The 56428-nt window shown below is 73.7% G+C and carries 50 protein-coding genes (1 of these 50 cut by a window edge); 31 read left to right on the forward strand and 19 right to left on the reverse strand.

Going from position 1 to position 56428, the window contains the following annotated elements; translation table 11 throughout:
* Nucleotides 1–196: 196 nt before the first annotated feature.
* Together KMZ30_RS14540 and KMZ30_RS14545 are read right to left on the reverse strand one after the other, a co-directional pair.
* Nucleotides 197–886, reverse strand: coding sequence for a response regulator transcription factor (locus KMZ30_RS14540; RefSeq protein ID WP_215513325.1), 690 nt, complete (start codon nucleotides 884–886; stop codon nucleotides 197–199).
* A gap of 44 nt (nucleotides 887–930) precedes the next feature.
* Nucleotides 931–3186, reverse strand: coding sequence for a sensor histidine kinase (locus KMZ30_RS14545; protein WP_215513324.1), 2256 nt, complete (start codon nucleotides 3184–3186; stop codon nucleotides 931–933).
* A gap of 270 nt (nucleotides 3187–3456) precedes the next feature.
* On the opposite strand from KMZ30_RS14545, the gene KMZ30_RS14550 reads away from it, so the two are divergent.
* A complete protein-coding gene (locus KMZ30_RS14550; RefSeq protein WP_215513323.1) occupies nucleotides 3457–7266 on the forward strand; it encodes an nSTAND1 domain-containing NTPase in 3810 nt (1269 codons plus the stop codon).
* Nucleotides 7267–7326: 60 nt separating this feature from the next.
* On the opposite strand, the gene KMZ30_RS14555 is transcribed toward KMZ30_RS14550, so the two are convergent.
* Together KMZ30_RS14555 and KMZ30_RS14560 are read right to left on the reverse strand one after the other, a co-directional pair.
* A complete protein-coding gene (locus tag KMZ30_RS14555) occupies nucleotides 7327–8418 on the reverse strand; it encodes an inositol-3-phosphate synthase (RefSeq protein WP_215513322.1) in 1092 nt (363 codons plus the stop codon).
* A gap of 80 nt (nucleotides 8419–8498) precedes the next feature.
* Nucleotides 8499–9059, reverse strand: a complete 561-nt coding sequence (locus tag KMZ30_RS14560; RefSeq protein ID WP_215513327.1) for a PadR family transcriptional regulator — start codon at nucleotides 9057–9059, stop codon at nucleotides 8499–8501.
* 278 nt (nucleotides 9060–9337) lie between these two features.
* On the opposite strand from KMZ30_RS14560, the gene KMZ30_RS14565 reads away from it, so the two are divergent.
* The 11 genes from KMZ30_RS14565 to KMZ30_RS14615 all read left to right on the forward strand — a co-directional run bounded on the left by KMZ30_RS14565 (nucleotide 9338) and on the right by KMZ30_RS14615 (nucleotide 21120).
* Entirely contained in the window at nucleotides 9338–11551 is a 2214-nt protein-coding gene (locus KMZ30_RS14565; RefSeq protein ID WP_215513321.1) for a transglycosylase domain-containing protein, read from the forward strand.
* 111 nt (nucleotides 11552–11662) lie between these two features.
* Entirely contained in the window at nucleotides 11663–12901 is a 1239-nt protein-coding gene (locus tag KMZ30_RS14570) for a glycosyltransferase family protein (protein WP_215513320.1), read from the forward strand.
* A gap of 31 nt (nucleotides 12902–12932) precedes the next feature.
* Nucleotides 12933–13220, forward strand: coding sequence for a 30S ribosomal protein S6 (gene rpsF / locus KMZ30_RS14575; protein WP_215513319.1), 288 nt, complete (start codon nucleotides 12933–12935; stop codon nucleotides 13218–13220).
* Between the two features lie 46 nt (nucleotides 13221–13266).
* Entirely contained in the window at nucleotides 13267–13854 is a 588-nt protein-coding gene (locus tag KMZ30_RS14580) for a single-stranded DNA-binding protein (RefSeq protein ID WP_207022050.1), read from the forward strand.
* Nucleotides 13855–13964: 110 nt separating this feature from the next.
* The gene (rpsR, locus tag KMZ30_RS14585; RefSeq protein WP_030526145.1) at nucleotides 13965–14201 is read left to right on the forward strand and encodes a 30S ribosomal protein S18; all 237 of its coding nucleotides are present in this window, start codon (nucleotides 13965–13967) and stop codon (nucleotides 14199–14201) included.
* Between the two features lie 21 nt (nucleotides 14202–14222).
* The gene (gene rplI / locus KMZ30_RS14590; protein ID WP_215513318.1) at nucleotides 14223–14669 is read left to right on the forward strand and encodes a 50S ribosomal protein L9; all 447 of its coding nucleotides are present in this window, start codon (nucleotides 14223–14225) and stop codon (nucleotides 14667–14669) included.
* A gap of 316 nt (nucleotides 14670–14985) precedes the next feature.
* Complete coding sequence (locus KMZ30_RS14595) at nucleotides 14986–15396, forward strand: hypothetical protein (RefSeq protein WP_215513317.1); 411 nt, start codon at nucleotides 14986–14988, stop codon at nucleotides 15394–15396.
* Between the two features lie 370 nt (nucleotides 15397–15766).
* A complete protein-coding gene (locus KMZ30_RS14600) occupies nucleotides 15767–17479 on the forward strand; it encodes a BCCT family transporter (RefSeq protein ID WP_215513316.1) in 1713 nt (570 codons plus the stop codon).
* A 102-nt stretch (nucleotides 17480–17581) separates the two neighbouring features.
* Nucleotides 17582–18985, forward strand: a complete 1404-nt coding sequence (radA, locus tag KMZ30_RS14605) for a DNA repair protein RadA (RefSeq protein WP_215513315.1) — start codon at nucleotides 17582–17584, stop codon at nucleotides 18983–18985.
* A 139-nt stretch (nucleotides 18986–19124) separates the two neighbouring features.
* Nucleotides 19125–20207, forward strand: coding sequence for a DNA integrity scanning diadenylate cyclase DisA (gene disA, locus KMZ30_RS14610; protein WP_030526149.1), 1083 nt, complete (start codon nucleotides 19125–19127; stop codon nucleotides 20205–20207).
* Nucleotide 20208: 1 nt separating this feature from the next.
* On the forward strand, nucleotides 20209–21120 hold the full coding sequence (locus KMZ30_RS14615) for an HhH-GPD family protein (RefSeq protein WP_308279788.1): 912 nt from the start codon (nucleotides 20209–20211) through the stop codon (nucleotides 21118–21120).
* A gap of 168 nt (nucleotides 21121–21288) precedes the next feature.
* Here KMZ30_RS14615 and KMZ30_RS14620 read toward each other — a convergent pair whose 3' ends face one another.
* Nucleotides 21289–22146: an HAD family acid phosphatase gene (locus KMZ30_RS14620; RefSeq protein WP_215513314.1), complete on the reverse strand. Its 858-nt coding sequence runs from the start codon at nucleotides 22144–22146 to the stop codon at nucleotides 21289–21291.
* A gap of 155 nt (nucleotides 22147–22301) precedes the next feature.
* Here KMZ30_RS14620 and KMZ30_RS14625 point away from each other — a divergent pair, with 155 nt between their 5' ends.
* Nucleotides 22302–22964, forward strand: coding sequence for a DUF305 domain-containing protein (locus tag KMZ30_RS14625; protein ID WP_215513313.1), 663 nt, complete (start codon nucleotides 22302–22304; stop codon nucleotides 22962–22964).
* A gap of 91 nt (nucleotides 22965–23055) precedes the next feature.
* Here KMZ30_RS14625 and KMZ30_RS14630 read toward each other — a convergent pair whose 3' ends face one another.
* Nucleotides 23056–24477, reverse strand: coding sequence for an LVIVD repeat-containing protein (locus tag KMZ30_RS14630; RefSeq protein WP_215513312.1), 1422 nt, complete (start codon nucleotides 24475–24477; stop codon nucleotides 23056–23058).
* A gap of 184 nt (nucleotides 24478–24661) precedes the next feature.
* On the opposite strand from KMZ30_RS14630, the gene KMZ30_RS14635 reads away from it, so the two are divergent.
* Nucleotides 24662–25363, forward strand: coding sequence for a DUF305 domain-containing protein (locus tag KMZ30_RS14635; protein ID WP_215513311.1), 702 nt, complete (start codon nucleotides 24662–24664; stop codon nucleotides 25361–25363).
* Nucleotides 25364–25393: 30 nt separating this feature from the next.
* The gene (locus KMZ30_RS14640; protein WP_215513310.1) at nucleotides 25394–26221 is read left to right on the forward strand and encodes an Fpg/Nei family DNA glycosylase; all 828 of its coding nucleotides are present in this window, start codon (nucleotides 25394–25396) and stop codon (nucleotides 26219–26221) included.
* 10 nt (nucleotides 26222–26231) lie between these two features.
* On the opposite strand, the gene KMZ30_RS14645 is transcribed toward KMZ30_RS14640, so the two are convergent.
* Complete coding sequence (locus KMZ30_RS14645; protein WP_215513309.1) at nucleotides 26232–26801, reverse strand: hypothetical protein; 570 nt, start codon at nucleotides 26799–26801, stop codon at nucleotides 26232–26234.
* A gap of 70 nt (nucleotides 26802–26871) precedes the next feature.
* On the opposite strand from KMZ30_RS14645, the gene KMZ30_RS14650 reads away from it, so the two are divergent.
* The 3 genes from KMZ30_RS14650 (at nucleotide 26872) to KMZ30_RS14660 (ending at nucleotide 31450) form a co-directional block, all read left to right on the forward strand.
* A complete protein-coding gene (locus KMZ30_RS14650) occupies nucleotides 26872–27489 on the forward strand; it encodes a CGNR zinc finger domain-containing protein (protein WP_308279787.1) in 618 nt (205 codons plus the stop codon).
* 530 nt (nucleotides 27490–28019) lie between these two features.
* A complete protein-coding gene (locus tag KMZ30_RS14655; RefSeq protein ID WP_215513307.1) occupies nucleotides 28020–30539 on the forward strand; it encodes an ATP-dependent Clp protease ATP-binding subunit in 2520 nt (839 codons plus the stop codon).
* 362 nt (nucleotides 30540–30901) lie between these two features.
* Nucleotides 30902–31450 carry an amino-acid N-acetyltransferase gene (locus KMZ30_RS14660; protein WP_215513295.1) on the forward strand — a complete coding sequence of 183 codons (549 nt, stop codon included), beginning with the start codon at nucleotides 30902–30904 and terminating at the stop codon, nucleotides 31448–31450.
* 5 nt (nucleotides 31451–31455) lie between these two features.
* Here KMZ30_RS14660 and KMZ30_RS14665 read toward each other — a convergent pair whose 3' ends face one another.
* From KMZ30_RS14665 to KMZ30_RS14675, 3 genes are all read right to left on the reverse strand, one after another.
* Complete coding sequence (locus tag KMZ30_RS14665; RefSeq protein WP_215513294.1) at nucleotides 31456–33483, reverse strand: hypothetical protein; 2028 nt, start codon at nucleotides 33481–33483, stop codon at nucleotides 31456–31458.
* A gap of 91 nt (nucleotides 33484–33574) precedes the next feature.
* Nucleotides 33575–34549: a non-homologous end joining protein Ku gene (gene ku, locus KMZ30_RS14670; protein ID WP_215513306.1), complete on the reverse strand. Its 975-nt coding sequence runs from the start codon at nucleotides 34547–34549 to the stop codon at nucleotides 33575–33577.
* A gap of 108 nt (nucleotides 34550–34657) precedes the next feature.
* Nucleotides 34658–35212 carry a hypothetical protein gene (locus KMZ30_RS14675; RefSeq protein ID WP_215513293.1) on the reverse strand — a complete coding sequence of 185 codons (555 nt, stop codon included), beginning with the start codon at nucleotides 35210–35212 and terminating at the stop codon, nucleotides 34658–34660.
* Nucleotides 35213–35271: 59 nt separating this feature from the next.
* Between KMZ30_RS14675 and ligD (KMZ30_RS14680) the strand changes: the two genes are divergently transcribed.
* The 3 genes from ligD (KMZ30_RS14680) to KMZ30_RS14690 all read left to right on the forward strand — a co-directional run bounded on the left by ligD (KMZ30_RS14680) (nucleotide 35272) and on the right by KMZ30_RS14690 (nucleotide 37517).
* Entirely contained in the window at nucleotides 35272–36228 is a 957-nt protein-coding gene (gene ligD, locus KMZ30_RS14680; protein WP_215513292.1) for a non-homologous end-joining DNA ligase, read from the forward strand.
* Nucleotides 36221–37105 carry a non-homologous end-joining DNA ligase gene (gene ligD, locus KMZ30_RS14685; RefSeq protein ID WP_215513291.1) on the forward strand — a complete coding sequence of 295 codons (885 nt, stop codon included), beginning with the start codon at nucleotides 36221–36223 and terminating at the stop codon, nucleotides 37103–37105. The genes ligD (KMZ30_RS14680) and ligD (KMZ30_RS14685) overlap by 8 nt, the downstream gene beginning before the upstream one ends.
* Before the next feature lie 157 nt (nucleotides 37106–37262).
* The gene (locus KMZ30_RS14690) at nucleotides 37263–37517 is read left to right on the forward strand and encodes a hypothetical protein (RefSeq protein ID WP_215513290.1); all 255 of its coding nucleotides are present in this window, start codon (nucleotides 37263–37265) and stop codon (nucleotides 37515–37517) included.
* Between the two features lie 86 nt (nucleotides 37518–37603).
* Here KMZ30_RS14690 and KMZ30_RS14695 read toward each other — a convergent pair whose 3' ends face one another.
* From KMZ30_RS14695 to lysS, 5 genes are all read right to left on the reverse strand, one after another.
* Entirely contained in the window at nucleotides 37604–38050 is a 447-nt protein-coding gene (locus KMZ30_RS14695; RefSeq protein ID WP_215513289.1) for a hypothetical protein, read from the reverse strand.
* 226 nt (nucleotides 38051–38276) lie between these two features.
* Nucleotides 38277–38864: a (2Fe-2S)-binding protein gene (locus KMZ30_RS14700; protein WP_215513288.1), complete on the reverse strand. Its 588-nt coding sequence runs from the start codon at nucleotides 38862–38864 to the stop codon at nucleotides 38277–38279.
* Nucleotides 38865–38920: 56 nt separating this feature from the next.
* Nucleotides 38921–39259 (reverse strand): histone-like nucleoid-structuring protein Lsr2, encoded by a 339-nt coding sequence (locus tag KMZ30_RS14705; protein ID WP_215513287.1) that lies wholly within the window; start codon nucleotides 39257–39259, stop codon nucleotides 38921–38923.
* 124 nt (nucleotides 39260–39383) lie between these two features.
* Nucleotides 39384–39593, reverse strand: coding sequence for a hypothetical protein (locus tag KMZ30_RS14710; protein WP_215513286.1), 210 nt, complete (start codon nucleotides 39591–39593; stop codon nucleotides 39384–39386).
* A gap of 5 nt (nucleotides 39594–39598) precedes the next feature.
* Entirely contained in the window at nucleotides 39599–41050 is a 1452-nt protein-coding gene (gene lysS / locus KMZ30_RS14715; RefSeq protein WP_215513305.1) for a lysine--tRNA ligase, read from the reverse strand.
* Between the two features lie 158 nt (nucleotides 41051–41208).
* Here lysS and KMZ30_RS14720 point away from each other — a divergent pair, with 158 nt between their 5' ends.
* Complete coding sequence (locus tag KMZ30_RS14720; RefSeq protein WP_308279785.1) at nucleotides 41209–41976, forward strand: AAA family ATPase; 768 nt, start codon at nucleotides 41209–41211, stop codon at nucleotides 41974–41976.
* A gap of 15 nt (nucleotides 41977–41991) precedes the next feature.
* On the opposite strand, the gene KMZ30_RS14725 is transcribed toward KMZ30_RS14720, so the two are convergent.
* Entirely contained in the window at nucleotides 41992–42732 is a 741-nt protein-coding gene (locus tag KMZ30_RS14725) for a GntR family transcriptional regulator (RefSeq protein WP_215513284.1), read from the reverse strand.
* A 59-nt stretch (nucleotides 42733–42791) separates the two neighbouring features.
* Here KMZ30_RS14725 and KMZ30_RS14730 point away from each other — a divergent pair, with 59 nt between their 5' ends.
* From KMZ30_RS14730 to KMZ30_RS14770, 9 genes are all read left to right on the forward strand, one after another.
* Entirely contained in the window at nucleotides 42792–43796 is a 1005-nt protein-coding gene (locus tag KMZ30_RS14730) for a Gfo/Idh/MocA family protein (protein WP_215513283.1), read from the forward strand.
* Nucleotides 43797–43807: 11 nt separating this feature from the next.
* Nucleotides 43808–44713 (forward strand): TIM barrel protein, encoded by a 906-nt coding sequence (locus KMZ30_RS14735; RefSeq protein ID WP_215513282.1) that lies wholly within the window; start codon nucleotides 43808–43810, stop codon nucleotides 44711–44713.
* Nucleotides 44710–45663 (forward strand): 5-dehydro-2-deoxygluconokinase, encoded by a 954-nt coding sequence (iolC, locus tag KMZ30_RS14740; protein WP_215513281.1) that lies wholly within the window; start codon nucleotides 44710–44712, stop codon nucleotides 45661–45663. Before KMZ30_RS14735 ends, iolC begins: the two co-directional genes overlap by 4 nt.
* 5 nt (nucleotides 45664–45668) lie before the next feature.
* Nucleotides 45669–46571: a Cgl0159 family (beta/alpha)8-fold protein gene (locus tag KMZ30_RS14745; protein WP_215513280.1), complete on the forward strand. Its 903-nt coding sequence runs from the start codon at nucleotides 45669–45671 to the stop codon at nucleotides 46569–46571.
* Nucleotides 46568–47503: a 5-deoxy-glucuronate isomerase gene (gene iolB, locus KMZ30_RS14750; RefSeq protein ID WP_215513279.1), complete on the forward strand. Its 936-nt coding sequence runs from the start codon at nucleotides 46568–46570 to the stop codon at nucleotides 47501–47503. The genes KMZ30_RS14745 and iolB overlap by 4 nt, the downstream gene beginning before the upstream one ends.
* Complete coding sequence (gene iolD, locus KMZ30_RS14755; RefSeq protein ID WP_215513278.1) at nucleotides 47500–49458, forward strand: 3D-(3,5/4)-trihydroxycyclohexane-1,2-dione acylhydrolase (decyclizing); 1959 nt, start codon at nucleotides 47500–47502, stop codon at nucleotides 49456–49458. The genes iolB and iolD overlap by 4 nt, the downstream gene beginning before the upstream one ends.
* On the forward strand, nucleotides 49455–50516 hold the full coding sequence (locus KMZ30_RS14760) for a Gfo/Idh/MocA family protein (RefSeq protein ID WP_215513277.1): 1062 nt from the start codon (nucleotides 49455–49457) through the stop codon (nucleotides 50514–50516). The genes iolD and KMZ30_RS14760 overlap by 4 nt, the downstream gene beginning before the upstream one ends.
* 77 nt (nucleotides 50517–50593) lie before the next feature.
* Nucleotides 50594–52099 carry a CoA-acylating methylmalonate-semialdehyde dehydrogenase gene (locus tag KMZ30_RS14765; RefSeq protein ID WP_215513276.1) on the forward strand — a complete coding sequence of 502 codons (1506 nt, stop codon included), beginning with the start codon at nucleotides 50594–50596 and terminating at the stop codon, nucleotides 52097–52099.
* Between the two features lie 269 nt (nucleotides 52100–52368).
* On the forward strand, nucleotides 52369–53790 hold the full coding sequence (locus KMZ30_RS14770; protein WP_215513275.1) for a L,D-transpeptidase family protein: 1422 nt from the start codon (nucleotides 52369–52371) through the stop codon (nucleotides 53788–53790).
* A 17-nt stretch (nucleotides 53791–53807) separates the two neighbouring features.
* Here KMZ30_RS14770 and KMZ30_RS14775 read toward each other — a convergent pair whose 3' ends face one another.
* From KMZ30_RS14775 to KMZ30_RS14785, 3 genes are all read right to left on the reverse strand, one after another.
* Complete coding sequence (locus KMZ30_RS14775; RefSeq protein ID WP_308279783.1) at nucleotides 53808–54557, reverse strand: sulfite exporter TauE/SafE family protein; 750 nt, start codon at nucleotides 54555–54557, stop codon at nucleotides 53808–53810.
* 34 nt (nucleotides 54558–54591) lie between these two features.
* The gene (locus KMZ30_RS14780) at nucleotides 54592–55077 is read right to left on the reverse strand and encodes a CAP domain-containing protein (RefSeq protein ID WP_215513274.1); all 486 of its coding nucleotides are present in this window, start codon (nucleotides 55075–55077) and stop codon (nucleotides 54592–54594) included.
* A 172-nt stretch (nucleotides 55078–55249) separates the two neighbouring features.
* A protein-coding gene (locus KMZ30_RS14785) for a fatty acid desaturase family protein (RefSeq protein WP_215513273.1) crosses the window boundary here: on the reverse strand, nucleotides 55250–56428 show its 3' portion. It continues 117 nt past the right edge of the window; 1179 of the gene's 1296 nt are visible here — the last part of the coding sequence; its start codon lies off the right edge, out of view; it ends in the stop codon at nucleotides 55250–55252.

A 56428-nucleotide genomic window follows, 5' to 3' on the forward strand; every position in this document is an offset into this window, starting at 1 on the left:
TTCAGACGAGCGTTAGCGTGGGCCACGAGAACCTCCGGGCGGTGTAGGACCTAGACAATCCACACCTCACCCGGAGGTTCTCCTCGTCGTCAACGCCTACGCGTCACCAACGTCCCGGCCGAGTACAACTAGGCGCACGGTCCGGGGAGGCTGGATCGGCCGCAGCGCGACCTCGGGCTGCTGCGGGGCGATGTCCTCAGCGCTCGGTGGCGGGTGGCGAGCCGGGCACGGGCAGGATCCCGTCCTCGACCGCCCGGATGTAGAGGTCGGTCTTGGTCGGCGCCGGACGACCGACATCGGCGTACTTGGTGCGTGCCCGCAGCAGGTAGGTCCGTGCGGTGTCCTCGGACACGTTGAGGCGACGGGCGACCGAGGTCAGCTTCATCCCGGCGGCGTAGAGCCGCACCGCTTCCATCTCCCGGGGCGTCAGCTGCGGCGTGAGCACCGCGTCCTCCGCCAGCACGCTGGCCCAGTCGGGGGACAGGTAGGGCTCACCGTCGGCGACGGCCCGCACGGCCGACGCGACGGTGGCCAGGTCCTCGCCCTTGGAGAGGATCCCCGACGCACCGGCCCGGAGGCACCGGGCCAGAGCGTGGTGGCGGTGGTCCTGCGTGAACATGAGCACCGGGAAGCCGCGTGCCACGAGCCGCGTGACGTTCTCGGCCGCGTCCGAGCCGTCGTGGAGCTCGACGTCGAGCAGGACAAGGTCGATGGGCTCACGGACCCGGTCGAGGAAGGCGGCCACGGTCGTGTGGACCGGCCGGAGGACCGCCGTCGGCAGGTGCCAGCGAAGTCCGTGGGCCAGCCCGGCGAGGATGACCGGGTGGTCGTCGACCGCGCCGATGCGCACGGATCCCGTCCCACCCGTCGCTGCGTCTCCGGCCACCCGACCACGGTCCCAGCGGGACGACGGCGCCGGCCCGCGTGGGCTCACGATGTCCCCCCTTCTGATGACGTGGTCCCGGCGGACCCCGAGACGGTCAGCCAGAGCTCGTCCGTCTCCTGGTCGAGCGCGAAGGCGTGGCCGTCCAGCGCGTGGTGGACCTGCTCGGGGTCGACCGCCCGGCGCGGGCCGGTGGCCACGAGGGTGCCCACCGACCGCTCGTCGCGCGGGTGCCAGCTCGCCGTCACCTCGGCGTCGGCGTCGCACGCGTCGAGGACGAGGCCGACCACCCGGGCGAAGGGGGCGGGGTCGACGTCGACATCGGCGGTGGCCGTGCTGCGCAGCGTGACCCGTGCACCACGGGCACGGGCCGCCCGGGCGGCGGTGGCCAGCCGGTCGTCGACGAGACCGGGGGCGACGAGGCGGTCGCGTGCGGCGGACTCGGCCAGCTGCGCTGCCCGACGGTCCGACTCGGTGAACACGTCCTCGTGCCAGAGGCGTTCCAGCAGGGGGATGACGTCACGCGAGAGCTCCGAGCGGCGCTCCCGGCGGACCGCGGTGCGCAGCGCTGCGACGTTCTCCATCCGATGCAGGACCTCGACCTCGGCCGCAGCCCGGCCGGCGTCTCGCCGCATCGACTCGAGGGCGCGCATGGCGAGGAGGGTGAGGGTCGTGATGAGGAGCGGCGAGGGGAACGCCTCAGGCACGGACAGCACCGCGTCGACACCGTGCGTCCACAGCCCCGCGGCGAGGAAGAGCGGGACGACAACCGAGTAGGACCACGCCAGCCGCTTCCGGTGTGCCAGGACGGAGACCACGGCGTACGGCAGGGTCGCGCCGAGGTACCACATGCGCCAGTCGACCGCCCCACCGGGCGGCGTCGCCCAGGCCAGCCCGCTGACCGCCGCACACGTGAGTCCCAGGCCGAGGACGGTCGATGACGTCCGGTCGGCCGAGCAGCCGGAAACGCCGAGCAGGAGGAGCCCGGCGAGGGCCCACACGACGGGAGGCCATCCCTCGTGGGTCGGCCAGAGCCACAGCTCCCGGGTCGTCGCCCACCCGAGTGCCCCGTGGAGGAGCGCCCACACGGTCGGAGCCGTGCGGACCACCGGGGTCCGCAGGATGCTCCCGGCCGGGGAGAGGGTGAGGGAGGGCAGATGGCCGAGACGGCTGTGCCCGGTGGCCTCGTGCAGGTCCTCTGGCGGCGCGGTGGCGCTCGCCGCGACCACGCTCCAGTCGAGCGTGACCGCCGTGCCCCGTCCGGGGATCGAGAGCACCGTCGCGCTCCCACCGACGTCGGCGAGATGGCCGGGGATCGACCGGGTGACCCCGAACCGGCCGTGCGCCTCTTCCGGTTCGAACCCCCGTCCACGGTCGGAGATCCGCACGCGCACCGATCGGTCGTCGCCCTCGACCACGAGCTCCACCCGCGGGACACCCGCGTGCCGCCGGACGTTGAGCAGCGCCTCCGACGTCGCGGCCGAGAGCGCGGCCACCACGGGATCCGGGAGCCCGGCGGGCAGGGTGGTAGACCGTCCCTCGACGTGGAGCCCCAGCCGACGCCCGGTCGCCCCGAGGTCGCGCAGCAGGGGGCCCGGGGTGTCGATGACGCCCAGCGCACGGAGCGCGTCTCCGGCCAGGGACCGGGCGGTGCCCAGGGTCTCGAAGGATGCCGTCCGCGCGGCGATGGTCAGCGCCCCCAGCACCTTGTCGTGGACGATCCGGTCCCACTCCTCCCGGATCTGCTCCGCGTGCCGCCGCGAGGCGGCACGGACGCGGGCCTGCTCGCGCTCGAGGTCCGCCTGCAGCGCCCGGGCGCCCGACCGCTCGAGGGTCCGGCCGTAGACACCGACGAGGCTGCTCCCGAGGACGATGACCCCCGCCTCCAGCGCCGCGACGAGGGGGCCCACGGCATCGACCCGCACGGCCACCCAGCCGACCCCCAGCAGGGCGAGGCCGACCAGCCGTCGCGACGGGCTCACGGTCGTCGTCGCGACCACGCACGACGCGACGACGGTCGGGGCGTTGAGGTAGGGGGTGCCTCCAGGGGGACCGCCGGTGTGCGGGCCGAGCCCCGCCACGACGTTCGCCACCCCCGCGGCGACGACGAACGCGCGGACGGCGTGGAGGGAGGTCGGTGAGGTCAGCGCCGTGGCTACCACCCAGAGTGCGGGGACGGTCGTCAGGACGAGCGTGGCCGCGCGAACCTCGGGTGACCACCACGGGGAGGTCAGGTAGGGCGAGCCCGCCGAGAGCGCGACGTTCGCCACGAGGGCGACGGCGGTCGAGCGGACCACGAGCACCCGGAACCACTCGGGCCGGTCCGCCGTGGGCGCAGCGGACCGGGAACGGAGCGTCGATGGCCTCCCTGCGGTCACCGTCGCCCCGCGCCCGATCCACCCGGAGCCCGACACGGACCGAGCCTGCCGCCCGGGTCGCCCGGACGGCAGACGCCGGCCCCGGCCCGGACAACCCCGGACACGGCATGCGGTGTCCGGGCGGGCCGGGCGGAGGATCGCCACCAGGCGAAATGGGGGGTTTGCGGGAGCCCGGCGGCTCGGTACGGTCACGCCATGGAGGGGTCCGGTGGGAAGGTCGATGCGCTCGTCGGACCGATGGTCCCCGACGCCATTCGGAGCGCGGACGAGCTCGCCGCCCACCTCACGGAGGCCCGGCGACGTGTGGGTCTGACCGTCCGGCAGCTCGCGCGTCGCTCCGGTCTCCCGCACAGCACCGTCGGCGGGTACCTCACCGGGCGCCACCTTCCACCGGCCACGCGGCCCGAGGTCCTGCTCGCGCTCCTCGCCGCTCTCGAGGTCCCCGTCCCCGAGCCGGAGGCGTGGCACCGGGTCCTCTGGCGGCTCGCCAACACCCGTCGCCCCCGGACCGACGGTGCCGCCGAGCCGTTCCCCGGGCTCATGCCGTTCGAGGCCGATGCGGCCCCCTTCTTCTTCGGTCGGGAGCAGGAGGTGACCGATCTCGTCGCGCGGGTGGACGACGCGGTGCGAGCAGGCCGGACCGGCTTCGGTGTACCGCTCGTCCTCGTCGTCGGCTCGTCCGGGAGCGGCAAGTCCTCCCTGGTGCGCGCCGGGCTCCTTCCACGCCTGGATCCGGGCACCCTGACGGCCGTCGTCCGCCCGGGGACGGACCCGCCGCGCGCCTTCGCAGAGGCGCGCGAGCGCCTGTCCGCGGCTCCGGCTCCCGCGGTCGTCGTCGTCGACCAGCTCGAGGAGCTGTGGACGCTCTCCGACCCCCACCTCGGCCTGGCGTCCCTGCGCGACCTGCTCGCCGGGTGCCCGGACGGCACTGTCGTCGTCGCCGCGCTGCGGGCCGACTTCTACGGAGCGGCCACCCGGCACCCGGTGCTCGCGGAAGCGCTCCGCACACGCCAGCTCGTGCTCGAGCCCCTCGGGGAGGCGGCGCTGGCCCGCACCGTCACCGGGCCGTGCGACCGGGCGGGGATCGAGCTCGCCCCTGGCCTGGTGGACCGGATCGTCGCCGACGCCCGCGTGACGGGGGGCGGAGGCGCCGTGAGGTCGCTGCCGCACGTGTCGCACTGCCTGCGGCAGATGTGGGACCGCAGAGAGCGCAACATCCTCTCGCACGCCCTCTACGAGGAGGTGGGGCGGATCGAGGGGGCGCTGAGCAGCACCGCCGAGGCGTTCTGGTCCTCGCTCCACGAGTCGGAGCGGCCGGTCGCGCGCGCACTGCTGCTCCGGCTCGTCGTGGTGGAGGACGGCGTCCCCCCGACGGCCGGCGAGGTTCCCCTCGAGGCGGTCCGGCACGACCCCGAGCAGCGGATCGCGCACCGGCTGTCCGTCGACCGGCTCGTGACCCTCGACGGCCACTCCGTGCGGCTGTGCCACGAGGCCCTCACCACGGCGTGGCCCCGCATGGCGGAGTGGATCGAGGAGGACCGCGCCGTCCTCAAGACGATGCGGCTCGTCGAGCGCGAGGCCGCCGAGTGGTCCGCCTCCGGCCGTGACGACGACCTTCTGCTCCGCGGGGCACGGCTGGAGGCGGCGGCGGCGCTCGACGCCGACGGCACGTCGCGCCTCTCCCCCCTGGGGGCGGAGTTCGTCCGCGCGGGCACGGCCGCGGCGACGGCCGACCGGCAGCGCGCCCAGCGGCAAGTCAGGCGTCGCCGGCGGTGGCTCGTGGTGACGTCGGTCGTGTCCCTCGTCGCGGTCGTCGCCTGTCTCGGGCTGGTCCTCGGGGCCCAACGGCTGCGGGTGGCCCGCGACGACGCCACGTCCCGCCAGCTGGCCGCCCAGGCCCGTGACCTGGCCGACCTGGACCCGGCGATGTCCGCGCAGCTCGCCCTCGCCGCCGGCACGACGGCGGACACTCTCGAGGGCCGGTCAGCGGTCGTGGACGCGGCGGCATCGCCGACGACCGTCAACGTCAACGGGCCGACCGGCCTGCGCTTCGTGGCCGCCTCCCCGTCGGCGGGTCTCCTGGCCTCCGCGGGCGAGAGCCCGGACCTCCTCGTCTACGACGTCTCGGGGGTGCTGCCCCGGCGGGTGGCGACACTGTCCTCGCCGGTGGACGGCTCCCCGGGTGGGGCGGTCTTCGCGCTCGCGGTGTCCGACGACGGTCGCTGGCTGGGCGCCGGGGGGACGGCGGGCATCCTGCGGGTCTGGGACCTGTCCGACCGGACCCACCCGAGAGTCGTACTGGACGTCCCGGACGTCGGGGGCACGGTCAACGACCTGGCCTTCACCGCCGACTCGACCACGCTCGTGGTGGGAGCCGCCGCGGGCGTCGACGACCCCGTGGTGCCGGTGCGCCGTTGGCGGCTCGTGGACGGACCGACCGAACTCGATCCGCTGCCTTCCCGTGCCCAGGTGTCGGCCGTCGCCGTCCTCGCCGGCGGCCTCGTCGCCGTGGGGGACGCCGAGGGGCACCTCGTCGTCCGGGACCCTGCCCGTCCGAAGACCCCGGTCGACGACCGGCGCGTCACCGAGCGGCAGGTCACCGGCATCGCCCAGCGGGGTGGGATCCTCGCCGTCTCCACCCGGGCGGCCGCGGCCTTCCTCGTGCCCTGGGACCGCGAGCGCCGGGCGCTGGGGGAGCCGCGTGCGGTCGGCGCCTTCGCCAACTGGGTCAACGACGCGGCAGCGTCTCCGGGGGCGGACCTCCTCGCCTTCGCCTCGTCCGACAAGACCGTCACCGTCGTCGACGACGCCGGCACGGTCAGGGAGACCGTCGACGTGGCCGACAACGTGACCGCGGTGACGTTCGTCGACGACCGGCGGCTGGCCGTCGCGGTGGTCAACGGGCAGGTCCTCCTCCGTGACCTGCCGCCCTACCCGGGCAACGGGGGGATCGGGACGGTGTACTCGACCGGCTGGGCCCGGGACCGTCCGCTGGCCGTGGTGAACACCGTGGGTGCGGGAACGGACCAGGACGTCAGCATCTGGGACGTCCGCGACCCCTCCCGGCCCCGCGAGACCGGGCGGATCCGGTCCGGGCCGGCCCCCGGCCGGTCGGTCGGCGGAGGCGACATCTCCCCGGACGGACGTCTCCTCGTCTACGTCACCGACGCCGGATACCTGGTCGGGGTCGACGTGACGGACCCCGCCCACCCGGTGGACAGCTTCCGGAGGAAGATCACGACGAGCACCGTCGAGCAGCTGTCCTTCGTGGCGGACGACGTCGTCGCGGCCGCGTCCGACGACCAGCACGTCCGCCTGCTCCGCGTCGCACGGGGGGAGCGCCCGGTGACGGTGGCCGACCTCACGGGGCCGATGGGTTCGGCCGAGCTGCTGTTCTCGGTCTCGGCCGCGGCCGACCTGTCCACCGTCGTCAGCTCGAGCTCGACCGGCGCCGTCTACGTCTGGCGGCCGCAGGAGGGCACCGAGCCGGTCGCCGTCCTGGCCACCCCCGGTTACGCGTACGCCGCCGCGCTCTCACCGGACGGGCGCCTGCTCGCGGTGAGCGGCACGGACCGGAGCATCCGGGTCTGGGACCTGAGCACTCCTGCGCGCCCCCGGGCGGTCAGCACGTTCGGCGGCGCCACGGGCACGACCTTCACGCTGCAGTTCGACGCGGAGGGTCGGCGTCTGCTCGCGGCGGTGAACGACGGCAGCCTCGTCCTCTGGCGGAGGGACGGCACCCGCTTCACCCGCTCCCTCGTCCTGGACCGCGGGACACCGCTCTACTTCGCCCGCTTCTCTCCGGACGGCTCGCACGTCCTCGCCGGCGGTCTCGGCGGGTACACGAAGCTCGCCCCCACGTCGGCCGCCCTCGCGACGACCTCCCTGTGCCGCACCGTCGGCGACTGGATCCCGGCGACGCGGTGGTCGGCCTCGATCGCGGTCCCCGACCTGGCCGACCCCTGTGTCGGGTCCCCTGACGAGCCGCGGGCTACACCGCAGTAATTGCCGCCAGGGCGTCACGTACTGCGGTGTAGCCCGCCATGGGCGGGGGGAGGGGGTGCCTCAGCGCTCCTCGTCGCCCGTGATGAAGGCCTCGAGGCGGGCGCGGCCGACCTCGTCGGGGCGCTGCTCCGGCGGGGACTTCATGAGGTAGCTCGACGCCGAGAGCAGGGCGCCGCCGATGCCGCGGTCCTTGGCGATCTTCGCCGCGCGGATGGCGTCGATGATGATGCCCGCCGAGTTCGGCGAGTCCCAGACCTCGAGCTTGTACTCGAGGTTGAGCGGGACGTCGCCGAACGCGCGGCCCTCGAGGCGGACGTAGGCCCACTTGCGGTCGTCGAGCCAGGCGACGTAGTCCGACGGGCCGATGTGGACGTTGCGGTCCTCGGTCTTGCCGGCGAGCGACCCCGTGAGGTTCGAGGTGACGGCCTGCGTCTTGGAGATCTTCTTGGACTCCAGGCGCTCGCGCTCGAGCATGTTCTTGAAGTCCATGTTGCCGCCGACGTTGAGCTGGTAAGTGCGGTCCAGCTGCACGCCGCGGTCCTCGAAGAGCTTCGCCATCACGCGGTGGGTGATCGTGGCGCCGACCTGCGACTTGATGTCGTCGCCGATGATTGGCACGCCGGCGGCCTCGAACTTCGCGGCCCACTCCGGGTCGGAGGCGATGAAGACCGGCAGCGCGTTGACGAAGGCGACACCCGCGTCGATGGCGCACTGGGCGTAGAACTTGTCGGCCTGCTCGGAGCCCACCGGGAGGTAGGAGACGAGGACGTCGACCTCGGCGTCACGCAGCGCCGCGACGACGTCGACCGGCTCGGCACCGGACTCGTCGATCGTCTGGCGGTAGTACTTGCCGAGGCCGTCGAGGGTGTGGCCGCGCTGGACGGTGACGCCCGTGGTCGGCACCTCGGCGATGGTGATGGTGTTGTTCTCCGAGGAGTTGATGGCCTCGGAGAGGTCCTTGCCGACCTTCTTGTCGTCGACGTCGAACGCGGCGACGAACTCGACGTCGCTCACGTGGTACTCGCCGAAGCGGACGTGCATGAGGCCGGGGACGGTGGTGGCGGGGTCGGCGTCCCGGTAGTAGTGCACGCCCTGCACGAGCGAGGACGCGCAGTTGCCGACGCCGACGATCGCGACGCGGATGGAACCCATGGCTTCTCCTGGGGGGTCGGTGGTGGAGGGGGTGGGGCGACGGGCGCCGGGCCGCGGACGAGCCGCGGACCGGTGACCGTCTACGGCTGGGGGCCGGGGTCGGTGGGGTGGCGCCGTTCGGCGTCGATGAGCTCGGAGAGCCAGCGCACCTCGCGCTCGGTCGTCTCCTCGCCGTGCCGCTGGAGGGCCGCGGTGTAGGAGTCGAGCCGCTCGCGGTGGCGGGCCGAGCGCTCGCGGACCCGCTCGAGGTCCTCCTCGAGGCGGGAGCGGCGGCCCTCGAGGATGCGCAGGCGCACCTCGCGCTCGGTCCGGGCGAAGAAGGCGAAGCGGACGTCGAAGCCGTCGTCCTCCCAGGACGAGGCGTCGCTGCGCGCGACGAGCTCGGCGAAGTGCTCCTTGCCCGCGGCGGTCAGCTCGTAGACGACGCGCGGCCGCTTGCCCGGGCGCGGGGCGTCCCCGCTCTCGGCGATGAGGCCGCGCCCCAGCAGGCCCTTGAGCGCCGGGTAGAGCGTGCCGTAGGACAGCGCCCGGAACGGTCCGAGGGCGGTGTTGAGCCGGCGGCGCAGGTCGTACCCGTGGGTCGGGCCGTCGTGGAGGAGGCCGAGGACGGCGAGCTCGAGCAGCTGCGCACGGCGGGACACCACGGTCTGCGTCTCCTCTCGTCCCGGGGCCGGTCCGATGCTGACAAACTCGGACCTTGTCACCTCGAACGTAACACAGATATATCGACGCGATACATCTGCGCAGGGTGACGTGGGGACGCGGCGGACGGGACGGCGACAGTGGGCCGAGCCGCGTCGACGGCGGGGGACCGGCCCGACCGTTCTTGGGGATTTCCCAGCCTGCGTGGTCATACTGGCGGGTGGACGCGGCGCGAGCCGCGTCGTTCACTGCCCCCCGTTCCCTGCCCCGGAAGCCCATGAGCCAACGACAGCCACGCACCCGTTCCGACGCCACGCGACGGGCCGCCGCCCGCTCGGGCGCCGCCGGAGCCCCGACGACCTCGCGCACCCGCCGCTGGCTGCGCCGCGTCGTCTGGGCCGGCCTCGGGGCGTTCGTCCTCGGCCTCGCCGGGTTCTTCGTCGCCTACGCGATGACCGACATCCCGCAGCCGAACGAGATGGTGACCGCCGAGGCGAGCACCGTCTACTACTCCGACGGCAAGACCGTCCTCGCGCGGCTCTCCGACGAGGGCGGCAACCGGCAGTCGGTGCCCCTCGCGGACATCTCGCCCAACATGCAGCACGCGATCCTCGCCGCCGAGGACCGGGACTTCTACCAGAACAGCGGTATCAGCCCGACGGGCATCGCGCGCGCCGTCTGGGTCGCGGTCAAGGGCGGCCAGGCGACGCAGGGCGGCTCGACGATCACCCAGCAGTACGTGAAGAACTACTTCCTCACGCAGGACCGGACGCTGACCCGCAAGGCCAAGGAGATCCTCATCTCCCTGAAGATCGACAAGCAGCAGTCCAAGGACGAGATCCTCACCAACTACCTCAACACGATCTACTACGGGCGCGGCGCGTACGGCATCGAGACCGCCTCGCAGGCCTACTTCGGCAAGAGCGCGAAGAGCCTCACCCCGGCCGAGGCGGCCGTGCTCGCGTCGGTCATCCGCGGGCCCTCGTTCTACGACCCCACCCTCGGCGAGGAGCAGAAGGCCAACGCCGAGAAGCGGTCCGCCTACATCCTCGACGCCATGGTCGACAAGAAGTGGCTCTCGCAGGAGGACCGCGACGGCGCCGACGTCGAGAAGACCCTCGACGGGATCAAGCCGTACAAGCCCAAGCAGCTCGGCGGCACCAACGGCTACGTCGTCGACCTCGTGAAGAAGGAGCTGACGGGCAAGTACAAGCTGAGCGACACCGACATCCAGCGCGGTGGCCTCAAGGTGATCTCGACGATCGAGCGGCCCAAGCAGTACGCCGCCGTCACCGCGGTGCGCGAGCAGCGTCCGGACGTCGAGGACGTGCACGAGGGCCTGGTCTCGATCCGGCCGGGCAACGGCGCGATCGTCGCCCTCTACGGCGGTGAGGACTTCGCCGACCGGCCGCTCAACAACGCGACGCAGGCGAAGATGCAGGCCGGCTCGACGTTCAAGATCTTCACCCTCATCGCCGCGCTGCAGGAGAACAAGGCGAGCATCCGCTCGACCTTCCCGGGCTACAGCCCGCAGTACTTCGAGGAGTTCGCCGACCCGGCGTCCTCCAACCCGGAGACTCGCCGGGGCCGGGTCAAGAACTTCGGCAACGAGCAGTTCGGCACCATCGACCTGCTCACCGCCACCGGCCACTCGGTCAACACCGTGTACGCGGCGCTCAACATCGACGTGGGGGCCAAGAACACGATGGCCGCCGCCGAGGACGCCGGCGTGCGCTCGAAGCTCGAGCCGAACGTCGCCGACGTCCTGGGCACCGACTACGTCACGGTCCTCGACATGGCGAACGCCTACGCGACGATCGCGGCGCAGGGCGTGCGCTCCGAGCCCTACATCGTCAAGGAGATCCGCTTCCCGAGCGAGACCCAGCCGGTCGTCAAGGCCAAGCCGAAGACCAAGCGGGTCTTCGACGAGGACCTCATGGCGGACGTCATCACGGCGATGCAGGAGCCGGTCAACGGCGGGACCGCGCGGTACGTCGGCCAGAACCTCGGCCGCCCGGCCGCGGGCAAGACCGGCACCTCCGAGAGCTTCCGCTCGGCCTGGTTCGACGGCTACGTCCCGCAGCTGGCCACCGCGGTCGGGCTGTACCGCTCCGACCCCGAGTCGGGCAAGGAGCTGCAGATGCAGAACCTGCCGACGGCGGGGAACATCACCGGTGGCACGTTCCCGACCCGGATCTGGACCGCGTACATGAAGGCCGCGCTCGAGGGCAGCGAGGTGCGTGACTTCCCGCAGCCGGCCTACATCAACAAGGACGCCCTGCCCCCGCCGCCGCCCACGACCCGGGCGCCGCAGCCGACGCAGAGCTCGGCCCCGCCGTCGAGCTCGGCCCCGCCGAGCTCGAGCGCCCCGCCGTCGCCGACCGACCAGCCGACGCCGACGCAGACGCCGGAGCCGAGCGCGACCCTGCCGACGCTGCCGGGTCGGCCCTCGGCCAGCCCGTCGCCGAACGCGTCGCAGAACACCGGCTGACCCCCGGCCACCGTGGCCCGTGACCGCCACCCCGCCGCGCCGCTCCCCGCCCGTCTCCTGACGGCGACCGGGGGGCGGCGCGGCGTTCGTGCACCCGCCGCCGCGTCGGGCGTGGCCGCGCTGGCGCCGGTCGTCGCGCTGCTCGCGCTGCCGGTCGGGCTCGCCGCCCTGCGCCAGGCCGCGTGCGCGGCCACCGGGTGGGACGGGCGGACCGCGGTGTGGGGCTACTGCTCCTCCCCGCTGCTCGCCGGGACGGCGACGCCCGACCTGCCGCTGCTGCAGCGGCTCGCGACCGGGTTCCTCCGCACCGCCGCGCCGGGGACGGGGATGGTCGAGCAGCGCTGGGTCCTCGTCCTGTGGACGGTCGCCTCCGCGCTGCTGCTCGCCGCCCTCGTCGTCCTCGTGGGGACGGCGCGCCGGCACCCTCTCGCCGACCCGCTCCCGCTCGCCCTCTCGCCCGTCGTCGCGCTGGCCGTGCCCACCTCCGTCGACCTCGTTCCCGTCACCTGCGCGGTGCTCTCCGTCTGGGCGTGGAGCCGTGGCCGCGCGCTCGCCGCCGGCGTGCTGGCGGGTCTCGCGGTGCTCGGCGGCGCCCTCGGGCTCGCCCCGCTCCTCGGGCTGGTGCTGCTCACCCGGGGCGCCGACGGGCGACGCCTGCTCGCGGGAGCCGCCGTGGCCGTCGTGCTCGTCGCCGGCCCGGCCGCCGCCCTCGACCCCGGCCTGCTCGGACGCCCCGTCGCCGCGTGGTGGACCGACGGCGCCGGGCCCGGCTCGCCCTGGTTCGTGCCCTCGCTGGTCGACCGACCCCTGCCCGGGACGGCCGTCGCGGGGCTCGCGGTCCTCGGGATGCTGCTCGCCGCCGTCCTCGCCGGGCTCCTGCTGCGGCACCGGGCCCGCCCCCCGGTGGCCGACGTCGTCGTGCTCGCGCTCGTCGCGGCCCTCGTCACCGCACCTGCGCTGCCCGTGGGCGCCGCCCTGTGGCTCGTGCCCTTCCTCGCGCTCGCCGGCGTGCCCTGGCGCGACCAGCTGCTCTGGGCGGGCGCCGAGGTCGTCCACGCGGTGGCGCTCTTCGCGTGGCTCGCCGCGGCCACGGACCCCGCGCACGGGCTGCCCGCCGGCTGGTACGCCACGGCGCTCGCGCTGCGGCTCGTCGCGCTCGGCCGTCTCGGATGGGTCGTGTGGGCCCGCGCGACCTGGGGGACGGGCGCCCCGGAGCCCTCGTCCCGCACGGATTGGGAGCCCGGCCGCGCTGCCGGTAGGCTGGAGCGGTTGCCCGCCGGGCACCCTGTGGACGAACCACGGGGGGCTGTGGGCGACACCGCATACCCTCCTGTCACGGAAAGACCGTGACCGCCTGAGACCGAAGGAGGCGGGTTAGCACATGCGTCAGTACGAACTCATGGTCATCCTCGACCCGGAGCTCGACGACCGGACCATCCAGCCGTCGCTGGAGAAGCTCCTCAAGGTCGTGATCACCGATGGTGGCTCGATCGACACCGTCGACGTCTGGGGCCGGCGCCGCCTGGCCTACGAGATCAAGAAGAAGGCCGAGGGCATCTACGCCGTCGTCAACTTCACGTCCGAGCCGGCGACGGCCAAGGAGCTGGACCGTCAGCTCGGCCTCAACGAGACGGTCATGCGGACGAAGCTCCTGCGCCCCGGCGCCTGAGCACTCCGTCACCAGCCCACGACCAACCCCCGAAGGGACGCCCGTCATGGCAGGCGACACCGTCATCACGATCATCGGCAACCTCACCGCCGACCCCGAGCTCCGCTTCACCCCCTCGGGTGCCGCGGTCGCCAACTTCACCGTCGCGTCGACCCCCCGCGCGTTCGACCGCCAGTCGAACGAGTGGAAGGACGGCGAGACCCTCTTCATGCGCTGCTCGATCTGGCGTGACGCGGCCGAGAACGTGGCCGAGTCGCTCCACCGCGGCACGCGCGTCATCGTCTCGGGCCGGCTGAAGTCGCGCTCCTACGAGACGAAGGAGGGCGAGAAGCGCACCGTCATGGAGCTCGAGGTCGACGAGGTCGGCCCCTCGCTGCGGTACGCCTCCGCGAAGGTCACCAAGGCTGAGCGCGGCCAGGGTGGCGGCGGTTTCGGCGGCGGCGGTGGCGGCGGCTTCCAGCAGAACGACCCGTGGGCCACCGGTGGCTCCGCCCCCCAGCAGGGTGGCGGCGGCCAGCAGGGCGGCGGCTGGGGCGGTGGCCAGCAGGCCCCGCAGCAGCAGCAGCCCGCGCAGGGTGGCCAGCAGGGCGGCGGCTGGGGCCAGGCCCCGAGCTACGACGAGCCCCCCTTCTGACCGACACCGGGCACCCCGCCCGCTGACGGTCGACACGACACCGACAGACACCATCCCCGGGTGACCGGGGCTCATCCGCCGGCTCCGGCCGGCAGAAGGAGAGCACCACGATGGCCAAGCCCGCCATTCGCAAGCCGAAGAAGAAGGCCAACCCGCTCAAGGCGGCGAAGGTCGAGAACATCGACTACAAGGACGTCGCGCTCCTGCGCAAGTTCATCTCCGACCGCGGCAAGATCCGCGCCCGGCGCGTGACCGGCGTCTCCGTCCAGGAGCAGCGCCTCATCGCCAACGCGGTCAAGAACGCGCGTGAGATGGCGCTCCTGCCGTACTCGAGCTCGTCCCGCTGACCCGCCGAAGGAGCCAGACAGATGAAGGTCATCCTCACCCACGAGGTCACCGGCCTCGGTACCGCCGGTGACGTCGTCGACGTCAAGGACGGGTACGCCCGCAACTTCCTCTTCAAGCGTGGTCTCGCGACCGCGTGGACCAAGGGCGGCCAGAAGCAGGTCGACTCGATCGCCAAGGGTCGCGCGACCCGTGAGGTGAAGTCCCTCGAGGAGGCGAAGTCCATCAAGGGCAACCTCGAGGCCAACGCCGTCACCGTCACCGCGCACGCCGGCACCGGGGGCCGCCTCTTCGGCGCCGTCTCCACCGCCGACATCGCCCAGGCCGTCCAGGCCGCCGGCGGGCCGTCGCTCGACCGTCGTCGCATCGAGGTCCCGACCCCGATCAAGACGACCGGCACGCACACGGCGCTCGTCCGCCTCCACCCGGAGGTCCAGGCGACCGTCTCCCTCGAGGTCGTCGCCGGCTGACGCCGACACCTCGCGAGCACGCAGGGCCCCGGACCGCACCAGCGGTCCGGGGCCCTCGTGCATCCCCCGGCCGGCGTCGTGGCCAGTCCCCAGAACTGGCGACGTTACGCAGGTGGCCCGCCTCCGTACCGTCGGAGCACCGATCAGAGAGGTGGGGATGGAGATGCAGTGTCAGAAGTGTCATCGACCCGTGCATGACTGCCAGGCGTGCAACGGAGGGCGAGCCAGCGGGATGTTCGGGAAGCTCACGTGCAGCAAGTGCAACAACACCGGCTCGGTGTGCTCCGAGCACGGCGGACACTGGCGGTAGCCGGACATGGCCGACTGGAACGCCGTGATCGGGTACATGCGGTCGAACTACAAGGTCGCGGAGGAGTACCGCGACGGCTTGGGCGAGGTCGACGGACTTCGTCTTCTCTTCGACGTGGGGAACCTCCGCTCGCAGCTGGTGTACCTGTGGCACCAGACGCTGCAGCAGGGCGAGGAACACTGGGTGAAGATCAGCTCGCCGTTCGCCAAGGCGAGCGAGACGGACCTCCACTCGGTGATGCGGTCGGCGGGCGAGATGGTGTGCGGCGGGGTCGCCGCCGTGGGTGACCTCCTCGTGGTCTCCCACACGGCACCGCTCGCCAACCTCGACATCAACGAGCTCGAGCGGCCGTTGATGCTGGTGCTGCACAGTGCTGACCGACTGGAGCAGGAGTTCGGATCCGGCGACACGTTCTGACGCCGACACCTCGCGAGCACGCAAGGCCCCGGACCGCACCAGCGGTCCGGGGCCCTCGTGCATCCCCACCCACCCGTCGAGTGAACAGAACACGCCGTCCGGGCCGGCGTGCAGGCGGCGAGTCCTGCTCACTCGACGGGGTCGGCGGGGGCCCGAGACCCGATCGTGACCTCCGGCCCAACCCCGCTCCGGGACACCGCGGCCCGGCACCTTCCCCGGCGTCGAACCTTCGGGGCGGGGGCACCGGCATTGGCCAACGGCCCTCGCGCGGCGATAACGTCAAAGGCTGACCCGTGCCCCAGACCGCCGTCCCCGGAGGAGCAAGACCGTGTCCGCACCCGAACGACCCCTACCCGATGCACCAGCCGCCATGCCTCCCGAGCCACCGCGCTCGGACCGCCGCATCACCGCCCCGCGCGTCTTCTGGCCCTCCCTGGCCATCATCGCCACCTTCGTCGTCCTCGCCCTCGCGCTGCCCGAGCAGATGGGTGAGCTCTTCTCGACGCTCAACAACACCGTCGTCGGCGACCTCGGGTGGTACTACATCCTCGTCGTCAGCGGCTTCGTCCTCTTCTCGGTCTGGATCGCCGTCTCGCCGATGGGCCGGGTCGTCCTCGGCAAGGACGACGAGGCGCCCGAGTTCTCGCTGACCGCCTGGTTCGCGATGCTGTTCGCCGCCGGGATGGGCATCGGCCTCGTCTTCTGGGGCGTCGCCGAGCCGCTCAACCACTTCGCCTCGCCCCCGCCGGGCACCGGTGAGACCGCCGCCGAGCGGGCCCGCGCCGCCACCGACGCGACCTACCTTCACTGGGGCCTGCACGCCTGGGCCATCTACGTCGTCGTCGGCCTCGCGATGGCCTACGCGATCCACCGCAAGGGGCGCCCGGTCTCCATCCGCTGGGCGCTCGAGCCGCTGCTCGGCAAGCGCGTGCAGGGCGGCCTCGGTGACGCCATCGACGTCATCGCCGTCGTCGGCACGCTCTTCGGCGTCGCGACCTCGCTGGGCTTCGGCGTCAAGCAGGTCGGCGCCGGTCTGGCCTACCTCGGCGTCGTCGGCGAGGTGACGACGGGCCTGCTCGTCGCGCTCGTCGTCGCCATCACCGCGATGGCCACGACCTCGGTCGTCACCGGCCTCGACAAGGGCATCAAGTACCTCTCGAACCTCAACATGGGGCTCGCGGGCGTGCTCATGCTCCTCGTCCTCGTCCTCGGCCCGACCGTCTTCCTCCTCGGCGACTTCGTCTCCTCGGTCGGCAGCTACCTGACGAACTTCTTCACCCTCTCCTTCCGGACGCTCTCGTTCCAGGGTGACGACGGCACGTCGTGGCTCTCGGGCTGGACGACGTTCTACTGGGGCTGGTGGATGAGCTGGGCCCCGTTCGTCGGTGTCTTCATCGCCCGCATCTCGCGCGGCCGCACGGTGCGTGAGTTCGTCGCGGGCGTGCTGCTCGTGCCGACGATCGTCACCTTCGCCTGGTTCGCCATCTTCGGCGGCTCGGGCATCCACCGCGAGATCTTCGGCCAGGGCGGCCTCGTCGGCCCCGACGGCGCCGTGGACACCGACGCGGCGCTCTTCCAGATGCTCGGCGGCCTGCCGTGGTCGTCGCTACTCAGCATCGTCGCCATCGTCCTCGTCGTCGTCTTCTTCGTCACGAGCTCGGACTCGGGCTCCTTCGTCGTCGACATGCTCGCGAGCGGTGGCGACCCCGAGCCGCCCACCTGGAGCCGCGTGCTCTGGGCCGTGCTCGAGGGCGCGGTCGCGGTCGCGCTGCTCGTCGCCGGCGGTGACAGCGGGCTGACTGCGCTGCAGACGGCCGCCATCCTCCTCGCGCTGCCCTTCAGCCTCGTGATGATCGGGATGGTCATGTCGATCACGCGGGCGCTGCTCGCCGAGCACGGGCGCACCGAGCGGGCCGAGCGACGCCTGCTCGCCGACGAGATCGCGGGGCAGATCGCCCGCACGCCGGACCTGCGCGAGAAGGCGTACGGCAACGGCAACGGGACGACCGACGGGCTGCGCGCCACGGTCCCGGCGGCGACGCCCGACCCGTCCGAGACGCGCAGCGTCCCGACGCGCGAGTAGCCGCACCCGGCTCGCCGCGAGGGCCCCGGACCGCACGTGCGGTCCGGGGCCCTCGCGCACGTCCTCCCGGCGGTGTCGGGGGCGGGCCGTAGGTTGGGCGCCATGGCCGGGACGACGACACGACGCGCGAAGGGCGCCGGCGCCTTCCGCTGCTCCGAGTGCGGCTGGCAGACCGCCAAGTGGGTCGGCCGCTGCGGGGAGTGCCAGGCGTGGGGGAGCGTCGTCGAGGTCGGCGCCGTCACCGTCCGCACGACCGCCGCGAGCACCGTCGCCCGCCCCGCGACCCCCATCGGCGAGGTCGACGTCAGCCACGCGGTCGCCCGCCCGACCGGGGTGCCCGAGTTCGACCGCGTCCTCGGTGGCGGTCTCGTGCCCGGCGCCGTCGTCCTCGTCGCGGGCGAGCCCGGCATCGGCAAGTCCACGCTGCTGCTCGACGTCGCCGGGCGCGCCGCCCGCTCCGCCGAGCACGGGGACCGCACCGTCCTCTACGTCAGCGGCGAGGAGTCGGCCGCGCAGGTGCGCGCCCGGGCCGAGCGGATCGAGGCGATGGCCCGCACGCTCTACCTCACGAGCGAGACCGACCTCGCGACGGTCCTCGGGCAGGTCGAGCAGGTGCAGCCCGAGCTGCTCGTCGTCGACTCGGTGCAGACCATCTCCAGCGGGGAGGTCGAGGGGTCGGCCGGCAACGTCGCGCAGGTGCGCGAGGTCGCGGCCTCCCTCATCCAGGCGGCCAAGGCGCGCGGCATCGCCGTGCTCCTCGTCGGGCACGTGACCAAGGACGGCTCGATCGCCGGCCCCCGCGTCCTCGAGCACCTCGTCGACGTCGTCGTGCAGTTCGAGGGTGACCGCCACTCGCGGCTGCGCCTGGTCCGGGCGGTCAAGAACCGGTACGGCCCGACCGACGAGGTCGGCTGCTTCGACCTCTCCGACGTCGGCATCGTCGGCCTCGCCGACCCGAGCGGCCTCTTCCTCTCCGGGCGCACCGCCGCCGTGCCGGGCACCTGCGTCACCGTGACCCTCGAGGGCCGGCGCCCGCTCGTCACCGAGGTGCAGGCCCTCGTCACGCAGTCCTCGCTCGCCACGCCGCGCCGCGCGACGAGCGGGCTCGACGCCGCCCGCGTCAACATGGTGCTCGCCGTGCTCGACAAGCGGGCCCAGGCCCCGATCGGCGGCAGCGACGCCTACCTCTCGACGGTCGGCGGGGTGCGGCTCACCGAGCCGGCCGCCGACCTCGCGATCACCCTCGCGCTCGCCGGGGCCATCACCGACCGCCCGCTCCCGCCGGGCACCGTCGCGTTCGGCGAGGTCGGGCTGGCCGGCGAGGTCCGGCCGGTCACCGGCGCGCACCGCCGCCTCGCCGAGGCCGCGCGGCTTGGCTTCACCCGGGCCGTCGTCCCGAGCGGGGTCCTCGGGGCCGGGCCGGTGCCCGACGGGCTGTCGGTGCTCGAGGTCGGGACGGTCGCCGAGGCCGTCGGGCGGGCGCTGCACGACGTCCCCGTCCGCTGAGCCCGGCGCCGCGGTGGGGCGCTCCGCTGCGAGCTCCCGCAGATCGAGACCGTGCCGTGACCACCCGGCCGATAGGATCCAGCGGGATCCCGCCCACGGGCTCCGACGACAGCCCACGGACGCAGCAGGAGGAGCACGGATGGCCGGGTCACCGACCGACGACGAGCTGCTGCGCGTCACCCTCGGCGCCGTCGCGCCCGGCACCGAGCTGCGCGACGGCCTCGAGCGCATCCTGCGCGGCCGCACCGGCGCGCTCATCGTCCTCGGCCACGACCGGGTCGTCGAGCAGATCGCGACCGGAGGCTTCCCCCTCGACATCGAGTTCTCCGCGACCCGCCTGCGCGAGCTCGCGAAGATGGACGGCGCCGTCGTCGTCGACCGCGACGTCACCCGCATCCTCCACGCGGCGACCCAGCTGCTGCCCGACGCCGGCATCGAGACGAGCGAGTCCGGCACGCGGCACCGCACCGCCGAGCGCGTCGCCAAGCAGACCGGCTTCCCCGTCGTCTCGGTCAGCCAGTCGATGCGGATCATCCAGCTCTACATCGCCGGCCGGCGCATCGTCCTCGAGGACTCCAGCGCCATCCTGTCGCGCGCCAACCAGGCCCTGCAGACCCTCGAGCGCTACAAGTCGCGCCTCGACGAGGTGACCGGCACGCTGTCGGCGCTCGAGATCGAGGACCTCGTGACGGTCCGCGACGTCGCCAACGTCCTCCAGCGACTCGAGATGGTCCGGCGGATCAAGGACGAGATCGCCGAGTACGTCGTCCAGCTCGGCACCGACGGCCGCCTCCTGAGCCTCCAGCTCGAGGAGCTGACCGGGGGCCTGTCCGACGACCTCGGGCTCGTCATCCGCGACTACCTCCACGAGGCCAAGGCCGGGTTCACGCTCGAGGAGGCCGTCGCCAACCTCACGGCGATCGACTCCACCGAGCTCCTCGACCCCTCCGGCGGCGCCAAGGCGATGGGCTTCACCGTCGTCGGCGACGCACTCGACTCCTCGGTCAGCCCGCTCGGGCACCGGCTCCTCTCGAAGGTGCCGCGCCTGCCGGGCGCGATCGTCGACCGGCTCGTCGTCCACTTCGGCTCGCTGCAGAAGCTGCTCGCGGCGAACATCGACGACCTCATGGACGTCGACGGCGTCGGCGAGGGCCGGGCGCGCCTGGTCCGCGAGGGCCTCTCGCGCCTCGCCGAGACGAGCATCCTCGAGCGCTACGTCTGACGTGGCCCCGGCGCCGGACCGCGAGGTCCTCCACCGCCGCGTGCTCGCCTGGTTCGACGAGCACGCCCGCCCGCTCGCGTGGCGCGACCCGTCGACGACGCCGTGGGGCGTGCACGTCTCGGAGGTGATGGCGCAGCAGACGCCCGTCGCGCGCGTCGAGCCGGTGTGGCGGGCGTGGATGGAGCGCTGGCCCACGCCGGCCGCGCTCGCCGCCGCGAGCCCCGGCGACGTCGTGCGGGCCTGGGGGCGCCTCGGCTACCCCCGGCGTGCGTTGCGGCTGCGCGACGCGGCGGTGGCCGTCGTCGAGCGGCACGGCGGTGAGCTGCCCGCCGACGAGGAGGCGCTGCGGGCGCTGCCGGGGGTCGGGGCGTACACCGCGGCCGCGGTCGCGGCCTTCGGCTTCGGCCGGCGCGCGGTCGTCGTCGACACCAACGTGCGGCGGGTGCTCGCCCGCGCCGTCGAGGGACGGGCGATGGCCTCGCCCTCGCTCACGGCGGCCGAGACCCGGCTCGCCGCCTCGCTCGTGCCCGACGACGCGGCGACCTCGGCCCGCTGGAACGTCGCCGTCATGGAGCTCGGCGCGCTCGTCTGCCGGGCCCGCGGGCCGGAGTGCGGCCGGTGCCCGCTCGAGGACGTCTGCGCCTGGGTCGCCGCCGGCAGCCCGCCCGACGACGGACCGCCCCGGCGCGGGCAGGCCTGGGAGGGCACGGACCGGCAGGTGCGCGGCGCGCTCGTCCAGGTGCTGCGCGAGAGCGCGGACCCCGTGGGCCGCGACGTCCTCGAGGCGACGGTGCTCGAGCGCCTCGCGCGCACCGATGAGGCCGCCCTCGGGCAGGTCGACCGCTGCCTCGGCTCGCTCGTCGAGGACGGCCTCGTCGAGCCGCTCGGCCACGGCTACCGGCTGCCCGCCTGAGAGAGCACCACAGGGGCGCGACGTCGCGCGCGAGGAGCAGGGGCCTTCCGCGAGGGTCGAGAGAGCCGGGCGGACAAGAACTGACACATTCGTCGATTCCTGCACACGGCCGGTGCGCACCCGGGGATCCGGCGGCCGGGGGCCCTCACACCCCCGGCCGCCGGAGCATCAGGGCAGGTAGTAGTTCGGGTTCGGCACCTTGAAGGTGCGGTCCGCGTACCCGCCCCGGAGGTCGCTGTACTGGTCGCCGAGGTTGGCGACGATGTCGTACCCGAGCGACTCGATGTGCGCCCGGGTCGCCGACTTGTAGTGGATCGTCGTGCACTTGCCACCGGGGTCGGCGGCGCAGGCCTTCTGCAGGTAGCCGGGGTAGGCCGACACGTCGGGCTTGGTGAAGAGGCCGTCCTCGCCGTTGCGCAGGGTCGTCGGCGCGGGGTAGCCGGCGTCGACGCCGACACCGTCGGACGTGAGGTTGCCGAGCGTGGCGGCCTCCTGCGACGAGGGGCGCCCGGTGAGGAAGAAGACGGCGTACCCCTCGCGCTTCGCCTTCTTCACGAGGTCGACCATGCCCGGGGTCGCCGGGAAGCGCTGGCCGGTGACGTACTCGCCGTTCGTCGTCGGGTTGTAGGCCCAGTTGCTCGCGACCTCGTAGTTCCACGTCGTGAGCGTCGTGTCGTCGACGTCGAGGACGATCGCCTTCGTCCCGCGGTGGTGGTGGCGGTCCTCGCCGCGCTCGTGGCCCCGCGCGGAGAGCCAGCGGCCGGCGTCGCGGGCGACCGACGTGGCCTCGCGCGCGTAGTTGGAGTCCGGTCCGAAGGTCCCGGTGCCCAGCGGGTCGCCGTAGTAGTTGCGGATCTGCTGGCGCAGGACGTCGATGTTCGTCACCTGGTCGGCGGAGCGCGGGGTGAAGGTCTTGATGGCCGGCTCGGGCGTCGTGGCGGCGTACGCGACGCCACCCCCGACGAGGGCGGAGCAGACGACGGCGGTCGCGGCGAGGCCGCGGCGGGAGAGCGATCGGTTCGGCAACGGAGGTCCTCTCGGTGGTGACCGGACGCCGGGACGCTAGACCCGTCCCCGGTCCGACGGGGGCCGCGTGACGGCGCATCGGCGAGCGGTGCTCAGGCCCCTCTCAGACCGCCCCCTCCCGCACGGCCGCCCGGGAGGCTGCGTAGGGTGTCCGGGTGCTTCCCGCCCCCACGGCCCGTCCCGGTCGGCTGCTGACGGGTCTCGTCGTGGCCGTCGCGCTCCTCGGGGGCTGCTCCTCCGGTGGCGGAGAGCGCACGTCGGGTGCCCTGTCGGCCCCGGCGCCCGCGGCCGTGCCCGGAGGCGTGGCGGACGGGACCGCCGACGCCGGCGAGCCGACCACCGCCAGCCCGCAGGACGCGACGCTCGCCCGCTCGCTCGTCGCGCAGCAGGCCCAGGCCGTCGTCCTCGTCGACACCGTGCGCGAGGTCGACAGCCCGGCCGTCGCCCGGTTCGTGGCCGACGTCCGCGCCGAGCGGCTGCGCGAGCTCGAGGACACCGCGGAGTGGCTGCGGGCGCGCGGCGAGAAGGTCCCGCCCGAGGTCGAGGACCCGCGTCGGGTCGCCCACGACGGGGCCGGGACCGCCGCCGCGCTCGTGTCCGGCACGCAGCTGGAGCACCTCGCGGCCGCCCGCGGGTCGGATGCCGACCGCCTGCTCCTCGGCCTGCTCATGACCCACCACGAGAAGGCCCTCGCGCTGCTCGAGGGTCGACCGGCCTCCGCCGACGCCGAGCTCGAGGCGCTCCTCGGCGGCATCCGGGAGACGCGGCAGGAGCAGCTGCGGCGCATCGACGACCTGTTCGTCACGCTCACCGACTGACCCCGCCGCGACCGGTCGGGATGGTTGCACCCACCACGACGACGGCCCGCCCCCGCGAGGGGGACGGGCCGTCGGTGCCGTGCGGTGGGCGTCAGTGGTGGTGGCGCCCACCGCCCTTGCCGGAGTACACCGGCTGGGACTGCGGGTTGAGCTCCTTCAGGCGGACCTTCGCGGCCTGCTTGAGGTTCTTGTCCTTGAGCTCGAGGACGTCGAAGCCCTTCTGGATGTCGGAGCTGTAGACGTACCCGTTGTAGTAGTACGCCGACCACGTGCCGCCGGTGTTCGCCGGCGCCAGCGGGCCGCGCTCGAACCATCCGAGCTCACGCGGGTTCTTGGCGTCGGTGAAGTCCCACAGCGAGACCCCGCCCTGGTACCAGGACTGCACCATGACGTCGCGGCCGTTGACCGGCACGATGGAGCCATTGTGCGCGACGCAGTTCTCGGTGTCGTACTGGTTGCGCGGGATCTTGTAGTACGAGGCGAACCTCAGCTCGTTCTTCTTCGAGAGCGTGTAGATCGCGTTCGCGCCGCGGGTCGGGCCGACCTCGTCGTTGCAGGTCGCCGCGCCGCCGCCGCCGAGCTCGTCGGTGAAGACGACCTTGCTGCCGGACTGGTTGAATGTCGCCGAGTGCCAGAACGCGAAGTTCTCGGTGTCCGTGACCCGCTCGATGACCTTCGGCTTCTCCGGGTTCTTGATGTCCATGATGATGCCGTCGCCCATGCACGCCCCGGCCGCGATCTTCTTCGCGGGGTAGGCCGTGATGTCATGGCACCCGGTCGTCGCCGAGTACGAGTTGCCCGCCGGGTTGGTGCCGCCCGGGTTGCCACCGTCGGGGAAGAGGTTCGGCGCGGCGATGACGGCCGCCGAGGCCGGCTTCTTCTTCGGGACCTTGACGATGGAGATCGCGTCGTGCGGCGGCTGGCAGTCCGGGTACTCCGCGCGGGGTGAGTAGCTCGAGACGTAGACGTAGTCGGCGTCCTTGCCCGGCACGAGGGTGTTGGTGTGCGAGCCGCAGGCGGTCTCGACGGCCGCGACGTACTTGGGCGCGCGCGGGTTGCTGACGTCGAAGACCTTGATGCCCTCCCACGAGGACTTGACGGTCGCCGACTGCGCGACCGAGCTGCACGAGGAGTCGCTGCGCGAGCTGTCGGTCGAGAGGTAGAGCAGGTCGCCCGAGACCGACACGTCGTTCTGCGACCCGGGGCAGTTGACCTGGGCGAGCGTCCGCGGCTTCCTCGGGTTCGAGATGTCGTAGATGATGAAGCCCTGGTAGTTCCCGACGTAGGCCCGGTCGCCCTGGAAGGCCATGTCGGTGCCGAACTGGCCGGTGAACGGCCCGGTGTGCGGGACGTTGGCGAGGTGCTCGATGTTCTTCGAGTACCCGATCTGCTCGGGCTGCAGGTCCAGGCCTCCCAGCCCGACCCCGTCGCCCGCGGCGGCCGCGCCGACGCCCCCGGTGAGGGCCAGCACCCCTCCCGCGGCGATGACGCCGAGGCGTCGTCGTGCTCCCATGTGGTGTCTCCCTCGTCGTGGGGTGCCCGACACGTTCCCTCCGTGCGCACCCCTGGCGGTGTGGAACCGCCCACGATGGCGGGCTACCGGGAGGTAGGGGGCAAAGTCCGGGTCAAAAAATGACAGGTCGGGGGGTTCTCTCCGCCAACTGGTGACGTCCGCGGTCCGCGCCTACAGTGGCGCGATGCCGAGCCCTCACGCCCCGAACGCGCGCCGCGTGACGGGGCGCCTCGCGCTCGCCCCGGTCCTCCTCGCGGCGGTGCTGCTCGCCGGCTGCAGCGGGGGCGACGCGACGCCGGCGGTCACCGCGTCCCCCGGCGACGTCCCGGTCCTCCAGCCCGGGAGGCCCGGCGAGCCGAACGCCACGCTCACCGGCCCGGCCGCCACGCCCGTCGTCACGACGAGCGCGACCCCGGCGGACACCCGGTTCATGCAGGACATGGTCGTCCATCACGCGCAGGCCATCGTCCTCGTCGACACCGCGTCGGCGGCCCTCTCCGACCGCCAGGTCGCGAGCATCGCCTCGCGCATCCGCGACGAGCAGCGACCCGAGATCGACGCGATGGCGGCCTGGCTGCGCCAGCGCGGGCAGGACGTGCCGCCGCAGGCCGAGAACCCGCGCATCCAGGACCACTCCGCGCACCGCGGCATGCCGGGGATGGCCTCCGAGGCCGACCTCGCCGCGCTCGGGACCGCCCGCGGCGCCGAGGCCGACCGGCTCTTCCTGCGGCTCATGGTGCGCCACCACGAGGGTGCCCTCGAGATGGTCGGGCAGCACGCGCGCTCGGCGGGCGACCCCCGCGTCGAGGAGCTCGCGGCCGACATCAACGTCACGCAGGCCAAGCAGGTCGAGCAGATGACGGGGATGCTCGCCCGCCTGGGCTGAGCCGGTCGGCGGCCGGGGCAGGATGGGCCTATGCCCGAGGGACACACGCTGTTCGCGCTCGCCCGCGACCTCCACGCGGCCTTCGCGGGCACCCGCCCCGAGGTCACGAGCCCGCAGGGGCGCTTCGAGGAGGGCGCCGCGCAGGTGACGGGTCGCGAGCTGCTCGCGGCCACCTCGCGCGGCAAGCACCTCTTCCTCGAGTTCGAGGGCGAGCGCTGGGTGCACGTGCACCTCGGCCTCATCGGCACCTTCCGGGTCGACGGGCGTGACTGGACGGCCGAGGTCGCGCCGGTCGGGGCGGTGCGGATGCGCCTCGCGACCCCCGAGCACGTCGCGGACCTGCGCGGCCCGAACCTCTGCGCGGTCGTCACGCCGGACGAGGTCGCGGCCGTGATGGACCGGCTCGGCCCCGACCCCCTGCGTCCCGACGCCGACCCCGACCGCGCGTGGCGCCGCATCCAGCGCTCGAGCCGCAGCGTCGGCGAGCTGCTCATGGACCAGGCGGTGCTCGCCGGGGTCGGCAACGTCTACCGCTCGGAGGTGCTCTGGCGTCACCGCCTCTCGCCGTTCACCGAGGGCCGGGCGATGAAGCCGGCGTCGTGGCGCCTGGTGTGGGACGACCTCGTGCGCCTCATGCCGCTCGGCGTCGCGACCGGGCGCATCGTCACGGTCGAGGAGCAGGTGCTCGAGGTCGAGGCGGCGCTCGGGCGGGGCGAGCGGCCGCACCTGACCGAGCGCACCTCGCAGGTCTACAAGCGGACCGGCGAGGAGTGCCCGCGGTGCGGCTCGCGCATCCGTACCCAGGTCGTCGCCAGGCGCAACCTCTTCTGGTGCGGCCGCTGCCAGCGGCGCCGCTGAGCGGGCGGGGTCAGTCGATGGCCTCGCACACGTCCTCCGCCGTGCCGTGCCGGCCGAGGGTGAAGGTGCGCGTGCCGTCGGTCTCGAAGACGACGCGCGTGCCGCGGCCGCCGAGGACGTAGAGGCCGGTGTCCGGGCGGCTGCCGGGCGGCATCGTCGTGCCGAACGCGCCGTGGAGCGAGGTGAGCGACTCCGGGGAGCCGTCGGGGCGGTAGGCGAAGACGGCGGTCGCGCTGAGGTCGCGCACGACCGAGGCGCCGGTCGAGAGGTTCGTGTAGCGCTCGATCAGCGCACCCCGGAACAGCTGCGTGCGGGGCGTCCCGTCGGGCCAGGTCGAGGTCGTCCGGTACTCCTCCTCGTCGCGCAGCGGCGTGATGCGCGTGTCGAAGCCGCAGGTCGAGCGCGCAGCGGGGACGACGACCTCCTCGGTGCGGTACGGGGTCCACGGCGACCCGTGGTGGTGGCCCGGGCCGGGGTGCGCGCTCGCGGCCGGCGCGGCGACGCCGGCTCCGAGGAGGGTCGCGACGCCGAGGGCGGCCAGGGTGCGGCGGGTGGTGCTGCGGGTGGCTGTGGTCGTCATGGCGGTCTCCTAACCGGAAATGCGATGTGAGCGGTTAGGTTCGACCGTACCCCACGGATACGCTCTGCGGGTGGCTGAGCAGCACTGGGTGGAGGTCGACGGCCTCGTGCTGCCCCGACCCGTGGCGGGCCACCCGGCGCTCGAGCTCGTCAACACCTTCTCCGGGTGGGACGGCACGCACGCCAGTGACTACCTGGAGACCTACGACCACCTCGCGGTGCTCGCCGGCGAGCTCGACCTGCTGCCCGCGGGGGACGTCCAGCGGCTGCGACGCGCCGCCCACCGCCAGCCCGAGGCCGCCGCGGCGGCGCTCGAGCGGGCCTGCACCGTCCGGGCCGTCATCCGCGACGCCGCGCTCGACCCGAGCGACGGCGAGGCGGTCGGGGCGCTGACCGTCGCGACCCGGTCGGCGGCCACCGGGGTGCAGCTCGTCCCGGGGCACCCGGCCCGCTGGCGGGTGCAGGGCATCTCTCCGGACGACCTCGACCGCCCCTCCGACGCGTTCGCCTGGGTGGCCGCCGACCTCGTGACCCGGCCGGAGGTGGCGCGGGTGCGGGCGTGCCCCGGGCTGGGGTGCGGCTGGGTCTTCCTCGACACCTCCGGCCGGCGCCGGTGGTGCTCGATGGCCTGGTGCGGCAACCGGGCCAAGGTCCGCGCGCACGCCGAGCGCACCCGCTCCCGCCGCTGATCCTCGCAGCCCCCGCCCCGCCCCCGTCTCACGAGTCCCACGCGTATCGGGTGACCCGATATCCCTGCGCTTCACCCGGGAACGGTTCCGGGGTCCAGCGCGGCCGTATCGGGTCACCCGATATGGCCGGGGTTTTGCGGGGTCGGCAGGACCGCTGGGACGGGGGCGCCCCGACCCCGCCCGGCCGCATCGATGTCGCCTCGCCGCTTTCACCTCGCCCGGCCGCTGCGTCCTGGCACCCCGGCACGGCGGGACCACCCCGGCCGGGTGCAGACCCCCGGTTCGTCCACGAGAACCCGGCTCCGAGGTCCCGCCCGGTGGACATTTCGGGGTGACCCCGAAAAGAGGAGGCGCGTGGGGTGGGTGGGACGCGGGGTGCCGGCGCTACGCCGTGGGCGAACGCGGAACAGGCCTGCGTGCTCACGACGTTGACCACCTCGTAGACGCGCACCCCCCTCCGTGAGGAACGGGGGCGCCACCGACAGGCAGCGCGACTAGCATCGAGGGGACTCGACGTCAGGAGAAGCACCATGTTCGAACGGTTCACCGACCGCGCCCGGCGCGTCGTCGTGCTCGCCCAGGAGGAGGCGCGCGGTCTCAACCACAACTACATCGGGACCGAGCACATCCTCCTCGGCCTCATCCACGAGGGTGAGGGTGTCGCGAGCAAGGCCCTGGAGAGCCTCGGCATCAGCCTCGAGGCGGTGCGCGAGCAGGTGCAGGAGATCATCGGCCAGGGCCAGCAGGCCCCGACCGGTCACATCCCGTTCACGCCGCGCGCCAAGAAGGTCCTCGAGCTGAGCCTGCGCGAGGCGCTCCAGCTCGGCCACAACTACATCGGCACCGAGCACATCCTCCTCGGCCTCATCCGTGAGGGCGAGGGCGTCGCGGCCCAGGTGCTCGTCAAGCTCGGCGCCGACCTCTCGCGCGTGCGCCAGCAGGTCATCCAGCTCATCTCGGGCTACCAGGGTGGCAAGGAGGGCGCGGCCCAGGGCGCCGGCGGCACCCAGGGCGGTCCCGCCGAGGGCACCCCCGCGGGCTCCCTCGTCCTCGACCAGTTCGGCCGCAACCTCACGCAGGCCGCCCGCGAGGGCAAGCTCGACCCGGTCATCGGGCGCGAGAAGGAGATCGAGCGGGTCATGCAGGTGCTCTCCCGCCGCACCAAGAACAACCCGGTGCTCATCGGTGAGCCCGGCGTCGGCAAGACCGCGGTCGTCGAGGGCCTCGCGCAGGACATCGTCAAGGGCGAGGTGCCCGAGACGCTCAAGGACAAGCAGCTCTACACGCTCGACCTCGGCGCGCTCGTCGCCGGCAGCCGCTACCGCGGTGACTTCGAGGAGCGGCTGAAGAAGGTCCTCAAGGAGATCCGCACCCGCGGCGACATCGTCCTGTTCATCGACGAGATCCACACCCTCGTCGGGGCCGGGGCGGCCGAGGGCGCCATCGACGCGGCCTCGATCCTCAAGCCGATGCTGGCCCGCGGCGAGCTGCAGGTCATCGGTGCGACGACGCTCGACGAGTACCGCAAGCACATCGAGAAGGACGCCGCGCTCGAGCGCCGCTTCCAGCCGATCCAGGTCGCCGAGCCGACCCTCGCGCACGCCATCGAGATCCTCAAGGGCCTGCGCGACCGGTACGAGGCGCACCACCGGGTGTCCATCACCGACGGCGCGCTCGTCGCGGCGGCGAACATGGCCGACCGGTACGTCAACGACCGCTTCCTCCCGGACAAGGCGATCGACCTCATCGACGAGGCGGGCGCGCGCTTGCGCATCCGCCGGATGACCGCGCCGCCGGACCTGCGCGAGTTCGACGAGAAGATCGCCGGCGTCGTGCGCGAGAAGGAGTCGGCCATCGACGGCCAGGACTTCGAGAAGGCCGCGCGCCTGCGCGACGACGAGAAGAACCTGCGCAACGAGAAGGCTAAGCGCGAGGCCGAGTGGAAGTCCGGCGACATGGACGTCATCGCCGAGGTCGACGAGGAGCTGATCGCCGAGGTCCTCGCCGCGTCGACGGGCATCCCGGTCTTCAAGCTGACCGAGGAGGAGTCCAGCCGCCTGCTCCACATGGAGGACGAGCTGCACAAGCGCGTCGTCGGCATGGACGAGGCCATCAAGTCGCTCTCGCAGGCCATCCGCCGCACGCGGGCCGGCCTCAAGGACCCGCGTCGCCCCGGCGGCTCGTTCATCTTCGCCGGCCCGACCGGCGTCGGGAAGACCGAGCTGGCCAAGACGCTCGCGGAGTTCCTCTTCGGCGACGAGGACAGCCTCATCCAGCTCGACATGTCGGAGTACAGCGAGAAGCACACCGTCTCGCGCCTCTTCGGCTCGCCCCCCGGCTACGTCGGCTACGAGGAGGGCGGCCAGCTCACCGAGAAGGTGCGCCGCAAGCCGTTCTCCGTCGTGCTCTTCGACGAGGTCGAGAAGGCCCACCCGGAGATCTTCAACAGCCTCCTGCAGGTGCTCGAGGACGGCCGCCTCACCGACTCCCAGGGTCGGATGGTCGACTTCAAGAACACGGTCATCATCATGACGACCAACCTCGGCACCCGGGACATCTCCAAGGGCACGCTCGGCTTCTCCGCCGGGCCCGACACCCGCTCGGACTACGAGCGGATGAAGGCCAAGGTCCAGGACGAGCTCAAGCAGCACTTCCGTCCCGAGTTCCTCAACCGCGTCGACGACACGATCGTCTTCCCGCAGCTCTCGCAGGCCGAGATCGTCCAGATCGTCGACCTCGAGATCGCCAAGCTGGACAAGCGGCTCAAGGACAAGGACATGGGCATCGAGCTCACCCCGGCGGCGAAGAACCTCCTCGCCACCAAGGGCTACGACCCGGTGCTCGGTGCGCGTCCGCTGCGTCGCACGATCCAGCGCGAGATCGAGGACATCCTCTCGGAGAAGATCCTCTTCAACGAGCTGAAGTCCGGCGAGATCGTCGCGGTCGACGCGACCGGCGAGACCAAGGACGACACGTTCACCTTCCAGGGCACGCCGCACAGCCGGGGCATCGAGCTCCCGGTCGTCGCGGCCGAGGCCGCCGAGGGCTGAGCCGACCCCGTCCACCGAGGGGGGCCCCCCCCCCCGGGGGGGGCCCCCCCCCCGGGGGGGGGGCCCCCCCCCCCCCCCGGGGGGCCCCCCCCCCCCGGGGGGGCCCCCCTCGGTGTGTCCGGGGGATATCTCGCGGCCGGTGACATCGCCTCTGGACCCACGGATTCCGTCGAATACCGGGCTCGCACCGCGAAATCCTTACCGTGTCTTTACCCCACTGGATGGACGGATCCCGCAGACTTGTGCGGGCAAGGGCCTCCGGGGCTCCTTGCAGCGGCCCGCCACCACCCCTGCGGTGGCGGGCCGTGCCCCTGTCCGGACACCGTCGCCGTCCGCCGCCGCCCCGCGGCTACGCTGCCGGGATGGCCTCCTCCGACGCCGTCGCCTCGCCCCGCACCGGGGTGGTCGTCCGGCCCGCCCGCACCGCCGACGTCCGCGCCATCCGGGCGCTCGTCGCCCCGCTCGCCGAGGCCCGGGTGCTGCTCCAGAAGGAGGCCGTCGCCTACTACGAGTCGGTCGCCGACTTCGTCGTCGCCGAGACCGACGGCGGGGACGGGACGCCGCCCCGGGTCGTCGGCTGCGGGGCGCTGCACGTGCTCTGGGAGGACCTCGGGGAGGTCCGCACCCTCGCCGTCGACCGCTCGGTCCTCGGGCTCGGGGTCGGCAGCGCCCTCATCACGCGGCTCGTCGAGCGGGCCCACGAGCTCGGGCTGTCGCGGCTGTTCTGCCTGACCTTCGAGACCGCCTTCTTCGCGCGGCACGGCTTCGAGGCCATCGAGGGCCAAGCCGTCGAGCCGGCCGTCTACGCCGAGCTCCTGCGCTCCTACGACGAGGGTGTCGCCGAGTTCCTCGACCTCGAGCGGGTCAAGCCGAACACCCTCGGCAACACCCGGATGCTCCGCGTCCTCTGACGGCCTCAGCCGCCGGTGGAGGGGTCCATCGCGCGGTCGGGGGCCCGCTCGCGGGAGGCGTCCGCGTGGCGGGCGGCGGGACGGCGGCGCAGCGCGACGACGAGCACGGTCGTCGTGCCGACGAGGAGCACCAGCGCGAGCAGCAGGAGACCGACCCCGAGCGGGAGGGCCCACCCGGCGCGGTCCGTGCTCTCGCGGGCCAGGGTGGCGGCCCGGGCGACCTCGCCGTCGGCCAGGGCCGCGCGCGCCGCATCGGCCCGCTGCCGCACGCCGAGCAGCGTCGCCCCGACGTCCGACAGGGGGTCGCGCTCGCGGGCGGCGGTGTCGCGGGCGGACCCGACCTCGCGCAAGGCCGTGGCCGTCGCGGGCAGCGTGGACGCCAGCTCGCGGTAGTCGGGGTCCAGGGCGGCCTGCTCGTAGCCCTCGCGCACGCTCGGCGGGACGGCCAGCCCGGTGAGGGCGGAGGCGCGCTGCACGGCGGCCACGTCGGGCCCGAGCGGGGCGACCGCCTCGCGCACCTGGCGGGCCCGGTCGAAGTCCCAGACCGTCATCGCGTCGCGCAGCCCCTCGGGCGGCAGCCACGGGCCGTCGGCGCGGTCCAGGGCCCGGTACGCCGTCCGCTCGCGCTCGCGCGGGGCGAGGAGCGCCCGCTGCTCCTTCGTGAGCACCCAGGTCGACAGCAGCTCCGGGGCGCCCTCGACACCGGCCCGGTCCTCGACGAGGTCGAGCCAGTCCTGCCACGACGTGCGCCCGCCGCTCGGGGTCACGAGGCCCGGCGGGTCGTAGGCCCGCTCACCGCGCACGGCGGCACCGACCGCGGCGGTGAACTCCGCGTCCGAGGTGTCGGCGAGGAGGGCGTGCATCACGCGGTAGGAGGCGGGATAGGCGTAGGCGTCGACGTCGGCCGACCTGCTGCCCGCGTCCCCCGTCCACCCGTTGAGGGGGAGGGCGTCGCGGTCGTCGCGCTCGACGGCTCGGTGCTCGCGCGGTGTGCCACCGGTCTCGGCGACGGCGCGCTCGGCGACGGCCTGGGCGAGCCCCTCGTACAGCCAGCGCTGCTCGAGGGTGTCGCCGGACACCCAGGCGTGCGAGAGCTCGTGGTAGATCAGGTCGTCGTCGAGCTGCTCCCCGACGACGATCTCGTCGCCGGTCGGGTCGAACCACCCGTCGTAGCCGCGCAGCGAGGGGGAGGCGTCCTCCCGGATGCGCTGCAGGCCGCCGGGCCAGGGGGTGTCGACGAGGCGCTCGAGGACGGGCAGACCGTCCTCGACGCGTCCCGCGACGAAGCGCGACCACTGCTCGTCGTCGGGGAAGGCCGACAGGGTGAGCGAGAGGTCGCCGACCTCGACCGTGCGCTCCGTCACCTGGGCGGCGTCGCGCAGCGAGACCGTCGCCCAGAGGCCCCCGTCGAAGGTGTTCTCCGTCGCGGTGTACGTCGCCGTGCCCCCGGACCGGGCGGTGTCGAACCCGTCGACGGTGCTGGAGAAGGACATCGCCGACGGGGCGAGCACCTCGACGCGGTTGTGCCCCTCGTCGCCCGGGCCGTAGGCGACGAAGGTGGCGTAGCCGGGGCCGACCCGCGTGCTGTTCGCCGAGCGCGGCGGCGCCCCCGGGACGTCGAACTCGAGGACGATCCGGCGCTGCTGGTCGTAGCGCAGGGCGGGGAAGCCGATGCGCACCGTCTGCGTGCTCGGGTCGTCGGTGCCGGAGGTCCGGACCGACAGCCGGCGGCCGCCGCTCGTCGCCCGGACGTTCGTCGCCCCGGCCGGGATCGGGACGGTGTAGGCGTCGAAGAAGTAGGCGTAGACGCCGCCGTCGGCCTTCGTGTCCTTGCTCGTGTTGCGCAGGTCGAGGGTCATCGCGGCGCGCACGAGGTCCGCCGCCGGGTCGAGCCGGTAGCGGCTGACGGCCGACACCGCGAGCCCCTCCTCGGCTGCCGCGGCGGGACCGGCCGGCGCCGCGACGACGAGGGAGAGCGCGACGAGGGCGGACACGACGGAGCCGGCCACGGCGCGGCGCAGCGTGCTCGTCATCGGTCCCTCCGTCGTCGCCGGGGCGGCACGGCGCTGCGGCGCCGCACCCGATCGTAGGCAGGAGGCGGCGCGACGGCCCATCGACGTCGGCTCAGCTGGCCTTCTTCTCGGCCTTCTTCGCCGTCTTCGCCGCGGACTTCTTCGTGGCGGCGGACTTCTTCGACGCCGCCTTCTTGGTCGTGGAGGCCTTCTTCGCCGCGGCCTTCTTCGTGCTCCCGGACGAGCCGGACGAGCCGGACGAGCCCTTCGGGGCCGCCTTCGCCGACGAGCCGCCGGAGGACGGCGCCTCGCCGCGAGAGGCCTTGGCCCGCTCGACCGAGCGCGACAGCGCGGCGAGCAGGTCGACGACCTCGCCGGACTCCTCCTCCTCGGGCGCGGAGACCCGCACCTCGCCGCCCTCGACCTTGGCCCGGACCAGCTCCTTGACCGCGAGCGCGTAGTCGTCCTCGTACTCGGCGGGGTCGTAGTCGCCGGCGAGCTGGTCGATGAGCATCTTCGCCATGTCCATCTCCTGGCGGGTGGCGTGCTGCTCGTCGACCGCGGCGAAGTCGGCGGCGCGCACCTCGTCGGGCCAGAGCATCGTCTGCATGACGATGACGCCGTCGCGGACGCGCAGGATCGCCATCGTCATGCGGGTCCGGATCGAGACGGTGACGACGGCGACGCGCTGCTCGCTCTCGAGGGCGTCGCGCAGGAGGACGTAGGGCTTGGTGGCGGACTTGTCGGGCTCGAGGTAGTAGCTCTTGTCGAGCCACATCGGGTCGATCTGGTCGGCGGGCACGAACTTCGTGACGCCGATCTCCTTGCTCGAGCGCGAGGGGAGGTCGGCGAAGTCGTCGTCGGTGAGCACGACCATGTCGCCGTCCTCGGTCTCGTAGCCCTTGGCGATGTCGTCGTAGCTCACCTCCTCGCCGTCGATCGAGCAGAAGCGCCGGTAGCGGATGCGGCCGCCGTCCTCGCGGTGCACCTGCCGGAACTGCACGTCGTGGTTCTCGGTCGCCGAGTAGAGCCGCACCGGCACGTTGACCAGCCCGAAGGAGACCGCGCCCTTCCAGATCGCGCGCATCGTCGGTCCCGTCCTCTCGTCGCTCGCCCCGGGTGCCCCCGGCACGTCCACCCAGCCTAGGGCGGTCGGCGCCGACGGGGGAGGGCCCGCGGCGGGTCGGGTCGGCGGTCAGGCGCGGGCGGCCACGGCGTCGACCAGCGCCCCGAGCGGGTCCGGCAGGGCGTCGGGGTCGAGCCGCTCGGCGAGACGGGCGGCGAGCCGCGCCTTGCGCCCCGACCCCGAGCCCGCGAACCGGTGCAGCTGCTCGAGCACCGGCCGGCCGCGCCAGTACGGCATCCGGGCCATCGACTCGAACGCGCCGAGCTCGGCCATCGAGGCGAGCGCGTCGCGGACGGCGTCGGCGCCGAGGGCGCGCATGAGGACGTCCTCGAGGTCGCGGTCGCAGACGAAGACGCCGTGCCAGGCGAGCTCCTCGACGTCCCGGGCGATGACGCCGTGCCGACGCAGCGCGCCCACCGCGAAGCGCATCTCGGGGGCGTCGACGAGGGCGAGGACGCCGGGCCCGGGGCCGCCGAGCCCGTCGAGGTGGCGGGCGAGGTTGGTGACCCCGCCCATCGGGACGACGGTGGCCGCCACGCCACGGCCCGCGAGCAGCGTGCGCACGACGACGGCGTCGCTCTCGCCCTCGACGAGCACGACGGGTCCGGCGCCCGCGGCCTCCATGGCGCGACGCTAACCCGTGCCCGGGGCGCTCCGGGGCCCGCGGGCGGCAGGATGGGCCCATGCGTCCGATGCTCGCGACCGCCGCGGAGGCCCCGCCGCGCGGTGACGCGTGGGTCCACGAGGTGAAGTGGGACGGGATGCGGGTGCTCGTCGACGTCCGCAGCGGGTCGGTGACGGTGACCTCGCGGACCGAGCGCGACGTGACGGCGGCCTTCCCCGAGCTCGACGCGCTCGCCGGCACCTACGACGACCTGCTGCTCGACGGCGAGGTCGTCGCCCTCGACGAGGGGCTGCCGAGCTTCCACGCCCTGACCGAGCGGATGCACGTCACGAAGCGGGCGCAGGCCGAGCGGCTGGCGCGCTCGCGCCCGGTGACGCTCATGGTGTTCGACCTGCTGCGGCTCTTCGGGCAGGACCTCACCGGCCAGCCGTGGTCGGCGCGGCGGCGGCTGCTCGAGGAGCTCGAGCTCGACGGGCGTGCGTGGCGGGTGCCCGAGGTGCACGACGACGGCGCGGTGCTGCTGCGGGTCACCGGCGAGCAGGGGCTCGAGGGGGTCGTCAGCAAACGGCGGGACGCGCGCTACCTGCCCGGTCGGCGCTCGCCGGACTGGCGCAAGGTCGCGCACCGGCGCACCTACTCGGTCGTGATCGGGGGCTGGCGGCCGGAGGTGGGGTCGGGGGCGTCGTCGGCGGACCGGCTGGGGGCGGTGCTCGTCGGGCTGCCGGACGGCGAGGGTGGCTGGCGCTACGCGGGGCGCGTCGGGTCCGGGCTCGCGGGGTCGGCCGGCGAGGCGCTGTTGCGTCGGGTGCGCCGGCACGAGTGCGACGCACCGCCGTTCGCCGACGAGGTGCCCCGCATCGACGCGTCCGGCACGACGTGGGTCGAGCCGGCCGTCGTCGTCGAGGTCCGCACGCTCCAGCTGACCCCGGACCACCGGCTGCGCCAGCCGACCTTCCTCGGGGTGCGCGCCGACCTCACGCCCGACGAGCTGCAGGAGGTCGAGGAGGGTGGCTGAGCGGTACGTCCCCCAGGTGACGCGCGTCGAGGTCGACGGGCGGCGGCTGAAGCTGACCAGCCTCGACAAGGTGATGTACCCCGCCACCGAGACGACCAAGGGCGAGGTGCTCGACTACTACGCGCGGGTCGCCGGGGTGCTGCTGCCCCACCTCGCGCGCCGACCGGTGACACGGGTGCGCTGGCCGCACGGGGTCGAGGACCAGATGTTCTTCGAGAAGAACCTGCCCTCCGGGGCGCCGTCGTGGCTGCCCGGCGTGCAGGTCGACGACGTCCGCTACCCACTCGTGCCCGGGATGGCCGAGCTGACCTACCTCGTCAACCTCAACTCCCTCGAGCTGCACGTCCCGCAGTGGACGGTCGACGACGACGGCGTCCCCGAGCACCCGGACCGCCTCGTCATCGACCTCGACCCCGGCAAGCCGGCCGGGCTGCGCGAGTGCGCCCGGGTCGCGCTGCTCGTGCGCGACCGGCTGGAGCGGCTCGGCCTCGAGCTGCACCCCGTCACCTCGGGGAGCAAGGGGATGCAGTTGTACGCGCGGCTCGGCGGCGACCTGACCTCCGACCAGGTGCGCGACCTCGCGCAGCAGTTGGCGCAGGAGATGACGAAGAAGCATCCCGAGCTCGTGCTGTGGAAGATGACCAAGTCGCTGCGCCCCGGCAAGGTGTTCCTCGACTGGAGCCAGAACGTCGCGGCGAAGACGACCATCAGCCCGTACTCGCTGCGCGGCCGCGAGCTGCCGCACGTCGCGGCCCCGCGGACCTGGGACGAGGTCGAGGCCGGCGCCGAGGACGACGGCACGCTGGCCCAGCTGATGTTCGACGAGGTGCTCGAGCGGGTCGAGCGCGACGGCGACCTCCTCGCCGACCTCCCCTGACCCGGACCCATCGACTTCTTGCGAGTTGAGCCGCTCGACACGCCGACGCACCGCGGGTCGAGCGGCGGAACTCGCAATGAGTCGGGTGGTCCGCGGTCAGGGGAGGTGCACAGGGAGCGGACAGCGGGGTCATCCGGGCCGGTCCGAGGCTGGAGCCATGACCTCCTCGACCCGCTCCGGACCGTTCCGCTCCACCGGCCTGCGCCTCGTCGGCGCCCTGACCTCGGCCACCGCCGTCGCCCTCGTCGGCACGGCCGCCCTCACGGCCGCCGCCGCGGAGGCGGCAGGCGTCCACGACGACCGGCCGGTCGTCGTGCCCCGTCCGCCGGACCCGGCCGCCCTGCCGACGGAGACGAGCACGCGCGGCGTCACGTGGCGGTGGGACGGCGCCCGCTGGGTGCGCCTCCCCTGACCCGACTTCTTGCCCATCCGCCACCTCCGAGGGCCCGATCCGCCCCGTTCCACGTGGCAGATGGGCAATCAGTCGGGATGCAGGGGTCAGGCGGGGCGGTGGCGGGGGGATGTGGTCGGGGTCGGCGTCGGGGTGCGGCGGCCCGAGAGGCCCACCCCGACCGCAGCGCCGACGAGGGCCGGCACGGCGACGAGCACCGCCCAGAACCAGCCGCCGACCACCGTCTCGGTCGCCCAGAGGCCCCAGTCGAACGCGGTCGGGGCGCCGAGCTGGCCGGCCGCGGTGAAGACGGGCACGGCGAGGACGGCGACGACGCCCCAGCGCATGATGACGGGCCCGGCGGCGCCGGCCCGCAGGCCGTCGACGACCCCCCAGACGAGGGCGGTGACGGCGGCGACGAGCATCGCGGCGAGCCCCGCCCCGATGTTCGCGCCGACCGTGGGGCCGGAGAGCCGCTCGACGAGGGTGAGGGCCGCCCACGCGAGGACGGCGAGGGCGGCGGTGCGCCGCAGAGCGGCGAGAGCGGTGGTCATGGCGCGAGCATGGCGGCGCCCGGCGCGGGCCGGCGTGAGCACCGGTACTCAGGCGCGCGAGAGCCATCCGACTGGCCGACCTGTCCGCCGGCCGGTCCTGATCCCGACTTCTTGCGAGTTCCGCCGCTCGACGCGCCGCTGGACGGCGTGTCGAGCGGCTCAACTCGCAAGAAGTCGATGAAGAGGGGGTCGGGGTCAGGGGGCGGGGTCAGGGGGCGGGGTCGGATCAGGGGGAGTGGGTGCGGCGCAGGCGGGGGCAGCCGGCGCACTCGACGCACCCGGGCAGGGCGTAGATGAGGCAGCAGGACGCGCGGGGGACACCGCCGGGCCGGAGCATCCCGGCCGCCGACTCGGCCTCGCGGCGGGCGGCGGCCCACATGTCGTCGACGAGCGCCGCGCGCACGTGCGGCCCGAGGCGCACCGGGCTGCGGTACCCCTGCGCGAGCGGGGTCGCGACGGCGCGGTAGTCGGCCTCGGCGGCGTCGAGCCGGGCGGGCAGGTCCCGCGAGTCGGGCATGAGCCCGGCCAGCCGCACGGTGTCGGGGACGAGCGAGGGGGCGAGCGAGAAGGTCAGTCCGTCGAGGACCGCCCGCGCGGGCCCGGCCGCGGCGGCGTGCGCGGCCGTGTGCGCCGGCACCTGGAGCAGCCACTGGAGGACGAACACCGCCGCGACCGAGGGCGGGGCGACGCCGTCGTACCAGCGGGCGTGCATCCGCCGCAGCCCCTCGCGCCACGGGTCGGGGTCGACGTCGAGGTCGTGCGGCAGGTCAGGCCCCCCGACGACGAACCGCAGCCACGCGTGGCGGGCGGACATGCGCGCAGCGGCGGCACCCGGGTCGGGTGCCGCCGCTGCGTCGGGCGAACCGTGGCTCAGGAGTTCGCCTTGTCGTAGGCCTCCTGGACCTCGCTCGAGATGCGGCCGCGCTCGCTGACGTCGTAGCCGTTGCTGCGCGCCCACTCGCGGATCGCCGAGACGTCACGCTTGCTGCCGCCGCTGCTCTTGGCCGCGCCGCGGGAGGCGCTGCGCCGCCCGCCGGTGCGCTCGGCGTGGCCGATCCACACCGCCATCGCGTCGCGCAGCTTGCTCGCGTTGTCGCTGGTGAGGTCGATCTCGTAGCTGACGCCGTCGAGGGCGAAGGTGACCGTCTCGTCGGCAGGGGACTCCTTGTCGACGTCGTCGACGAGAAGGACCTGGACCTTTTTGGCCATGGTGTCGTGCCTCCGAATGCAGAAGGGAATTGCAGGGGTGGTCCGAGCATGCCGCACAAAGGTGCGCGACGTCTCACCCACAGGGTAAAGCGCAGGTAAAGGAAAGGAAAGTCCGAGAAATTCCTCAGTCGGCCTTTTCGTCGTTTCCCGGCGGCGTTCCGTGCTCAGCGGACGCCTCTCGCGCCGCCTGGCGGTCCTGCTCGGCCTCGAACCGGCTCTGGGCCAGGCGCTCGTTGCGGTCGGCCTCCATGATGCGTTTGACGATGACGTAGAAAAACGCCGCCGCGACGATCGTCGGGATGATCGCGACGAGATAGGGGACGATCGAACCCATCGGAATCAGGCCTCCGGCTTCAGGTGCGGAAAGAGGATGGTCTCGCGGATGTTCGCGCCGGTGAACAGCATGATGAGCCGGTCCACGCCCAGGCCCAGGCCACCCATCGGCGGGGCGCCGTACTCGAGCGCGCGCAGGAAGTCCTCGTCGAGCTGCATCGCCTCGGGGTCGCCGCCGGCGGCCCGCAGCGACTGGGCGGTGAGGACCTCGCGCTGGACGACGGGGTCGACGAGCTCGGAGAACCCGGTGCCGCGCTCGACGCCGGCGATGATGAGGTCCCACGCCTCGATGAGCCCGGGGGTGTCGCGGTGCGGCCGGGCGAGCGGCTGCGCGATGGCGGGGTAGTCGCAGAGGAAGGTCGGCTGGAGCAGGCCGGGCTCGACGAGCTCGCCGAGCAGCTCGAGGAAGACCTTGTCCTTCTCGAGCGCCGGGTCGACCTCGACCCCGTGCCGCTCGGCGTGCGCGAGCAGCGTCTCCTTCGAGGTCTCCTGCGTGACCTCCTCGCCGACGGCCTCGCTGACCCCCTCGTAGACGGGCAGCCAGCGCCACTCGCCGTCGAGGTCGACCGTGCCCGCAGGCGTCTCGACCTGCCGCGACCCGAGGGCGTCGGCGACGCCGAGGTAGAGGTCGCGCATGAGGCCGGCGATGGAGCGCTGGTCGCCCCACGCCTGGTAGGCCTCGAGCATCGTGAACTCGGGGGAGTGCGTCGCGTCGACGCCCTCGTTGCGGAAGATGCGGCCCATCTCGTAGACGCGGTCGACCCCGCCGACGACGGCCTTCTTGAGGTTGAGCTCGAGCGCGATGCGCAGGACCATCTCCTGGTCGAACGCGTTGAGGTGCGTCCGGAACGGCCGGGCCGCGGCCCCACCGTGGATGAGCTGGAGCACCGGCGTCTCGACCTCGAGGTAGCCCTGGCCGTCGAGGACGGAGCGGACGGCACGCAGCGCGGCGGCCTTCGTGCGCACCATGTCGCGGGCCTCCTGGCGCACGACGAGGTCGGCGTAGCGCTGGCGGACGCGCGACCCCTCCGAGAGCTCCTTGTGGAGGGTCGGCAGCGGCCGCAGCGCCTTGCTCGCGACGCCCCAGCGGGTCGCCATCACCGACAGCTCGCCACGACGGCTGGAGATGACCCGACCCTCGACCCACACGTGGTCGCCGAGGTCGGCGTCGCGCTTGAAGGCGTCGAGCGCCTCCTGCCCCACCTCGGCGAGGCTGAGCATCACCTGGAGGCGGGTGCCGACACCCTCCTGCAGCGTCGCGAACGCGAGCTTGCCGGTGGTGCGGACGAAGACGACGCGGCCGGCGACGGCGACGACGTCCTGGGTCTCCTCGCCGGTCTCCAGGTGCGCCCACTGCTCGCGGACCTCGGCGAGCGAGTGCGTGCGCGGGACGGCGACGGGGTAGGCCTGGCCGCCCTCGGCGATCAGCCGGTCGCGCTTCTCGCGCCGGACCCGCATCTGCTCGGGCAGCTCGGCCTCGGGAAGGGCGGTGGTGGGGTTCTCGGTCACGGAGGACAAGCCTACGGACCCGCGGGGGCCGGTCCGCCCCCTGCCCGCCCAGCGACCGCCGCCGGCACGAGGCCCGGATGTCGGGGCGCGTCGGTAGCGTCGCCCGCGTGGCGAGGCACGGGAGCTGGGAGGAGGGGCTGCCCGCGCGCCGGCTCGAGCACGCCGACCCCGTCGAGCTGCCGCCGCCCGACGTCTGGCCGCGCACCGTGCCGGCGGTCGAGCAGGTCCTCGCGCACGGCGTCGACCTCGCGCGCTGCACGGTGCTCGTCGGCGAGAACGGCTCCGGCAAGTCGACGCTCGTCGAGGCGCTCGCGATGGCCGTCGGGATGAACGCCGAGGGCGGCTCGACCGGCGCCGCGCACCGCACCCACGCGAGCGAGTCGCCGCTGCACGAGTGGCTGCGCGTCGTCCGCGACCCCGGGGCGCCGCGCTGGGGCTACTTCGTGCGGGCCGAGACGATGCACGGCCTCTTCACCTACCTCGACACCTCGCGCGCCGACTCACCGTGGAGCCGTGACCCGCTCTTCCACGGCCTCTCGCACGGCGAGTCCTTCGTCGCGCTGCTCGGCACGCGGCGCTTCCGCGGCGAGGGCCTCTTCGTGATGGACGAGCCGGAGGCCGGGCTGTCGTTCTCGGCGCAGCTGCACCTCGTCGCCGAGCTGACCGAGATGGCCCGGCGGCCGCGCACGCAGGTCGTCCTCGCGACGCACTCGCCGGTGCTCGCGGCCGTCCCGGGGGCGCACCTGCTCGAGCTCGGCGAGCACGGCATCCGGCCGAGCGCGTGGGAGGAGCTCGACCTCGTGGCGCACCACCGCGGCTTCCTCGACGCCCCGCGCCGGTACCTGCGGCACGTCGTCGACGACCTCGACGACTGACGGGGGCGCCGGGGCTCAACGCTCGTCGAGGGTCATCTCGAGCGTGTAGCCGTCGGCGTCGTAGCAGTGGTTGGCGTGCTCGACCGGCTCGCCGTGCGCCCCGAAGGCCGTGCGCGCCATCGTGAGGACCGGCTTCGTGCCCTTGAGCGCGAGCCGCCGCCGCTCCTCGGGGGTCGGCATCCGGGCGCCGACCGACTGGCGGGCGACGACGGGTACGGCGCCGCGGGTGCGCAGGGCGGCGTAGAGGCCGGTGGCCTCGAGCTCCTCGGCGGTGAGGTCCGACAGGCCCGGCGGCAGCCAGTTGTGGAGGACGGCGAGGGGGCGCCCGTCGACCGTCCGCAGCCGGACGATGCCGAGCAGCGGTGTCTCGGAGGGCAGCTCGAACGCGGCGGCGGCCTCCTCGTTGCGCGTCATCTCCAGCGAGAGCACGGTCGTGCCCGGGGTGCGGCCGGTGCGCAGGAGGTCGTCGTGGAGGCTCGACAGCTCGGCCCGACGGTGCACCCGGGTCGGTGCGACCGTCGTCCCGATGCCGCGGCGGCGCACGAGCAGGCCGCGGTCGACGAGGTCCTGCATCGCGCGGCGGACGGTGGGCCGCGAGAGCCCGAGCCGGCTCGCGAGGTCGAGCTCGTTCTCGACGGCGTCGCCGGGCGCGAGGACGCCGTCGCGCACCGCCCCGCCGAGCTGCTCGGCGAGCTGGTGCCACAGTGGCACGGGGGAGGTGCGGTCGATCCGCACCGTCACCTGTCGAGCCGCCATGGAGGGGACTGTACAGCCGGCGCCGCGTCGTGTCAGTATGTCCTGACAAAGGAGGTCGGATGAGGGTCGGACTCGCGGGAGCCGGACGGATCGGGGCGTTCCACGCCCGCACGCTGGCCGGGCTCGAGGGCGTCGGGGCGCTCGTCGTCGCGGACGCCGACGCGGCCCGCGCGGCGCAGGTGGCCGCGACCCTCCCCGTCGCCGAGGCCGTCGCCATCGACCAGCTCGTCGGCTCCGGCCTCGATGCCCTCGTCGTCGCGACCTCCACCCCCGGGCACGCCCCGCTCGTGCGGGCCGGCGTCGAGGCGGGCGTCCCCGTCTTCGTCGAGAAGCCCCTCGCCGCCACCCTCGACGGCACGCTCGAGCTCGTGCGCCTCGTCGAGGCCGCCGACACCCCCGTGCACGTCGGCTTCCAGCGGCGCTTCGACACCGGCTACCGGCGGGCCCGCGAGGCCGTCGCGTCCGGCGCGCTCGGGTTCGTCCACACCCTGCGGGCGACGACGTCCGACCGCCGTCCGCCGCACCCCGACTACGTGCCGACCTCCGGCGGCATCTTCCGCGACTGCGCGGTGCACGACGCCGACGCCGTCCGCTTCGTCACCGGCCGCGAGGTGCTCACCGTCCAGGCCGTCGGCGGCACGAAGGGGGAACCGTTCTTCGCCGCCGCCGGCGACGTCGCCAGTGCCGCCGCGCTGCTGACCCTCGACGACGGCACCATCGCCGTCCTCACGACGACCCGCTACTCCGGCCAGGGCCACGACGTCCGGCTCGAGGTCGTCGGCTCCGAGGGCTCGGTGGCCGTCGGCCTCGACGACAGCCTCGCGCTGCGCTCGGTCGAGGACGGCGTCACCTTCCCCGCCGGGCCGGTCCACGAGGCCTTCATGGACCGCTTCGAGCCGGCCTACCGCGCCGAGCTCGCCGCCTTCCTCGACGTCGCCCGCGGCGCGGCGCCGAGCCCCTGCACCGTCCGCGACGCGCTCGAGGCCTCCCGCGTCGTCGAGGCCGCCACGCTCGCCCTCGCCGAGGGCCGCACCGTCGCCCTGTCCGAGATCCCCACCACCTGAAGGAACCGTCGATGACCACCGCACCCGTCGCCCAGCGCATCGCCGGCGCCCCCATCTCCTGGGGCGTCTGCGAGGTCCCCGGCTGGGGCCACCAGCTGACCCCGGACCTCGTCCTCGCCCAGATGCGCGAGGTCGGCCTCGCCGCCACCGAGTTCGGCCCCGACGGGTTCCTCCCCGACGCGCCCGAGGCGAAGGCCGAGACGCTCGCGGCCGCCGGCCTGCGCGCGGTCGGGCAGTTCGTGCCGGTCGTCCTCCACGACACCGCGGTCGACCCCCTCCCCGCGGTCGAGGAGGCGATGACCGGCCTGGTCGCCGCGCAGGCCGGCGTCGTCGTCATCGCCGCGGCCACCGGGGCCGACGGCTACGACGAGCGCCCGGACCTCGACGACGACCAGTGGGCGACGCTGCTGGCCAACCTCGACCGGATCAGCGACGCCGCCGCCGCGCGCGGCCTCCTCGCCGCGCTCCACCCGCACGTCGGCACGATGGTCGAGAGCGGTACCGAGACCGAGCGCGTCCTCGCCGGCAGCCGCATCGCCCTCTGCCTCGACACCGGGCACCTCCTCATCGGCGGCGGCGACCCGGTGGCGGTGGCCGCGCAGCACCCCGACCGCATCGGGCACGTGCACCTCAAGGACGTGCGCCTCGACCTCGCCGACCGCGTGCGCGCGGGCGAGCTCTCGTACACCGACGCCGTGGGCGCCGGGATGTACGTGCCGCTCGGCGAGGGCGACGTCGACGTCGCCGCGATCATCGGCTCGCTCGAGGCGGCCGGCTACGACGGCTGGTACGTCCTCGAGCAGGACACGGTCCTCACCGGTGACCCCGACGCCACCGGGGTCGACCCCGCCGCCGACGTCCGGGCCTCGGTCGCGCACGTCGTCGGGGTCGCCGACCGGCTCGGGGACCGCCCGTGAGCACCCCCGACCTCGTCGCGATCGGGCGCACCGGGGTCGACGTCTACCCGCTCCAGCACGGGGTGGGCCTCGAGGACGTCGAGACCTTCCAGAAGTTCCTCGGCGGCAGCGCGACCAACGTCGCCGTCGCCGCCGCCCGGCACGGGCACTCCGCCCTCCTCGTCACCAAGGTCGCCGACGACGCCTTCGGCCGGTACGTCCGGCGCGAGGCCGAGCGCCTCGGGGTCGACGGCTCGGCCATCGCCGTCCACGCGGGGGACGGGCCGCCGACGCCGGTCACCTTCTGCGAGGTGCACCCGCCGGACCACTTCCCGCTCTCGTTCTACCGCTGGCCGACGGCCCCCGACCTGCTGCTCACCGACGACGACCTGCCGCTGGACGCCGTGCGCGACGCCCGCGTCTTCTGGGCGACGGTGACCGGGCTGTCGCAGGAGCCCTCGCGCGGCGCGCACCACACCGCGTGGGCGGCGCGCGGCCGGGCCCGCCACACCGTCCTCGACCTCGACTGGCGCCCGATGTTCTGGGCCGACCCCGCCGAGGCGAGCGCCGAGGTCGGCCGGGCGCTCGAGCACGTGACCGTCGCGGTCGGCAACCTCGAGGAGTGCGAGGTCGCCGTCGGCGAGACCGACCCCCACCGCGCCGCCGACGCCCTCCTGGAGCGCGGGCTCGAGCTCGCCGTCGTCAAGCAGGGGCCCCGCGGCGTCCTCGCCGCGACGGCCGACGAGCGCGTCGAGGCCGCCCCCTTCCCCGTCGACGTCGTCAACGGCCTCGGCGCCGGCGACGCGTTCGGGGGCGCGCTCGTCCACGGGCTGCTCGAGGGCTGGGACCTGGAGCGGACCGTCCGCTTCGCCAACGTCGCCGGCGCCATCGTCGCCGGCCGGCTCGAGTGCTCGACCGCGATGCCGACGAGCGACGAGGTCGAGGCCGCGCTCGCCGGGGCCGGGCGGTGACCGCCGTGACGACCCGCCGCGTCGGACCCGCCGACCTCGCCCGCCTCACCGAGGTGCGCGCCCGCGAGCCGCAGCAGGTGGCCCGCCTGTGGGACGAGCGCCGGCTGCGCCCGCTGCTGCCCGCCGACGGCCGCCTGCTCCTCGTCGCCGCCGACCACCCCGCCCGCGGCGCGCTCGGCGTCGGCGCCGACCCGATGGCGATGGCCAGCCGCACGGAGCTGCTCGACCGGCTCGTCACGGCCCTCGAGCGCCCCGGTGTCGACGGCGTGCTCGGGACCCCCGACATCCTCGAGGACCTCCTGCTGCTCGGCGCGCTCGACGGCAAGGTTGTCATCGGCTCGATGAACCGCGGTGGGCTGCAGGGCGCCTCGTGGGAGCTCGACGACCGCTTCACCGCCTACACCGCCGAGGCCGTCCGCCGGCTCGGGCTCGACGGCGGCAAGATGCTCACCCGCATCGCGCTCGAGGACGCCGGCTCGGTCCGTACCCTCGAGGCGTGCGCGCAGGCGGTCACCGACCTCGCCGACGCCGGGCTGCTCGCGATGGTCGAGCCGTTCTGGTCCGTGCGCGAGGACGGCCGCGTGCGCAACCTGCTCGACGCCGAGTCGATGGTGCGCGCCGTGCACGTCGCCTCCGGCCTCGGCGCCAGCAGCGCGCACACGTGGCTCAAGCTGCCGGTCGTCGACGACCTCGAGCGGGTCATGGACGCCACGACCCTGCCGACCCTGCTCCTCGGCGGCGACCCCGCCGGCGCGCCGGCCGAGACGTACGCGTCCTGGGGGCACGCCCTCGGGCTGCCGTCGGTCCGCGGGCTCGTCGTCGGGCGCGCCCTGCTCTACCCGCGCGAGGGCGACGTCGCCGCCGCGGTGGACGTGGCGGCGGACCTCGTCCACGGTGGGGCGTCATGAGCACCGGTCGCGACAACGAGGCGTACGTCCGCCCGCTCGGCAGCGCCGTCGACGGCGACTTCGGGGTCGCCGTCACGCCGACGTCCTCCTCGCCGGTCCCCGGGTGGCGGCACACGACGCTGCGGGTCGCCACTCTCGAGGGGGCTCCGGTCGAGCACGAGGCGGGCGAGGAGGAGACGCTCGTCGTCCCGCTCGTCGGGTCCGTCCGGGTCGAGGTGACCGAGGCCGACGGCACGACGCACGCCGTCGACCTCGCCGGCCGCGCCTCGGTCTTCGACGGCCCCACCGACGTCGTCTACGCCGGCCGCGGCTCGCGCCTGCGGGTCACCGGCACGACCGACGGGCCGGCCCGGGTCGCCCTGTGCGGTGCCCCCGCGACGAAGGCCGACGCGCCCAAGCCGTTCCGGCACCTGGCCGCCGCCGACGTCCCCGTCGAGCTGCGCGGCGCCGGCCGGGCCAGCCGCGAGGTGCGGAACATGGGCCTGCCCGACGTCCTCGACGCCGACTCCTTCCTCGTCTGCGAGGTCGTCACGCCCGCCGGCAACTGGTCGAGCTGGCCGCCGCACAAGCACGACGTCGAGCGGCCCGGCGAGGAGACCGAGCTCGAGGAGGTCTACTACGTCGAGACCCGCTCGACCGACCCGCGCGGGACCGACCCCGTCGGCTACCTCCGGGTCTACGGGTCGAGCGACGAGCGGCCCCTCGACGTCGTCGCCGAGGTCCGCACCGGCGACGTCGTCCTCGTGCCCCACGGCTGGCACGGCCCGGCGGTCGCCGCCCCCGACGCCGACCTCTACTACCTCAACGTCATGGCCGGGCCCGGCCCCGAGCGGGCCTGGCGCATCTGCGACGACCCCGCCCACGCCTGGGTGCGGGAGTCCTGGCCCGACGAGCCCTTCGACCCCCGACTTCCCCTGGGAGGCAGCCGATGACCGCGCCCGAGACCGTCCGCCTCACCGTCGCGCAGGCGGTGGTGCGCTTCCTCGCGCAGCAGTGGACCGAGCGCGACGGCGAGCGGCAGCGCCTCTTCGCCGGGTGCCTCGGCATCTTCGGCCACGGCAACGTCGCCGGTGTCGGGCAGGCCCTCCTCGAGGACGAGCTGCGCGCCGCCGAGGCCGGCGAGGAGCCCGGCCTGCGCTACGTCCTCGGCCGCAACGAGCAGGCGATGGTCCACACCGCCGTCGGCTACGCCAAGCACCGCGACCGCCTGACGACGTGGGCGGTCACCGCCTCGGTCGGCCCCGGCTCGACGAACATGCTCACCGGGGCCGCGCTCGCGACCATCAACCGCATCCCGGTGCTCCTGCTGCCGTCGGGCACCTTCGCCACGCGCGTCGCCGCCCCCGTGCTCCAGGAGCTCGAGCTGCCGTACGCCGCCGACGTCAGCGTCAACGACGCCTTCCGGCCGCTGTCGCGCTTCTACGACCAGGTCGACCGGCCCGAGCAGCTGCCCGCGGCGCTCCTCGGCGCCTGCCGCGTGCTCACCGACCCCGCCGAGACCGGTGCGGCGACCATCTCGCTGCCGCAGGACGTGCAGGCCGAGGCCTTCGACTGGCCGGTCGAGCTGTTCGCCGAGCGTGTCTGGCACGTGGCCCGGCCGCCGGCCGAGCCCTCGCGCGTCGCCGACGTCGCCGACGCCCTCCGCTCGGCGCAGCGGCCGCTCGTCGTCGCCGGCGGCGGCGTGCACTACTCCGGCGCCGAGACCGCGCTCGCCGCCTTCGCCGAGGCGACCGGGGTGCCGGTGGCCGAGACCCAGGCCGGCAAGGGCGCTCTCCCGCACGGGCACCCGCAGCTCGTGGGGGCGGTCGGCTCCACCGGCACGACCGCGGCCAACGCGCTCGCCGCGCAGGCCGACCTCGTCATTGGTGTCGGCACGCGCTGGTCGGACTTCACGACCGCCTCGCGGACCGCGTTCGCGCGCGCCGGGGTCCGGTTCGTCAGCCTCAACGTCGCCGCGTTCGACGCGGGCAAGCACAGCGGCATCCCGCTCGTCGCCGACGCGCGCTCCGGCCTCGAGGCGCTGACCGACGCCCTGGCCGGCCACCGGGTCGACGACTCCTACGCCGACGAGGTGGCCGACCTCTGGCGCGCGTGGGACGCCCAGGTCGACGCGACCTACGACCCGCCCGCCGATGTCACCGACGGCCTCGCGCCCGGCCTGCTCACCCAGGGCCAGGTGCTCGGCGTCGTCAACGAGCACACCGACCCGCGCGACGTCGTCCTCTGCGCGGCCGGCTCGATGCCCGGCGACCTGCACAAGCTGTGGCGGGTGCGCGACCGCAAGGGCTACCACGTCGAGTACGGCTACTCCTGCATGGGCTACGAGATCCCCGGCGCCCTCGGGGTCGCGCTCGCCGACGACACCCGCGACGTCGTCGCGATGGTCGGCGACGGCGGCTACCTCATGATGCCGACCGAGCTCGTCGTCGCGGTCCAGGAGCGGGTCAAGCTCGTCGTCGTGCTCGTCCAGAACCACGGCTTCCACTCGATCGGGTCGCTGTCGGAGGGCCTCGGCTCGCAGCGCTTCGGGACCTCGTACGAGTACCGGGGCGCCGACGGACGGCTCGACGGCGGTCACCTGCCGGTCGACCTCGCCGCGAACGCCCGCAGCCTCGGCGCCCACGTCATCGAGGTGCACTCGCGCGACGAGCTCCTCGCCGCTCTGGCGCAGGCCAAGGCCGCCCCGCGCGACGGCGGCCCGGTCGTCATCCACGTCGAGACCGACCCGCGCGTCCACGCCCCGTCGAGCGAGTCGTGGTGGGACGTCCCCGTCGCGCAGGTCTCGTCGCTCGCGTCCACCCAGGGCGCCTCCACCGCGTACCGCGAGGCCAAGGCCGCGCAGCGCCACCACCTCGCCCCGACCCTCCCGAAGGAGACCGCCCGATGAGCCCGTCCACCGTCCGCGTCGGGGTGCTCGGCGTCGGCCTCATGGGCACCGACCACGCCGAGCGCCTCGCCGCCCGCGTCGCCGGCGCCGGCCTGGCCGCCGTCGCCGACCCCGACCACGCGCGGGCCCGCGAGCTCGCCGGCCGTCTGGGCGCGCGGGCCCACGAGGACCCCCTCGACCTCGTGGCCGACGACGACGTCGACGCCGTCGTCGTCGCCTCCCCCGGCTTCGTCCACGAGGAGCAGGTGCTCGCCTGCCTCGCGGCCGGCAAGCCCGTGCTCTGCGAGAAGCCGCTGACGATGGACGACGCGTCCTCGCTGCGGCTCGTCGAGGCCGAGGCGGCACTCGGGCGGCGCCTCGTCACCGTCGGGTTCATGCGGCGCTTCGACCCCGAGTACGCGCAGGTGCGCTCGCTCCTGGCGGCCGGCGACCGCGGGCGGCTGCTCGTCCTGCACAACGTGCACCGCAACCGGTCGGTCCCCAACGCCGACTTCCGCTCCGAGATGATCGTGCGCGACAGCCTCGTCCACGAGGTCGACTCCTCGCGCTTCCTCTTCGACGACGAGATCGTCGAGGTCACGGTCCTCGCACCCGCCCCGACGTCGCACGCCGCGCAGGGCGTCCTCGACCCGCAGGTCGCCCTGTTCCGGATGGCCGGCGGCGGCCTCGTGACCAACGAGGTGTTCGTCAACAGCCAGGTCGGCTACGAGGTGCGCTTCGAGGCGGTGGCCGAGCGCGGCTCGCTCACCGCGGGGCTGCACTCGACCGCGCTGCTCGGCACGAGCGCGGCCGGGGGCGAGGGGGCGTGGGGCGGTGTCGTCCCGGCCGACTACCGGACGCGCTTCGCCCGCGCCTACGACCTCGAGGTGCAGGCCTGGGTCGACGGCATCCGCTCGGGCAGCGGCGCGGTCGGCGCCTCGGCGTGGGACGGCTACGCCGCGACCGCCGTGAGCACCGCCGGCATGACCTCGCTCGCGTCCGGTGCGCCGGTCGCCGTCACGCTGGCCGAGCGGCCGGCGCTCTACGCCTCGGCTGCTGATCCCGTCGCCGTTCCGTGACCCGGGCGCGGACTCCACATCCGCGGCCGCACCTGACACACTGAATCCACCACTGACACGGACAAGGACCGATACCCGTGAGCTCGACCCCCACCCGCATCACCCACCTCGTCGCCGGCACCCCGTGGGAGGGCACCGCCGAGCGCACGAGCCCCGTCTACAACCCGGCCACCGGGGCGCAGACCGGCGTCCTCGACCTCGCCTCGGCGCAGGTCGTCGGTGACGTCGTCGGCCGCGCGAAGCAGGCCTGGCTCGACGAGTGGCGCGACGCCTCGCTCGCCAAGCGCACGCAGGTCCTCTTCACGTTCCGCCAGCTGCTCGACGAGCGCAAGGAGGACATCGCCGCGCTCATCACCGCCGAGCACGGCAAGGTCCTCTCCGACGCGGTCGGCGAGGTGACCCGTGGCCTCGAGGTCGCCGAGTTCGCCTGCGGCATCCCGCACCTCATGAAGGGCGGCTTCACCGAGAACGCCTCGACGAAGGTCGACGTCTACTCCATCCGGCAGAGCCTCGGCGTCGTCGCCGTCATCAGCCCGTTCAACTTCCCGGCGATGGTGCCGCTGTGGTTCGTGCCCGTCGCCATCGCCTGCGGCAACGCGGTCGTCATCAAGCCCTCCGAGAAGGACCCGTCGGCGGTCAACGCCGTCGCCGCCCTGTGGAAGGAGGCCGGCCTGCCCGACGGCGTGCTCAACGTCGTCCACGGCGACAAGGAGGCCGTCGACGCGCTGCTCACCCACCCGGACGTACGCGCCGTCTCGTTCGTCGGCTCGACCCCCATCGCGAAGTACGTCTACGAGACCGGGACCGCGCACGGCAAGCGCGTCCAGGCCCTCGGCGGCGCGAAGAACCACATGGTCGTCCTGCCCGACGCCGACCTCGACCTCGCCGCCGACGCCGCCGTCAACGCCGGCTTCGGCTCGGCCGGCGAGCGCTGCATGGCCATCTCCGCGCTCGTCGCGCTCGAGCCGATCGCCGACGAGCTCGTCGGGAAGATCAAGGACCGGATGGGCAAGCTCGTCACCGGCGACGGCACGCGCGGCTGCGACATGGGCCCGCTCGTGACGAAGCAGCACCGCGACAAGGTCGCCTCCTACCTCGACGCCGGCGTCGAGGCGGGCGCCACGCTCGTCGTCGACGGCCGCGAGGGCGACGTCGACGCCGACGGCGAGGGGTTCTTCCTGCGCCCCACGCTCTTCGACGACGTGACCCCCGAGATGTCGGTCTACACCGACGAGATCTTCGGGCCGGTGCTGTCGGTCGTCCGCGCCAAGAGCTACGACGAGGCCATCGAGCTGATCAACGCCAACCAGTACGGCAACGGCACGGCGATCTTCACCAACGACGGCGGCGCGGCCCGGCGCTTCCAGCACGAGGTCGAGGTCGGGATGATCGGCATCAACGTGCCGATCCCCGTGCCGATGGCGTACTACTCCTTCGGCGGGTGGAAGAACAGCCTCTTCGGCGACACCCACGCCCACGGCATGGAGGGCGTGCACTTCTTCACCCGCGGCAAGGTCGTCACCTCGCGCTGGCTCGACCCGAGCCACGGCGGCATCGAACTCGGCTTCCCGCAGAACGTCTGACGGCGCCGCTGCCGGGGCGCCGAGACCCCGCTTTGTCCACGAGACCCCGGCTCCGAGCCGGGGTCTCGTGGACATTTCGGGGTGACCCCGAAAAGGTGAGGCGTGAGGGGGCGTGGGGATGGTGGGGCGCGTGGGGCGTGCGTGCATCGTTGTCACTTCGTGACGCCCGTCGGGCCCCGGTCGTGTGGCCGGACGACGCCACCTGCTCCATCATGAGGTGCGGTGCGTGGCCTCTGCGCGCGCCACCCGGGGACGAGGACGGACCAGACATGAGCACGCGCAGGACCCTGCTGCTGACCGCCGCCGTGGCGGTCCCGCTGGCGCTGGGGGGCGCCGGCACCGCCTACGCCGCGCACTACCAGGACCGCGCGCTGCCCGGCAGCAGCGTCGGGGGCGTGGACGTGGCGGGCATGACCCGCTCCGAGCTGACCGCGGCCGTGAGCCGGCAGGCGGAGGCCCTCCGGGTCACCGTCGAGGCCGGCGGCACGACCCGCACCGTGAGCCCCGCCGAGCTCGGCTACCGGGTCGACGTCGACGCCACCGTCGACGCGGTGCTCGCCGCCGACCACCGCTCGTGGTCCGAGTACGCCCGCTCCCTCGTCTCGAGCCGCGACGCCGCGGCGGTCGTCACCACCGACGACGCCACCGTGCAGCGGACCGTCGCCGGCCTCGTCGGGGCCGCCGGCGAGAAGGGGCGGGACGCGCAGGTGCGCCTCGCCCCGAGCAAGAAGTCGTTCACGGTCGTCCCCGCCGTCGCCGGCCGCACCGTCGACCCCGCAAGCTTCCAGGACGTCGTCGAGCGCGCCACCCGGGCGATGCAGCCCGCCACCGCGCACGTCGAGTTCGTCGAGCGCGCCCCGGCGGTCACGACCGCCCGGGCCCAGGAGGTCGCCGACGCGGCGAACGCCGTCGCGCGCACGTCGGTGAGCATCAGCGACGGCGACGAGAAGCATTCCGCCCTCACGACGCGCAAGGCGTCGTGGGTCACCATCCCGACGACCGACGGGGTGCTCGGGACCCCGACCGTCGACGCGAAGAAGGTGCGGGCCTGGGTCGACTCGGTCGCGACGGACGCGAAGCGAGCCCCGGTGAAGGGTCTGCGCTACCTGGACGCCGACGGCACCGTGCGCCGGGTCGTGACCGAGGCCGTCGACGGCCGCACCGCGAAGGACACCGATGCGCTGGCCGCCGAGGTCGTCGCCGCGCTGGGCCGCCACACGAAGTACGCCGGCACCCTGCAGTACACCACCGTCCCGGCCGGCTGGGAGGAGCGCACCGTCGCGCCCGGCGCCGAGAAGCTCGCCTACCCGGCCGCGGTCGGGGAGAAGTGGATCGACGTCAACCTCAGCAAGCACACGATGACCGCCTACGTCGGCGCGAAGGTCGTCTACGGCCCGATCTCGATGGTCAACGGTTCGGCCGAGAAGCCGACCGTCACCGGCACGTTCCAGGTGTACTACAAGAACCCGTTGATGACGATGCGCGGCAGCAACGCCGACGGCACGAACTACGAGACGCCGGACGTGCCGTGGTCCTCGTTCTTCCACCGCGGCTTCGCCCTCCACGGGGCGCCGTGGCGCAGCACCTTCGGGTACTCCGCGTCGCACGGCTGCATCAACCTGCCGGTGCCGGTCGCGAAGTGGGTCTACGACTTCGCGACCATCGGCACGACGGTCACCAGCCACTACTGACCGGGCCGGGCGCCGGCTCAGACGAGCAGGGCCGCGGCGGCCACGGCCGAGGCGACGAGCACCGCGACGTCGAACGTGCCCTGCCCGATCCGCCGGACCGTCGCGTAGCCGAGGAGGCCACCGACGAGGACGAGCGGCGCGAGCAGGGCCGCGCGTCCCACGTCGGCGGGGTGCAGCAGCCCGAGGCCGACGGAGAACGGCACCTTGACGAGGTTGACGATGAGGAAGAACCACGCGTTGGTGCCGACGAACCGTCGCTTGTCGATGCCGGACGCCGACAGGTAGAGCGTCATGACGGCGCCGGCCGCGTTCGCGGTCATCGTCGCGAAGCCGACGCCGGTGCCCGCGGCCCACGCGACGGGTCGGCGCTCGTGGACGTCGCTGCCGCCGCCGTCGCTGCGTCGCTTGACCCACAGCTGGAGCAGGACGAGCACGAGGAGGATGCCACCGATGCTCCGCCGCAGCGTCGTGTCGTCGACGACCCCGAGGAACAGCGAGCCGAGGACGAGCCCGGGCAGGACGGCCGGCAGCAGGCGGCGGATGAGCGACCAGTCGGCGTCCCGGCGGTAGTGCGCGACGGCCACGAGGTCGCCGACGACGAGCACGGCGAGGATGGCGCCGGTCGACTGCCGGGCCGGCAGGACCGACGCGAAGATCGCGACGGACACGACGGCCAGGCCACCGAGCGCCGTCTTGGAGTAGCCGATGACGACCGCCGCGACGGCCATGAGGCCGGCCGCGACGAGGCCACCACCGAGCAGGTCCACCGCGCGGACGCTACCGGGCGCAGCGGCGCCGGGGTCAGCGCGTGCCGAAGTCCTGCGTCCAGTAGATGGAGTAGTCACCGCTGCCCTGCGAGACACCGACGCCGATCGCCTTGTTGCCGCAGTTGAGGATGTTCTTGCGGTGGCCGGTGCTCTTCATCCACGAGTCGACGACCGCCTTGGCGGTGCGCTGGCCCGCGGCGATGTTCTCGGCCGAGCCGTACCGGTACCCGGTGGCGCGGATCCGGTCCCACGGGGAGCGCCCGTCCTTCGAGGTGTGGCTGAAGTAGTTCTTCGTCCGCATGTCGTAACTGTGGGCCTGGGCGGCCCTGCGCAGCGCCTCGCTCGCACGCAGCGGGGAGCACCCCACCTTCGCGCGCTCGGCGTTGACGCGGGTGATGACCTCCTGGGCCAACGGCTGCATCGCGGCCTGCGCCGGGGCGGCGGTGACGACGGCGCCGACGGCGAGCGGGGCCGCGAGGGCCGTGGCGAGGAGGGAACGGACGGGCAGGGAAGCGGGCATCGCAGGACCTCGGGGGTGGTCGCGCCACGCGGGCGCGGGGTGACAGAGGGATGCGCCGGGCAGGGATGACGGCGCCCGGCCACCATGCCACGGCCGGCGGGGCGGCCGCACGACGGACGGGTGAGGGGTCGGCCGACCGGCCGACCCCTCACCCGTGCGGTGGTGCCGTCGCTCAGCGGCGCCGCTGCCGGCGGCGCTGGAACTTCTTCAGCTCGAGACGGACGATGTCGCGGCGGCGCCGGCCCTCGACCTTGTTCGGCAGCGAGAGCTCGACGACCTTCCAGTACACCGACGCCGCCTGCTTCCAGAGGCTGCCGGTGACGTAGGGCAGGTCGTGGCGCTGCATGAGGTCGCGGATCTGCGGGGCGATCTCGGCGTACCGGTTGCTCGGCATGTCCGGGAAGAGGTGGTGCTCGATCTGGTGGCTGAGGTTGCCGGTCATCACGTGCATCGCCTTGGTGCCCGAGATGTTGCCGGAGCCGAGCATCTGGCGCAGGTACCACTCGCCACGGGTCTCGCCGTCGATCGAGGTCTTCTCGAAGGTGGAGATGCCGGGCGGGAAGTGGCCGCAGATGATGACCGTGTTGGTCCACACGTTGCGCACGAGGTTGGCGACGACGTTCGCGGTGAGCGTCGTGCGGGCCGAGCCCGTGACGGCCGATAGCGCGGGGTGGACGAGGTAGTCCTTCGTCGCCTGGCGGCGGATCTTCGCGAGCACCTCGTCGCGGTTCTTGCGGAACTCGGCCTTGTCCTCCTCGCTGAGGCGGTGCTTCTTCGCGAGGTAGCCGCCGAGCTCGAGGTCGTAGGCGGCGATGGAGTACTCGAAGAGCAGCGCGTTGCCCACGTGCCAGATCGGCTGGAAGAGGTAGAAGAGGCTCCACTTCTGGTCCTCGTCGACCCGCAGGATGCCGTAGCCGAGGTCGTTGTCGCGGCCGAGCACGTTGGTGAAGGTGTGGTGGATCTCGTTGTGGCTGTGCTTCCACTGGCTGGCCGGCGAGGCGTTGTCCCACTCCCACGCCGTCGAGTGGATCTTCGGGTCACGCATCCAGTCCCACTGGCCGTGCATGACGTTGTGGCCGATCTCCATGTTCTCGAGGATCTTGGCGACCGAGAGGCCGGCCGTGCCGATCCACCAGGCCGGGCGGAAGCCCTTGACCTTGACGCCGCTGAAGAGCAGCGCGGCGCGCGAGCCCATCTCGAGGTAGCGCTGGACCTTGATGACCTTGCGGATGTAGGCCGCATCGCGCTCGCCGCGGGAGTCCATGACCTCCTTGCGCAGGGCGTCGAGCTCGTGGCCGATGCCCTCGATCTGCTCGGGGGTCAGGTGCGCGGCCGGGTTGGGGCGGCCGGA

The sequence above is a fragment of the Phycicoccus mangrovi genome (genome assembly GCF_018729305.1).
GTDB lineage: Bacteria > Actinomycetota > Actinomycetes > Actinomycetales > Dermatophilaceae > Phycicoccus > Phycicoccus jejuensis.

What these genes read in the sequence shown, in the direction of transcription:
- KMZ30_RS14640 (WP_215513310.1), top strand. Translation starts at nt 25,394, where the DNA reads ATGCCCGAGGGACACACGCTGTTCGCGCTCGCCCGCGACCTCCACGCG.
- KMZ30_RS14710 (WP_215513286.1), bottom strand. Translation starts at nt 39,593, where the DNA reads ATGGGTTCGATCGTCCCCTATCTCGTCGCGATCATCCCGACGATCGTC.
- rpsF (WP_215513319.1), top strand. Translation starts at nt 12,933, where the DNA reads ATGCGTCAGTACGAACTCATGGTCATCCTCGACCCGGAGCTCGACGAC.
- KMZ30_RS14780 (WP_215513274.1), bottom strand. Translation starts at nt 55,077, where the DNA reads ATGCCCGCTTCCCTGCCCGTCCGTTCCCTCCTCGCCACGGCCCTCGCG.
- KMZ30_RS14730 (WP_215513283.1), top strand. Translation starts at nt 42,792, where the DNA reads ATGAGGGTCGGACTCGCGGGAGCCGGACGGATCGGGGCGTTCCACGCC.
- radA (WP_215513315.1), top strand. Translation starts at nt 17,582, where the DNA reads ATGGCCGGGACGACGACACGACGCGCGAAGGGCGCCGGCGCCTTCCGC.
- rpsR (WP_030526145.1), top strand. Translation starts at nt 13,965, where the DNA reads ATGGCCAAGCCCGCCATTCGCAAGCCGAAGAAGAAGGCCAACCCGCTC.
- KMZ30_RS14635 (WP_215513311.1), top strand. Translation starts at nt 24,662, where the DNA reads ATGCCGAGCCCTCACGCCCCGAACGCGCGCCGCGTGACGGGGCGCCTC.
- disA (WP_030526149.1), top strand. Translation starts at nt 19,125, where the DNA reads ATGGCCGGGTCACCGACCGACGACGAGCTGCTGCGCGTCACCCTCGGC.
- KMZ30_RS14675 (WP_215513293.1), bottom strand. Translation starts at nt 35,212, where the DNA reads ATGGAGGCCGCGGGCGCCGGACCCGTCGTGCTCGTCGAGGGCGAGAGC.
- KMZ30_RS14550 (WP_215513323.1), top strand. Translation starts at nt 3,457, where the DNA reads ATGGAGGGGTCCGGTGGGAAGGTCGATGCGCTCGTCGGACCGATGGTC.
- KMZ30_RS14760 (WP_215513277.1), top strand. Translation starts at nt 49,455, where the DNA reads ATGAGCCCGTCCACCGTCCGCGTCGGGGTGCTCGGCGTCGGCCTCATG.
- KMZ30_RS14630 (WP_215513312.1), bottom strand. Translation starts at nt 24,477, where the DNA reads ATGGGAGCACGACGACGCCTCGGCGTCATCGCCGCGGGAGGGGTGCTG.
- iolB (WP_215513279.1), top strand. Translation starts at nt 46,568, where the DNA reads ATGAGCACCGGTCGCGACAACGAGGCGTACGTCCGCCCGCTCGGCAGC.
- KMZ30_RS14645 (WP_215513309.1), bottom strand. Translation starts at nt 26,801, where the DNA reads ATGACGACCACAGCCACCCGCAGCACCACCCGCCGCACCCTGGCCGCC.
- KMZ30_RS14580 (WP_207022050.1), top strand. Translation starts at nt 13,267, where the DNA reads ATGGCAGGCGACACCGTCATCACGATCATCGGCAACCTCACCGCCGAC.
- KMZ30_RS14555 (WP_215513322.1), bottom strand. Translation starts at nt 8,418, where the DNA reads ATGGGTTCCATCCGCGTCGCGATCGTCGGCGTCGGCAACTGCGCGTCC.
- KMZ30_RS14595 (WP_215513317.1), top strand. Translation starts at nt 14,986, where the DNA reads ATGGCCGACTGGAACGCCGTGATCGGGTACATGCGGTCGAACTACAAG.
- KMZ30_RS14705 (WP_215513287.1), bottom strand. Translation starts at nt 39,259, where the DNA reads ATGGCCAAAAAGGTCCAGGTCCTTCTCGTCGACGACGTCGACAAGGAG.
- iolD (WP_215513278.1), top strand. Translation starts at nt 47,500, where the DNA reads ATGACCGCGCCCGAGACCGTCCGCCTCACCGTCGCGCAGGCGGTGGTG.
- KMZ30_RS14600 (WP_215513316.1), top strand. Translation starts at nt 15,767, where the DNA reads ATGCCTCCCGAGCCACCGCGCTCGGACCGCCGCATCACCGCCCCGCGC.
- KMZ30_RS14725 (WP_215513284.1), bottom strand. Translation starts at nt 42,732, where the DNA reads ATGGCGGCTCGACAGGTGACGGTGCGGATCGACCGCACCTCCCCCGTG.
- KMZ30_RS14700 (WP_215513288.1), bottom strand. Translation starts at nt 38,864, where the DNA reads ATGTCCGCCCGCCACGCGTGGCTGCGGTTCGTCGTCGGGGGGCCTGAC.
- ligD (WP_215513292.1), top strand. Translation starts at nt 35,272, where the DNA reads ATGCGTCCGATGCTCGCGACCGCCGCGGAGGCCCCGCCGCGCGGTGAC.
- rplI (WP_215513318.1), top strand. Translation starts at nt 14,223, where the DNA reads ATGAAGGTCATCCTCACCCACGAGGTCACCGGCCTCGGTACCGCCGGT.
- KMZ30_RS14770 (WP_215513275.1), top strand. Translation starts at nt 52,369, where the DNA reads ATGAGCACGCGCAGGACCCTGCTGCTGACCGCCGCCGTGGCGGTCCCG.
- KMZ30_RS14655 (WP_215513307.1), top strand. Translation starts at nt 28,020, where the DNA reads ATGTTCGAACGGTTCACCGACCGCGCCCGGCGCGTCGTCGTGCTCGCC.
- KMZ30_RS14660 (WP_215513295.1), top strand. Translation starts at nt 30,902, where the DNA reads ATGGCCTCCTCCGACGCCGTCGCCTCGCCCCGCACCGGGGTGGTCGTC.
- lysS (WP_215513305.1), bottom strand. Translation starts at nt 41,050, where the DNA reads ATGCGGGTCCGGCGCGAGAAGCGCGACCGGCTGATCGCCGAGGGCGGC.
- KMZ30_RS14735 (WP_215513282.1), top strand. Translation starts at nt 43,808, where the DNA reads ATGACCACCGCACCCGTCGCCCAGCGCATCGCCGGCGCCCCCATCTCC.
- ku (WP_215513306.1), bottom strand. Translation starts at nt 34,549, where the DNA reads ATGCGCGCGATCTGGAAGGGCGCGGTCTCCTTCGGGCTGGTCAACGTG.
- KMZ30_RS14695 (WP_215513289.1), bottom strand. Translation starts at nt 38,050, where the DNA reads ATGACCACCGCTCTCGCCGCTCTGCGGCGCACCGCCGCCCTCGCCGTC.
- KMZ30_RS14690 (WP_215513290.1), top strand. Translation starts at nt 37,263, where the DNA reads ATGACCTCCTCGACCCGCTCCGGACCGTTCCGCTCCACCGGCCTGCGC.
- KMZ30_RS14665 (WP_215513294.1), bottom strand. Translation starts at nt 33,483, where the DNA reads ATGACGAGCACGCTGCGCCGCGCCGTGGCCGGCTCCGTCGTGTCCGCC.
- KMZ30_RS14565 (WP_215513321.1), top strand. Translation starts at nt 9,338, where the DNA reads ATGAGCCAACGACAGCCACGCACCCGTTCCGACGCCACGCGACGGGCC.